The organism is Vibrio profundum, from assembly GCF_050337555.1.
Classification (GTDB): domain Bacteria; phylum Pseudomonadota; class Gammaproteobacteria; order Enterobacterales; family Vibrionaceae; genus Vibrio; species Vibrio profundum.
In genome coordinates this window covers 1-57,671 of sequence record NZ_JAKJTA010000013.1, presented here as the reverse complement: position 1 = coordinate 57,671, position 57,671 = coordinate 1, and the positions used below count along the sequence as shown (strand labels likewise).

General features: G+C 43.5%; 49 protein-coding genes and 1 tRNA gene (1 of these 50 running past the window's edge). 36 read left to right on the top strand and 14 right to left on the bottom strand.

Features of this window, described 5'->3' with window-relative positions:
- The 3 genes from L4C34_RS13590 to L4C34_RS13580 form a co-directional block, all read right to left on the bottom strand.
- Positions 1-1,204: the 5' portion of an EAL and HDOD domain-containing protein gene (locus L4C34_RS13590; protein WP_428789892.1), read on the bottom strand. The gene continues 17 nt to the left of window position 1, outside the view; the window shows 1,204 of its 1,221 coding nt (coding positions 1-1,204); it begins with the start codon at positions 1,202-1,204; the stop codon falls past the left edge of the window.
- Positions 1,205-1,298: 94 nt separating this feature from the next.
- A complete protein-coding gene (lpxH, locus tag L4C34_RS13585; RefSeq protein ID WP_428789891.1) occupies positions 1,299-2,024 on the bottom strand; it encodes a UDP-2,3-diacylglucosamine diphosphatase in 726 nt (241 codons plus the stop codon).
- Positions 2,025-2,080: 56 nt separating this feature from the next.
- Positions 2,081-2,575: a peptidylprolyl isomerase gene (locus L4C34_RS13580; RefSeq protein WP_428789890.1), complete on the bottom strand. Its 495-nt coding sequence runs from the start codon at positions 2,573-2,575 to the stop codon at positions 2,081-2,083.
- Positions 2,576-2,806: 231 nt separating this feature from the next.
- Here L4C34_RS13580 and cysS point away from each other — a divergent pair, with 231 nt between their 5' ends.
- Both cysS and L4C34_RS13570 read left to right on the top strand, forming a co-directional pair.
- Positions 2,807-4,189 carry a cysteine--tRNA ligase gene (cysS, locus tag L4C34_RS13575; protein WP_428789889.1) on the top strand — a complete coding sequence of 461 codons (1,383 nt, stop codon included), beginning with the start codon at positions 2,807-2,809 and terminating at the stop codon, positions 4,187-4,189.
- Positions 4,190-4,289: 100 nt separating this feature from the next.
- Positions 4,290-4,868 carry a thymidine kinase gene (locus tag L4C34_RS13570; protein WP_428789888.1) on the top strand — a complete coding sequence of 193 codons (579 nt, stop codon included), beginning with the start codon at positions 4,290-4,292 and terminating at the stop codon, positions 4,866-4,868.
- Positions 4,869-4,967: 99 nt separating this feature from the next.
- Here L4C34_RS13570 and infA read toward each other — a convergent pair whose 3' ends face one another.
- The 3 genes from infA to aat form a co-directional block, all read right to left on the bottom strand.
- Complete coding sequence (gene infA / locus L4C34_RS13565) at positions 4,968-5,186, bottom strand: translation initiation factor IF-1 (RefSeq protein WP_001040192.1); 219 nt, start codon at positions 5,184-5,186, stop codon at positions 4,968-4,970.
- Positions 5,187-5,268: 82 nt separating this feature from the next.
- Positions 5,269-5,967 (bottom strand): arginyltransferase, encoded by a 699-nt coding sequence (locus L4C34_RS13560; protein WP_428789887.1) that lies wholly within the window; start codon positions 5,965-5,967, stop codon positions 5,269-5,271.
- Positions 5,967-6,695 carry a leucyl/phenylalanyl-tRNA--protein transferase gene (aat, locus tag L4C34_RS13555; protein WP_428789886.1) on the bottom strand — a complete coding sequence of 243 codons (729 nt, stop codon included), beginning with the start codon at positions 6,693-6,695 and terminating at the stop codon, positions 5,967-5,969. Before aat ends, L4C34_RS13560 begins: the two co-directional genes overlap by 1 nt.
- 30 nt (positions 6,696-6,725) lie before the next feature.
- On the opposite strand from aat, the gene L4C34_RS13550 reads away from it, so the two are divergent.
- From L4C34_RS13550 to L4C34_RS13540, 3 genes are all read left to right on the top strand, one after another.
- Entirely contained in the window at positions 6,726-7,181 is a 456-nt protein-coding gene (locus L4C34_RS13550; RefSeq protein WP_428789885.1) for an outer membrane lipoprotein, read from the top strand.
- Positions 7,182-7,314: 133 nt separating this feature from the next.
- Positions 7,315-8,595, top strand: coding sequence for a 3-phosphoshikimate 1-carboxyvinyltransferase (gene aroA, locus L4C34_RS13545; protein ID WP_428789884.1), 1,281 nt, complete (start codon positions 7,315-7,317; stop codon positions 8,593-8,595).
- Between the two features lie 229 nt (positions 8,596-8,824).
- Positions 8,825-9,025: a DUF2986 domain-containing protein gene (locus L4C34_RS13540; protein ID WP_428789883.1), complete on the top strand. Its 201-nt coding sequence runs from the start codon at positions 8,825-8,827 to the stop codon at positions 9,023-9,025.
- A 27-nt stretch (positions 9,026-9,052) separates the two neighbouring features.
- Here L4C34_RS13540 and L4C34_RS13535 read toward each other — a convergent pair whose 3' ends face one another.
- A complete protein-coding gene (locus L4C34_RS13535) occupies positions 9,053-9,652 on the bottom strand; it encodes a class I SAM-dependent DNA methyltransferase (protein ID WP_428789882.1) in 600 nt (199 codons plus the stop codon).
- A 212-nt stretch (positions 9,653-9,864) separates the two neighbouring features.
- Between L4C34_RS13535 and ruvA the strand changes: the two genes are divergently transcribed.
- From ruvA to L4C34_RS13460, 15 genes are all read left to right on the top strand, one after another.
- Complete coding sequence (gene ruvA, locus L4C34_RS13530) at positions 9,865-10,482, top strand: Holliday junction branch migration protein RuvA (protein ID WP_428789881.1); 618 nt, start codon at positions 9,865-9,867, stop codon at positions 10,480-10,482.
- A 59-nt stretch (positions 10,483-10,541) separates the two neighbouring features.
- Positions 10,542-11,546: a Holliday junction branch migration DNA helicase RuvB gene (ruvB, locus tag L4C34_RS13525; RefSeq protein WP_428789880.1), complete on the top strand. Its 1,005-nt coding sequence runs from the start codon at positions 10,542-10,544 to the stop codon at positions 11,544-11,546.
- Positions 11,547-11,985: 439 nt separating this feature from the next.
- On the top strand, positions 11,986-13,575 hold the full coding sequence (locus L4C34_RS13520) for a cytochrome ubiquinol oxidase subunit I (RefSeq protein ID WP_428789879.1): 1,590 nt from the start codon (positions 11,986-11,988) through the stop codon (positions 13,573-13,575).
- A 16-nt stretch (positions 13,576-13,591) separates the two neighbouring features.
- Complete coding sequence (gene cydB / locus L4C34_RS13515; protein WP_428789878.1) at positions 13,592-14,728, top strand: cytochrome d ubiquinol oxidase subunit II; 1,137 nt, start codon at positions 13,592-13,594, stop codon at positions 14,726-14,728.
- Positions 14,729-14,740: 12 nt separating this feature from the next.
- On the top strand, positions 14,741-14,848 hold the full coding sequence (gene cydX / locus L4C34_RS13510; RefSeq protein ID WP_000270285.1) for a cytochrome bd-I oxidase subunit CydX: 108 nt from the start codon (positions 14,741-14,743) through the stop codon (positions 14,846-14,848).
- Positions 14,841-15,143, top strand: coding sequence for a cyd operon protein YbgE (gene ybgE / locus L4C34_RS13505; RefSeq protein ID WP_428789877.1), 303 nt, complete (start codon positions 14,841-14,843; stop codon positions 15,141-15,143). The genes cydX and ybgE overlap by 8 nt, the downstream gene beginning before the upstream one ends.
- Before the next feature lie 211 nt (positions 15,144-15,354).
- Positions 15,355-15,774: a tol-pal system-associated acyl-CoA thioesterase gene (gene ybgC / locus L4C34_RS13500; RefSeq protein ID WP_428789876.1), complete on the top strand. Its 420-nt coding sequence runs from the start codon at positions 15,355-15,357 to the stop codon at positions 15,772-15,774.
- Complete coding sequence (tolQ, locus tag L4C34_RS13495) at positions 15,764-16,447, top strand: protein TolQ (RefSeq protein WP_428789875.1); 684 nt, start codon at positions 15,764-15,766, stop codon at positions 16,445-16,447. The genes ybgC and tolQ overlap by 11 nt, the downstream gene beginning before the upstream one ends.
- A 3-nt stretch (positions 16,448-16,450) precedes the next feature.
- Entirely contained in the window at positions 16,451-16,900 is a 450-nt protein-coding gene (gene tolR, locus L4C34_RS13490) for a protein TolR (protein ID WP_428789874.1), read from the top strand.
- 21 nt (positions 16,901-16,921) lie between these two features.
- Positions 16,922-17,974 carry a cell envelope integrity protein TolA gene (gene tolA / locus L4C34_RS13485; RefSeq protein WP_428789873.1) on the top strand — a complete coding sequence of 351 codons (1,053 nt, stop codon included), beginning with the start codon at positions 16,922-16,924 and terminating at the stop codon, positions 17,972-17,974.
- A 12-nt stretch (positions 17,975-17,986) separates the two neighbouring features.
- Positions 17,987-19,336, top strand: a complete 1,350-nt coding sequence (tolB, locus tag L4C34_RS13480) for a Tol-Pal system beta propeller repeat protein TolB (RefSeq protein ID WP_428789872.1) — start codon at positions 17,987-17,989, stop codon at positions 19,334-19,336.
- A gap of 26 nt (positions 19,337-19,362) precedes the next feature.
- A complete protein-coding gene (pal, locus tag L4C34_RS13475; RefSeq protein ID WP_428789871.1) occupies positions 19,363-19,926 on the top strand; it encodes a peptidoglycan-associated lipoprotein Pal in 564 nt (187 codons plus the stop codon).
- A 15-nt stretch (positions 19,927-19,941) separates the two neighbouring features.
- Positions 19,942-20,727: a tol-pal system protein YbgF gene (gene ybgF, locus L4C34_RS13470; protein ID WP_428789870.1), complete on the top strand. Its 786-nt coding sequence runs from the start codon at positions 19,942-19,944 to the stop codon at positions 20,725-20,727.
- A gap of 160 nt (positions 20,728-20,887) precedes the next feature.
- The gene (gene nadA, locus L4C34_RS13465; protein ID WP_428789869.1) at positions 20,888-21,931 is read left to right on the top strand and encodes a quinolinate synthase NadA; all 1,044 of its coding nucleotides are present in this window, start codon (positions 20,888-20,890) and stop codon (positions 21,929-21,931) included.
- A gap of 97 nt (positions 21,932-22,028) precedes the next feature.
- Entirely contained in the window at positions 22,029-23,060 is a 1,032-nt protein-coding gene (locus L4C34_RS13460; protein WP_428789868.1) for a potassium channel family protein, read from the top strand.
- 197 nt (positions 23,061-23,257) lie between these two features.
- Here the strand turns inward: L4C34_RS13460 and L4C34_RS13455 are convergent, their stop codons facing one another.
- The gene (locus L4C34_RS13455) at positions 23,258-23,827 is read right to left on the bottom strand and encodes a UPF0149 family protein (protein WP_428789867.1); all 570 of its coding nucleotides are present in this window, start codon (positions 23,825-23,827) and stop codon (positions 23,258-23,260) included.
- 127 nt (positions 23,828-23,954) lie between these two features.
- Between L4C34_RS13455 and L4C34_RS13450 the strand changes: the two genes are divergently transcribed.
- The 10 genes from L4C34_RS13450 to L4C34_RS13405 all read left to right on the top strand — a co-directional run bounded on the left by L4C34_RS13450 (position 23,955) and on the right by L4C34_RS13405 (position 42,713).
- Complete coding sequence (locus L4C34_RS13450) at positions 23,955-26,378, top strand: ATP-binding protein (protein WP_428789866.1); 2,424 nt, start codon at positions 23,955-23,957, stop codon at positions 26,376-26,378.
- A 156-nt stretch (positions 26,379-26,534) separates the two neighbouring features.
- Positions 26,535-26,622: transfer RNA gene (locus L4C34_RS13445), tRNA-Ser, on the top strand.
- 551 nt (positions 26,623-27,173) lie between these two features.
- Positions 27,174-28,769: a DNA phosphorothioation-dependent restriction protein DptF gene (gene dptF, locus L4C34_RS13440; RefSeq protein ID WP_428789865.1), complete on the top strand. Its 1,596-nt coding sequence runs from the start codon at positions 27,174-27,176 to the stop codon at positions 28,767-28,769.
- Between the two features lies 1 nt (position 28,770).
- Positions 28,771-30,111, top strand: coding sequence for a DNA phosphorothioation-dependent restriction protein DptG (dptG, locus tag L4C34_RS13435; protein WP_428789864.1), 1,341 nt, complete (start codon positions 28,771-28,773; stop codon positions 30,109-30,111).
- Positions 30,092-35,212 (top strand): DNA phosphorothioation-dependent restriction protein DptH, encoded by a 5,121-nt coding sequence (dptH, locus tag L4C34_RS13430; protein ID WP_428789863.1) that lies wholly within the window; start codon positions 30,092-30,094, stop codon positions 35,210-35,212. Before dptG ends, dptH begins: the two co-directional genes overlap by 20 nt.
- A 22-nt stretch (positions 35,213-35,234) precedes the next feature.
- On the top strand, positions 35,235-37,355 hold the full coding sequence (locus L4C34_RS13425; protein WP_428789862.1) for a DEAD/DEAH box helicase family protein: 2,121 nt from the start codon (positions 35,235-35,237) through the stop codon (positions 37,353-37,355).
- Positions 37,342-37,545, top strand: a complete 204-nt coding sequence (locus L4C34_RS13420; RefSeq protein WP_428789861.1) for a DNA modification system-associated small protein — start codon at positions 37,342-37,344, stop codon at positions 37,543-37,545. Before L4C34_RS13425 ends, L4C34_RS13420 begins: the two co-directional genes overlap by 14 nt.
- Positions 37,542-39,533 carry a hypothetical protein gene (locus L4C34_RS13415; protein ID WP_428789860.1) on the top strand — a complete coding sequence of 664 codons (1,992 nt, stop codon included), beginning with the start codon at positions 37,542-37,544 and terminating at the stop codon, positions 39,531-39,533. The genes L4C34_RS13420 and L4C34_RS13415 overlap by 4 nt, the downstream gene beginning before the upstream one ends.
- Entirely contained in the window at positions 39,526-39,906 is a 381-nt protein-coding gene (locus tag L4C34_RS13410; RefSeq protein WP_428789859.1) for a hypothetical protein, read from the top strand. Before L4C34_RS13415 ends, L4C34_RS13410 begins: the two co-directional genes overlap by 8 nt.
- Positions 39,907-39,914: 8 nt before the next feature.
- Entirely contained in the window at positions 39,915-42,713 is a 2,799-nt protein-coding gene (locus L4C34_RS13405; RefSeq protein WP_428789858.1) for a sigma factor-like helix-turn-helix DNA-binding protein, read from the top strand.
- Between the two features lie 77 nt (positions 42,714-42,790).
- Here the strand turns inward: L4C34_RS13405 and dndE are convergent, their stop codons facing one another.
- From dndE to dndB, 4 genes are read right to left on the bottom strand one after another with little or no spacing between them, the layout of a single operon-like run.
- Positions 42,791-43,159 (bottom strand): DNA sulfur modification protein DndE, encoded by a 369-nt coding sequence (dndE, locus tag L4C34_RS13400; protein WP_428789857.1) that lies wholly within the window; start codon positions 43,157-43,159, stop codon positions 42,791-42,793.
- Entirely contained in the window at positions 43,156-45,126 is a 1,971-nt protein-coding gene (gene dndD, locus L4C34_RS13395; RefSeq protein WP_428789856.1) for a DNA sulfur modification protein DndD, read from the bottom strand. Before dndD ends, dndE begins: the two co-directional genes overlap by 4 nt.
- Positions 45,116-47,086: a DNA phosphorothioation system sulfurtransferase DndC gene (gene dndC / locus L4C34_RS13390; protein WP_428789855.1), complete on the bottom strand. Its 1,971-nt coding sequence runs from the start codon at positions 47,084-47,086 to the stop codon at positions 45,116-45,118. The genes dndD and dndC overlap by 11 nt, the downstream gene beginning before the upstream one ends.
- 20 nt (positions 47,087-47,106) lie before the next feature.
- Positions 47,107-48,201 (bottom strand): DNA sulfur modification protein DndB, encoded by a 1,095-nt coding sequence (dndB, locus tag L4C34_RS13385; RefSeq protein WP_428789854.1) that lies wholly within the window; start codon positions 48,199-48,201, stop codon positions 47,107-47,109.
- A gap of 113 nt (positions 48,202-48,314) precedes the next feature.
- On the opposite strand from dndB, the gene dndA reads away from it, so the two are divergent.
- The gene (gene dndA, locus L4C34_RS13380; protein WP_428789853.1) at positions 48,315-49,439 is read left to right on the top strand and encodes a cysteine desulfurase DndA; all 1,125 of its coding nucleotides are present in this window, start codon (positions 48,315-48,317) and stop codon (positions 49,437-49,439) included.
- Between the two features lie 5 nt (positions 49,440-49,444).
- Positions 49,445-50,248: a restriction endonuclease gene (locus L4C34_RS13375; RefSeq protein WP_428789852.1), complete on the top strand. Its 804-nt coding sequence runs from the start codon at positions 49,445-49,447 to the stop codon at positions 50,246-50,248.
- Here the strand turns inward: L4C34_RS13375 and L4C34_RS13370 are convergent.
- Positions 50,239-52,278 carry a DNA phosphorothioation-associated putative methyltransferase gene (locus L4C34_RS13370; RefSeq protein ID WP_428789851.1) on the bottom strand — a complete coding sequence of 680 codons (2,040 nt, stop codon included), beginning with the start codon at positions 52,276-52,278 and terminating at the stop codon, positions 50,239-50,241. The two genes, L4C34_RS13375 and L4C34_RS13370, sit on opposite strands and share 10 nt — an antisense overlap.
- Positions 52,279-52,306: 28 nt before the next feature.
- Positions 52,307-52,834, bottom strand: coding sequence for a hypothetical protein (locus tag L4C34_RS13365; protein WP_428789850.1), 528 nt, complete (start codon positions 52,832-52,834; stop codon positions 52,307-52,309).
- 613 nt (positions 52,835-53,447) lie between these two features.
- Here L4C34_RS13365 and L4C34_RS13360 point away from each other — a divergent pair.
- The 4 genes from L4C34_RS13360 to L4C34_RS13345 all read left to right on the top strand — a co-directional run.
- Entirely contained in the window at positions 53,448-53,660 is a 213-nt protein-coding gene (locus tag L4C34_RS13360; RefSeq protein ID WP_428789849.1) for a hypothetical protein, read from the top strand.
- Entirely contained in the window at positions 53,630-55,594 is a 1,965-nt protein-coding gene (locus L4C34_RS13355; protein WP_428789848.1) for a hypothetical protein, read from the top strand. Before L4C34_RS13360 ends, L4C34_RS13355 begins: the two co-directional genes overlap by 31 nt.
- A 70-nt stretch (positions 55,595-55,664) precedes the next feature.
- On the top strand, positions 55,665-57,128 hold the full coding sequence (locus L4C34_RS13350) for a hypothetical protein (protein WP_428789847.1): 1,464 nt from the start codon (positions 55,665-55,667) through the stop codon (positions 57,126-57,128).
- Between the two features lie 231 nt (positions 57,129-57,359).
- Positions 57,360-57,671, top strand: a 312-nt coding sequence (locus L4C34_RS13345; RefSeq protein ID WP_428789846.1) for a helix-turn-helix domain-containing protein, incomplete at its 3' end; no start/stop codon positions are given.

Genomic DNA, 57,671 nt, shown 5'->3' with positions numbered 1-57,671 from the left:
GCAGTTCGTTTGTCCAGACTAGTGCTTCTTGGTAGCTGTCTTTAATCTGTTCCTCGTTTAAGTGTAAATCTCGAGAAAGTTGTGCGACTCGGTCCCAGTCGGCTTTGTCGTAAGCGATGCTTAGAGCGAGAACGCTACCAAGCAAGCCGTCACCAGATACCAGTGCTTGTTTTACTGTTTCGTCGATCGGCATCTCTTCAACTAGGGTTTCAAGTGGCTGGTCAAGCAAACTATCCAGTAAGGAGAACATACCCGTCAGGAAAGCTGAGCCTTCTTCGATTTGACTGCAGAGTTTACATTTTTCGGCGATCAACTCACAATGTCGTGCTCTTTGGATGGACAAACTATACAGATAGTCAGGTTTGTTATTTTCAGTTGAGGCAATGGCAACTAAGGAAACAAATTGGCGTAGCCTCTTTTCCCCTAAATACACTAACGCCTGCTTAAATGATTGGATTTTAGCTCTGACGTATACCGATGAGTTCACGTAGGTGAGTAGTTTATAGGAGAGAGAAACATCTTTAGCGAAGATCCTTTCAAGGGTAGTAAAGTTAATATTATTTTTCGACACTTCCTTACAGAGGTTCACGACAGTTAAAAAAGAAGGCTCTAATGATTTTTTTTGTAGCATTTCAGGTCGGCTGAAAAAGTAGCCTTGGAAATAGTCAAATCCCGCCCGTTTAGCTTCATTAAATTCCTCATAAGTCTCGACTTTTTCAGCTAGATATTTCATGTCGAGTGCGTGAGATTTGTCCATAAATTCTTTTGCTTGCTGAATAGAGGTAATCTTGATATCAAACTTGATGATCGACACGTAGGGGTAAAATCGATCCCATTCAGGAGTCGGAACGAAGTCATCAAGGGCAATGGTGTAGCCAAGACCAGACATTTCTTTGATCGCTTCAAGCAGCTCGTCTGTCGGTTCGCAATCTTCCAGCACTTCGACAACCAAGCTTTCAGAAGGGAAAAGTGTAGGGATGCGATTCATTAAGCTTTGATAGGGAAAATTAACAAAACCTAAGTGGCTGCCTAGTGTTTTGTAGTGGGTTGATAAAAAGTGATCCGATAGTAAACGGCTGGTCGCACGTTCGGGATCGATTTCGGGAAACGTGTTGTTTGGTCCATCGCGAAACAACACTTCGTATCCAATTGTCTTTTTTTTCCCATCTAAGATGGGCTGCCTAGCTATATATGAATATTTCAAGTGACGTTCTTTTTAGTTGTTTATAAGATTGCCGTCATCTACGTGCCGGCATAAATCTGGTTACGACTAAAATTATCGAGTAACTCGCTGTATTCTAATTAAAAGGACGAGCTTGAAGTTCGTATCCATTTTCATCATAGACTAATACCGAACCCTGCGTATACCAATCGCCTAATACCACACGAGTTTTTTTATCTTTTGTGTTATCGAGAGTATGGATATTTGGGCGGTGAGTATGACCGTGGATCATGAGGTCTACGTGGTGTTTTTCCAGTACAGAATCCACCTCGCTGGGAGTGACATCCATGATGTCTAGGGACTTGGTTTGTTTATCGACACGAATATTACTTTGTACTTTAGCGATGATTTTCTTTTTCACCCAAAGTGGTATGCGATTAAACAGCCATTGCAGCCATGGTTGATGGACTTTTTTGCGAAATTTGAGGTAATTCACATCTTGAGTGCACAAGGTGTCACCATGCAAAATTACGGCTTTTGTTCCGTAGAGATCAATGAGGGATTCTTGTTCGAGCAGGGTTATTCCTGTTTGTTTTGCAAAACGTCGTCCGATGAGAAAATCACGATTTCCTCGAACAAAGTAGCAAGGAATGCCGGATTGAGTTAACGTTTTGATCTCTAATCGAATTTGGTTTGCAAAATCAGAGTTATCATCGTCACCAATCCAAAATTCGAACAGATCCCCCAAGACATACAAGGCATCGGCATGAATTGCTTCTTCACGCATAAAGGTGAGAAAGCATCGCGTAATATCAGGTTCAGACGGGCTGAGGTGTAGATCGGCAATAAATAATGTGGTCATAGGGATAATGAGGAGAGCGCTAGGCTGATAAGCTCAGGCTCTCCTAACCATTCGAATTATGCTTCGATAGTGGTGCTAGTAATGAACACTTCTTCTAGAGGAACATCTTGGTGCATACCCATAGTGCCAGTGCTTACTGTTTTAATCTTGTTCACAATGTCCATGCCTTCAACAACTTCGCCGAATACACAGTAACCCCAGCCATCAGGCGTTTCCGCGCGGAAATCTAGGAAAGTGTTGTCGTTTACGTTGATGAAGAACTGTGAGCTAGCTGAATGCGGTTCCATAGTACGTGCCATTGCTAGCGTGCCAACTTTGTTGCTTAGGCCGTTGTTTGCTTCGTTTTTAATTGGCGCACGAGAAGCTTTCTCGCGTAGGCCAGATTCCATACCGCCACCTTGAACCATGAAGCCGTCAATCACGCGGTGGAAAAGCGTGTTGTCGTAGAAACCGTCGCGGCAGTACTCTAGGAAGTTAGCGCTGGTTTCTGGAGCTTTTTCTTCATTCAGTTGAATTTTGACGTCACCAAAATTAGTGTGAAGGGTGATCATGGCAAATACCTTTTGTGTGTTTGTTTATTTAAGAAGGCGATTCTAGCTGATCGTAGACCTAGTTTAAAATACTTACCTAGTGTATTTGCACATTTAATATGCGGGTGAGAGCAAATCTCGTTGATCCATCGCGTAAGCAGCCAGTTTTACTCGGCTTGGGATTACCTAATTAGGTAACTCTTGATATACTGCACCGCTACATTTTATGGCAGATGATATTGGATAAAGATCATGTTAAAGATATACAACACACTCACAAGACAGAAAGAGGAATTTAAACCCATTAGTGCTGGCAAAGTCGGCATGTATGTCTGTGGAGTAACTATCTATGATCTTTGTCATATTGGCCATGGTCGTACTTTTGTGTCTTTTGACGTGGTCGCACGCTACCTACGTTTCTCGGGCTACGACTTAACTTTCGTTCGTAACATCACTGATATCGACGATAAAATTATCAAGCGCGCGGCAGAAAATGGTGAATCATGTGATTCACTGACCGAGCGCCTAATTGGTGAAATGCACACAGATTTCGATGCTTTGAACATGAAGCGTCCAGATGTCGAGCCACGTGCCACCGACTACATCAAAGAAATTATCGAAGTGGTTGAGAAGCTGATTTTAAAAGGTTTTGCCTATGTTGCCGACAACGGTGATGTGATGTTTGAAGTCAGCAAGTATGACGCATATGGCAAGCTTTCTAAGCAAGATCTTGATCAGCTACAGGCAGGAGCGCGCGTTGGTATAGACGTGAACAAACGTAGTCCACTCGATTTTGTTGTGTGGAAAATGTCTAAACCGGGAGAGCCGACATGGGAATCTCCATGGGGAGCAGGTCGTCCGGGCTGGCATATTGAATGTTCAGCAATGAACTCGTCTATTCTTGGCGATCACTTTGATATTCATGGCGGCGGCTCAGATTTACAATTCCCGCACCATGAAAATGAAATTGCTCAGTCTGTCTGTGCGCATGATACTGATTATGTAAACACGTGGATGCACAGCGGCATGGTGATGGTCGACAGAGAAAAGATGTCGAAATCTCTAGGTAACTTCTTCACTATTCGTGATGTGCTTGGTCATTATGATGCTGAAACGGTACGTTACTTCTTAATGTCTGGCCATTATCGTAGCCAGCTTAACTACAGTGAAGAGAACCTGAAACAATCTCGTTCGGCACTTGAGCGCTTATACACAGCGTTGCGTGGTTTAGATACGGATGCAGAAGCAAAAGGTGGTGAAAGCTACCAAGCTCGTTTTTCAGCGGCAATGGACGATGACTTCAATACACCAGAAGCCTACTCTGTGCTGTTCGATGTAGCGCGTGAAATTAACCGCATCAAGGGCTCAGATTTATCAGCGGCGAGTGAACTTGGGGCGGTATTGCGTCAGATGGCTGATGTGATTGGTATTTTGCACCAAGACCCAGAAGCTTTCTTGCAAGGCGAAGCTGGCGGTGACGATGAAGTGGCTGAAATTGAAGCGTTGATCAAACTGCGTAATGATTCTCGTACGTCAAAAGATTGGGCTAACGCCGACCTTGCACGAGATAAGCTCGCGGCAATGAACATAGTGTTAGAAGATGGTCCAAGTGGCACCACATGGCGTAAGAAATAACCTTACGACCCACATAACCTAGCAAAAAAAGGGGCGTTTTCGCCCCTTTTTAATCAATTTTCTCCGTTAGTCCCTATCGATTTCATAAAGGTGATGCCCTGTGGCACAAATGTATTTTTATTATTCGGCGATGAATGCTGGTAAATCCACCACGCTTTTGCAATCTTCTTTTAACTACCAAGAGCGCGGTATGAATCCGGTGATCTTTACCGCTGCACTAGATGATAGATACGGTGTCGGAATCGTGAGTTCTCGAATTGGCCTGCAGTCAGAGGCTCACCTTTTTCAATCTGATACTGATTTATTTTCAGCGGTGCAAGAGCTACACCAAGAGGAACCGAAGCATTGTGTTTTGGTTGATGAATGCCAGTTCCTATCAAAGGAGCAGGTTTATCAGCTTACCGAAGTGGTCGATAAACTGAACATCCCAGTGTTATGTTATGGCTTACGAACAGATTTCTTAGGTGAACTCTTTGAAGGCAGCCAACACTTACTGGCATGGGCAGATAAGCTGATTGAACTCAAAACAGTGTGCCATTGCGGCCGAAAAGCCAATATGGTGATCCGCACCGATGAAGCGGGCAACGCGATTGCTAGTGGCGATCAAGTGGCCATCGGTGGCAATGATAAATATGTGTCGGTTTGTCGCCAGCATTATAAAGCGGCGTTGGGACGTTGATGAAGGCTTAGTGGTGGAAGTAGGAAAAGTGATCACTATCGCCTAGAAACGCAAAACGGAGCCAATAGGCTCCGTTTTTTCGTAAACGCTAATTAAATATTAACGAGCACGGAAGACGATGCGACCTTTAGATAGGTCGTATGGAGTCATCTCAACAGTGACTTTGTCACCAGTTAGAATACGGATGTAGTTTTTGCGCATTTTGCCTGAGATGTGAGCTGTTACAACATGGCCGTTCTCAAGCTCAACACGAAACATAGTGTTTGGTAGAGTATCAAGAACAGTGCCTTGCATTTCAATTACGTCTTCTTTAGCCATTTAATCCTCTTTAGATACTGGGCAATATTCAACGGGCTACATTCTGCCGCTGAAAGATAAATATGTAAAGTTGGGGCGTATTCTACCCTTGCCAACTCTGATTTACTAGCTTTTGATTAGGTTGGAAACGGGTTTTGTAGTTCATCGCCGGACATTCATTGATTTGATAGCCTAGGTACAACCAGCGCTTGCCCTGCTGCCGGCAATATTTAAGCTGTAACAACACGCCCATAGTACCAAGTGATAAAGAGCTGTCTGGGTCGAAAAATGTATAAAAGGCGCTAGCGCTATTGCTTAAAATGTCGGTGACGGCGATGGCGATAAGCCTGCCATCGTCATAGACGTGAAGAAATTGGGTATTCAACCAAGAGCACTGAGCAAACTGGCTAAAATCCTTTTCTTTCGGCGGGTACATGGTGCCTTGGTAGTGGCGATTATTGATGTAATCTGAATAGAGCTCAAACCAATTGTCATCAAGGTCTTCTTTCAGTGCCCAAGTCAATTTTTCCGCTTTATTGAGTAACCTCTTTTGGCTACGAGTCGGCACGAAATCGTGTACCGAGACGCGGATGGGCACACAGGCTTGGCACATATCACAATGTGGTTTGTATATCGTGTCGCCGCTGCGACGAAACCCATTGGCGAGCAGCACCTCATAACTGGATACGGAGTGCATTTGAGAGTCAAGGGCGACAGCGACCCTTTCTTGTTTGTTCACTAAATAACTGCAAGCGTGACTGTCGGTCAATCCAATACGAATTTCTTGCAAATCAGAGCTCATTATTTACCCCTCTGCCCAAGAATGTCTGATGTTAGCCACTGAGTATGGAAGCACTTTGAATCAATTGGCTCATCTCTAAATGATAGCAAGTATTGGATAAACTGATCACGTTCAAGCTCTAAGGCACCGAGTGAGCTTAGGTGGTCATTCATGACTTGGCAATCAATAAGCATCCCCCCACATGACGCAAAATGATCGCAAAAGGCCCACAGTGCAACTTTAGAAGCGTTGGCTTCCAAGCTGAACATGGATTCACCACAAAATATTTTCCCGAGGGAAAGGCCATATAATCCGCCAATGAGCCGACCTTCTTGCCATACTTCAACTGAGTGACAACGGCCTTGTTTGGCGAGCGCTGAGTATGCCTCGATCATTTCATCGTGGATCCAAGTTTCATCTGCAGATCTGACACTCGCGCAGTGCTTGATAACCTCGGTTGTCGCTTGATTGATGCTCACTTGATATTGATGTTTGCGGTGAAACTTTTTCAGGCTCCGAGACGGAGTAAAGCGAACGGGGTCAAAAACGGCGCGTGGCGAGGGGCTCCACCAGAGGATGGGCTCACCCGGCCCATACCATGGGAAAATGCCTTGCTGATATGCGCTCAGTACCCGCTTAGGGGAAAGATCGCCACCAAAGGCTAATAGGCCGTTTGGCTCTTCCATAGCATTATAAGGTGAGGGGAAATTATAGTTAGTCTTATCCAGTTCAGTCAGGTAAATTGCCATAGTGACGGTATTAGTTTTAAGGAGCGAAAAATGAGAAAGTGGTTATGGATAGTATTGATTTTTCCACTCGTTGCCAATGCTGCTTATCAGAGAAATGAAGCGAGGCCAGTGAATAAGGTGGTCTTTGGCCAAGTTGATTCAGTGCGTTACATCAGCCAACAGGAAGTCAAACATGCCACAGGTAATGGTTGGAAAACCTTATTGGGTGCAGTGGTGGGTGGCGTAGTCGGTCATCAATTTGGTGGTGGAACGGGCCGAGAAGTAGCAACAGCCGTTGGCGCGATAGCGGGCGCAGGTATTGTGCATAGTCAGCAGCAAACAGAATACAAAGTCGAATATAAATTGGTGGAGTTACTGATTAAAACCGACAAAGGCAAGCTGATCGATGTGATACAAGATGTCGACCCAAGTATGCTATTCCATAAAGGCGATAGTGTCCGAATTCTCTACTTTGACAATGGTGTACGTGTGGATACGACCTACTAGAAATAACTAGTGTGATTTTCAGCGATTTTTGTGCTGGAGTTCACATCTAATATTGGGTAGGCTGAAAGCACGAAGAATTTAGTCGTCTCTAATTTATGCGAATCCGCAAGACGATGCAGGAACATACCCTTTAATGGAAAGCCTAACGTTAAACCCAATTAATCTAGTTGATGGTGAAGTCAATTTACCTGGCTCAAAGAGCGTCTCCAACCGCGCTCTTTTGCTTGCAGCCCTCGCGAAGGGGACTACTCGCCTGACAAACCTTCTTGATAGTGATGATATTCGTCATATGCTCACAGCGCTTACCCAATTAGGGGTGCGCTATCAACTTTCGCAAGATAAAACTGTCTGCGAAATTGAAGGGTTAGGCAAAGCGTTTGATGTAGAAACCTTGCAAGAGCTGTTTTTAGGCAACGCGGGCACTGCAATGAGGCCACTGGCTGCTGCGTTGTGCCTTGGCGGTGGTGACTATGTGCTCACTGGTGAACCGCGCATGAAAGAGCGTCCAATTGGCCATCTTGTTGATGCATTACGTCAAGCGGGTGCTGAGATAAAGTATCTTGAAAACGAAAACTATCCGCCTCTGAAAATCCAAGGTACTGGGTTGAAAGGTGGTACGGTGAGTATCGATGGCTCGATCTCTAGTCAGTTTTTGACCGCATTCTTGATGTCAGCGCCATTAGCAAAAGACGATGTGACGATCGAGATCATCGGTGATTTGGTTTCCAAGCCGTATATTGATATTACTCTGCACATCATGCAGCAGTTTGGCGTTAAGGTTATCAACAATGATTATCAGCAGTTTGTTATCCCAGCAGGGCAGCAATATGTCTCACCGGGTGATTTTTTAGTCGAAGGTGACGCGTCTTCCGCTTCTTATTTTTTAGCGGCTGCGGCAATCAAAGGCGGTGAAATTAAAGTAACGGGTATTGGCAAACGCAGTATCCAAGGCGACGTTAAATTCGCTGAAGCGCTAGAAAAAATGGGCGCTGAGATTGAATGGGGCGATGATTTTGTGATTGCGCGCCGCGGTGAATTACACGCGATTGATATGGATTTCAACCATATTCCAGATGCTGCGATGACGATTGCTACCGCCGCTTTATTTGCCAAAGGCACGACGAAAATTCGTAACGTGTACAACTGGCGAGTAAAAGAAACCGATCGCTTGTCGGCGATGGCGACAGAACTTCGTAAAGTGGGCGCTGAAGTAGAAGAAGGGGAAGATTACATTACGATCACCCCAACTCAACACCTCAAGCATGCAGCGATTGATACTTACGATGATCACCGCATGGCGATGTGCTTCTCTTTGGTTGCGCTAAGCGACACGCCAGTCACTATCAATGATCCGGGTTGCACATCAAAAACCTTCCCAGATTATTTCGATAAGTTGTCGGCACTCAGCCAATAAATGAAGCGATATCGATAGTATGAATTGAAATGCCAGTCTTATGACTGGCATTTTTTATAGCAGGCTTGGCAAGTGATAAGAAAAGGAGCGCTAGTTCTAAGGTTTATCTAGTTCAGGTTTTATCTAGCTCAAGTTTTTCTCTAGCACTAAAATCGGCACTAGACTTAAAATTTGCTGTTGGGCAGTAAAACCGATATCCTGCGCGGCTACAGCCAGTGAGAGTCGTTATATGAACCGCAAGAAAAAGATCAATCAAATTCTAAAAAAGAGACAGAAGCAGTCAAACTCTAAGATACATAATAGCAATAAGCCTCGCTATGTCTCTAAAGCTGATCGCGCAAAATTAGAACTTGAGCAAGCTGAGTCGTCTCACGAAAACACAGAGCAAGTAGCCCAGCCAGCAGATACCACTTTAGACTCGGCTGAGTAAACGCACGCGAATTCACCCCTAGCTTTGCTAAGCTTTTTCTACAATGGCGTAGGTATGAAGCTCGGGGTATTGATCGAACTCGACATGCCGGATAACACAGCCAAGTTTTATCAATAGTGATACAATCCCATTAGTTCCCAATGACGAATAATGGACTTCGGGCCCCATAAAATCATCGTTGTGCTGGCCTTGCTCTTCTGTTCCACCAAAAGAGAAGATGAAAATTCCGCTACGATTGAGTGAGCTAATAATCTTTGTTAGCACCTTCTCTTGCTGAACTAATGGGATATGCCAAATACTATCCCAAGCGGTAATGAAATCGTATTTTTTGGGCAGCGCCCATTCGCAGATGTCCTGATGATAGAAAGTCAGATCAGGATGTTTTTGTCTGATGATTTTTATCATTTCAGATGAAATATCCACGCCTTCAACCTTAAATCCTTCTTCTATTAACAGATCTTCAAATCGGCCTGTACAGCCACACCCTATATCAAGTGCGTTGCCCCGATTTCGAGAAAATTGTAGAGCGATTTGATGTGGTACGATGCCATTACTGAGATCAAAATCATTGTCTTCCCACAAATGGGTGATTTGATCGTAGGCTAATCCAATATCTTTAGGTTTCATTGGTTTAGTCTCCATATTCTTATCTTTCACTTGTTTAGTACCACTTTGTCAGGCTTTACAGAATAATCAAAGATAAAGGCGGTGGGTAATGTGAGCAAGGACGTGAGTCGAAGTATGGAAATCTCGGTATAGTACAGCTCGACTTTATACTGGCTATCCATCCAGTTCTTGATTATTATTCTGCTATCTTATTTTGTTATTAGGTAATCGTTGTGATCGGTCGTCTACGTGGAACTCTTGTCGAAAAACTCCCTCCAGAATTATTAATTGAAGTTAACGGTGTTGGCTATGAAGTCCAGATGCCAATGAGCTGCTTTTATGAGCTGCCTAACGTCGGCGAAGAAGCCATCATATATACTCATTTTGTAGTTCGCGAAGATGCGCAGCTCTTGTATGGCTTTAATACGGTTAAAGAGCGTGCTTTATTTCGCGAAGTCATCAAGGCGAACGGGGTCGGTCCTAAGTTGGGGCTTGGTATTTTATCCGGCATGACGGCAATGCAATTTGTCTCCTGTGTCGAGCGCGAAGACATCACTACTTTAGTGAAGCTGCCAGGTGTAGGTAAAAAAACGGCCGAGCGTTTGGTTGTAGAAATGAAAGACCGCCTGAAAGGGTGGGGCGCTGGTGACTTATTCACCCCAGCCGATGAGGTTGAATCGATGGGCGGGAGTGGACAAGCTGGCTCAGGAAATGTGGAAGAAGAAGCGATCAGTGCATTGCTTGTGTTGGGTTACAAGCCAACTCAGGCATCGAAAGTGGTCTCCCAAGTCTCTAAGCCAGATATGACTTGCGAGTCCGTAATTCGCGAAGCCTTAAAATCAATGGCTTGATTTTAAACAAATTGAACATCATAAATTAATGTACGCTACAGAACCTAGGAACCCTAGTCATGATTGAAGCCGATCGCTTGATTGCTCCCGATAGCCCAGTATACAAAGAGGAAGAGGCGATTGATCGTGCTATTCGTCCAAAGAAGCTGGAAGACTACCGTGGCCAAGACCATGTTCGCGGACAAATGGAAATTTTTATTAAAGCCGCGCAATTGCGAAATGAAGCACTCGATCATTTATTGATCTTTGGTCCTCCAGGTTTGGGTAAAACGACGTTAGCAAACATTGTTGCCAACGAAATGGACGTAAGTATTCGGACGACGTCTGGCCCTGTGTTGGAAAAAGCCGGCGACTTGGCGGCACTTCTGACCAACCTAGAAGAAAACGACGTGTTGTTTATTGATGAGATACACCGTTTAAGCCCGATGGTTGAAGAGGTGTTATATCCGGCAATGGAAGATTACCAGTTGGATATCATGATAGGCGAAGGCCCTGCGGCGCGATCGATCAAAATTGATTTACCGCCGTTTACTTTGATTGGCGCCACGACTCGCGCTGGCTCATTAACATCGCCGCTACGAGATCGCTTTGGTATTACCCAGCGCTTGGAGTATTACCAAGTCGCCGATTTGCAATACATAGTGCAGCGCAGCGCATCGTGTTTAGGGCTCTCTATGGAAGCCGAAGGCGCGTTAGAAATCGCAAGGCGCGCACGTGGTACGCCACGTATTGCTAACCGTTTGTTACGCCGTGTTAGAGATTTTGCTGAGGTGAAAGCTGATGGCCATATTTGCGCCGAGGTAGCCGACCAAGCGTTGAACATGCTTGATGTTGATGCAAGAGGCTTTGACTACATGGATCGCAAGCTACTGTTGGCAATTATTGAAAAATTTGGTGGTGGGCCAGTTGGCCTCGATAATATGGCGGCCGCGATAGGCGAGGAAAAAGATACGATAGAAGATGTGTTAGAGCCTTACCTCATTCAGCAAGGTTATTTACAGCGTACGCCTAGAGGAAGAATCGCCACCGATCGTGCTTATTTGCATTTTGGAGTTGAGAAGTAAGTTTTCATTTTAATTGCTATCTCTATTTAAAATATCGTGATATGTGAAAAAGTGACCAGATATTGCATATATTTCGTTCAGGTAACATCAGCGCCTAAATTGTTAACAGTTTGTGAGTGGGGTGGGGGTAAAGCGGGGTGCTTGTTAAGCTGCTCTAACATCCTGTTTTTTATAAATTGATCTATATCAAATTCTGTGAAATCTCCGTTAAAGGCGAAGGAAGGCCTTAACGTGAACTACCTCGTCAGCCTCCAATTATTTTTTTGAAACCACTTGTGATTGTCAGTAGTATGACTGTCGGCTAACTTAGCTAACGCCCTTACTTTTACCTAACCACTTTAGTGCATGTTGCACTGTTTTCGCGACTTTTCGGCGATTTTAGGCCGCGAATACATTGCAGAATGTAGAAAGTGTCAACTGCTGGCACACAGGAGCTCTCATGATAGACATAGTTGATCTGTCGCGATTCCAATTCGCGATGACAGCAATGTATCACTTCTTATTCGTACCTCTCACCATTGGCATGACGTTTATGCTTGCTATCATGGAGTCGTTGTATGTAATGACCAACAAGCAAGTCTATAAAGACATGACCAAATTTTGGGGTAAGCTTTTTGGTATTAACTTTGCGCTTGGTGTAGCAACCGGCCTAACCATGGAATTCCAGTTTGGTACAAACTGGGCTTACTACTCTCACTATGTCGGCGATATTTTCGGTGCGCCATTGGCAATTGAAGGGTTAGTGGCGTTCTTTTTGGAATCCACCTTTGTTGGTCTTTTCTTCTTTGGTTGGGATCGCTTAAGCAAACGTCAGCATTTAGGTGTGACTTGGCTAGTGGCCATTGGTTCCAACTTCTCTGCTTTATGGATTTTGATTGCAAACGCTTGGATGCAGCACCCTGTCGGCGCGCATTTCAACTACGAAACCATGCGTATGGAGATGGTGAATTTCTCTGACATCATTTTCAACCCAGTGGCTCAAGTTAAGTTCGTGCATACGGTTGCCGCTGGCTACACCACAGGTGCGATGTTTGTTCTAGCGATAAGCTCGTTCTACATTCTTAAAGGCCGCGATCTTCCATTTGCTCGTCGTTCTTTTGCTATTGCCTCTTCATTTGGTATGGCCGCTATCCTATCGGTTATCGTATTGGGTGACTCATCTGGCTATGAAGTCGGTGAAGTGCAGAAAGTAAAAATGTCTGCTATTGAAGCGATGTGGGAAACAGAGCCGGCGCCAGCACCATTTACTCTCTTTGGCTTCCCTAGCCAAAAAACACATACGACCGAATATGCTATCAAGATCCCGTACGTAATGGGTATCATTGGTACACACTCGCTAGATAAACAAATTCCAGGGCTAAACGAATTACGAGAGCAAAACTTAGGCAAAATTCGCAACGGTATGGTTGCGTATGGTTTGTTGAAGAAACTCCGTGATGGTGACAAGTCTGAAGCTGTTGTGAAGCAGTTCGACAAAGTGAAAGGCGATTTAGGATACGGTCTATTACTTAAGCGTTACACCCCTGAAGTGACAAACGCGACAGAAGCACAAATCCAAAAAGCAGCGAATGATACTATCCCTGAAGTGTGGCCAATCTTCTGGTCTTTCCGCATCATGGTGGCTTGTGGCTTTACGATGTTGGCTGTATTTGGTATTGCTTTCTATCAATCGTGCCGTCAGCGAATTGGTCAAAATAAGTGGGTTCACCGCATTGCGCTATACAGCTTGCCACTTCCGTGGATTGCCGTTGAAACAGGCTGGTATGTGGCTGAGGGTGGTCGTCAACCGTGGGCGGTGGGCGGTATATTGCCAACGCACGTTGCGGCTTCCCCTTTGTCTGCTACTGACATTTGGACATCTCTTGCTGCCATCGTTGTATTCTACTCGGCGTTGCTTGTTGCTGAAGTCTATTTGATGCTCAAGTTTGCTCGTATCGGGCCAAGTAGCTTGAAAACTGGCCGCTATCATCATGAAAACAATGATGACAACACGATCGAAGACAAAGTAAACCGTCAAGTCGAAGCTTAATCAGGAGTAGAACAATATGTTTGATTACGAAACCCTACGATTTATCTGGTGGGTATTGATTGGAGTGCTACTCGTGGGCTTTGCGGTCACAGATGGCTTCGATCTCGGTGTTGGTGCATTGGTGCCAATACTCGGTAAAACCGATACAGAGCGTCGTGTGATGATCAACACGATAGCTCCTCACTGGGACGGAAACCAAGTATGGCTAGTGACGGCTGGGGGCGGGCTATTTGCTGCGTGGCCTCTAGTGTACGCTACGTCATTCTCTGGCTTTTACTTGGCTATGATGGTTGCGCTAGTCACGCTATGGCTACGTCCAGTCGGCTTAGATTACCGTTCAAAAATTGAAGACAAAAAATGGCGTACAAACTGGGATAGATGTATTTCTATCAGTGGCTTTGTTCCCCCAATCATCTTCGGTGTTGCGTTCGGTAACTTGCTGCAAGGCGTACCATTTAACTTAGATGAGTTTTTGATTCCGAAGTACTATGGCTCGTTCTTTGGTCTGTTGAATCCGTTTGCACTACTATGTGGCGTGATCAGTTTGTTGATGTTTTTGTTGCAGGGCACCACTTGGCTACAAATGAAAACCACTGACAATCTACGCGCTAAATCACGCAGATTATCTCAGGTGTTAGGTTTGGTCTTAACGGTTGCGTTTGTTGGCGCAGGGTTCTGGATTCAGCATATCGACGGTTATGTCATCACAAGTGTGATGAATCACAGTGCGGACTCTGATCCGTTAGGTAAAACGGTGATTCGTGAAGCGGGTGCGTGGATGACGAACTTCCATACTTATCCAAAACTATGGGCAGCACCGCTATTGGGTGTGTTCATGCCTTTGCTTTCGGTTCTGGCTTCTCGTTTCAATAAAAGTGGTTGGGCATTTTTGGCATCAAGTCTTGCGAACGCAGGTGTTATCGCGACAGCGGGCATCGCCATGTTCCCATTCCTTATGCCTTCTAGTTTAGACCCTAGCCACAGCTTAACCATGTGGGATGCGACGTCTAGTAAACTAACGATGCAAATCATCACCGTGGTTGCGTTTGTTATGGTTCCGGTTATTTTGATTTACACATCATGGACTTACTACAAAATGTTTGGCCGTGTTGACGAAAAGTATATCGAACAAAACAAAACTTCAGCGTATTAAGGAGGTTGTACAATGTGGTATTTCGCATGGATTCTTGGTGTTTTACTCGCGTGTGCATTTGGCATCATCAATGCGCTTTGGTTAGAGCATACTGAAATGATGGATAAAGACAGTGAGTAAGCTTGCTGCGCAAGTGACTAAACTGCACCAACCCATGGATAAAGCACTCATCCGAGTCCTATCCATTGCGTTGGGGGCCTTCCATATTGTGATGTTGATGTGGGACCCAAAACAATACGCCGCGATGATTGGTGGGTTTAATGAAGTGATTAGCCCGCTGCTGATTTGGGCAGTATGCTCCAGCATGATTTATGGTATCGGTTTTAAGCCGAAAAGCTGGTTTTGGCAGTTGTTATTTAGTCCTTACATCTGTTTGCCAATCTTGCTTTACCTGACGGTCATGCACATCGTTTGATAATACAGACTGTTTAATAATGCAGGTTATTTAATGATACAGACTGTTTAACAATGCAAGTTGATTAGCATTTCAGCAAAATGGCACGACTTTTTAAGTCGTGCCATTTTTTTTAACAATATTCTGTGCAAATCCTTGTTTGACGCTTGCCAAATAGGTGCTGAGTTGCGATATAGTAGTCAGGTAATTGTCTATAAGAACTGGATTTATTTTGCAAGAGTCAGAATCGTTGTTTAATTGGCCTATCACCGTTTATTACGAAGATACCGATGCTAGTGGTCTAGTCTTTCATTCGAACTATATAAACTTTATAGAGCGTGCTCGCACCGAGTTATTAAGAGCTCGAGGCCATTCACAACAGACTTTACTGGAGCAAAATATTGCTTTCACGGTGAGGCATATTGATATTGATTATCTCAAGCCAGCCCACTTGGATGACCAATTAGTCGTTCGAACTAATATTGCACAATTAAAGAAAGCATCGCTTACTTTCTGTCAGGAGATCGTCAATCCTGAAAACATCACGTTGTGTAAGGCCATGGTTAAGGTAGCATGTATCAGCACTGAAACAATGAAACCCCTTGCTATACCCCATCAAATCGTTCAGGAGATTGCTAACCGTGCCGTCTGATATTTCTATTCTTGACCTGTTTTTGCAGGCAAGTTTTCTCGTTAAAATTGTAATGCTTATCCTACTCGGCATGTCGGTCGCTTCTTGGGCGATGATTTTTAAGCGCAGTCAGGTTCTGACGCAAGCGGTGAAAGACGCCAATTCTTTTGAAGACAAATTTTGGTCTGGAACCGACTTATCTCACCTCTATCAGGATGTGAAAAAGCGTAAAGAATCCTTAGCAGGCACGGAAGAGATCTTCTACGCCGGCTTTACCGAGTTTGCACGTTTGAGAAAATCGAACGCAGCATCACCTGATTTTATTATGGAAGGAACCGGCCGTGCTATGCGTGTATCGGTTGCTCGTGAAGTGGATGGGCTGGAAACCAACCTGCCATTTCTTGCGACAGTCGGGTCAATCAGTCCATACATCGGCTTGTTCGGTACGGTATGGGGTATCATGCACGCCTTCATCGCGCTGGGCCAAGTGAAGCAGGCCACGCTGGCCATGGTTGCCCCCGGGATCGCGGAAGCCTTGATTGCGACGGCAATGGGCCTGTTTGCGGCGATTCCTGCCGTGATGGCGTTCAACCGCTTAAGCACCAAAGTTGGTAAGTTAGAGCATACCTACGCTACTTTTTCTGAAGAGTTTCACAGTATTTTGCACCGCCAAGCGATGGCGGGTAAGGCATAACTGATGGCGGGTTATCAACCTAAAAAGCGTAAGCTTACGGCAGAAATTAACGTTGTGCCTTATATTGACGTTATGTTGGTGCTATTGATTATATTTATGGTTACCTCACCGTTTGTCACCCAAGGTGTCGATGTCAACTTGCCAAAAACCTCAACGGCTAAGCCAGCTACGGACTTAGCGGGAGATAGCGATAGCGACTTTATTATTGTTCAAATAGATAAACATGGTCAGCTAGGTTTGAGTATCAATAACGATCCAGTGGAAACAGGACTATCGTTACAGGGTCTACTCGTGCGAGTGAAAGCGGAGTTGTCGCTCAAACCAAACTCGCCAGTTGCCGTCGGCGGAGATGCAGCCACTCCTTATGCGAACGTCGTGTCAGTGCTTGATGAGTTACGTCAAGCGGGGATCCCCAAAGTGGGGTTGCTGACCGATATAAAGGACATTAAATAAACGCCACCTCATTGATGAAAAATGACTACTACAAATAATAAAAGTTATCTCAAACCCACCGTTGTTTCGGTGGTTTTGCATTTGCTCCTCATTGTCACTTTGTTGTGGGGAACAGATTTTCATATGACGGAACCCAAGCCAGCTGGCCAAATGGTTCAGGCTGTGGTGATTGATCCTGCGTTGGTGCAAAAACAAGCCCAACAGATCAAGCGTCAGCGTGAAGCTGCGGCTAAAAAAGAGCAAGATCGTCTTGATAAGCTGCGCCGAGAAAGCGAACGTTTGGAGAAAAACCGCAAAGCGGAAGAAGACCGTATACGCCAACTTAAGCTGCAACAAGCGAAGGACGCTCAAGCCGCTCGCGAAGCTGAAAAGGATCGCGTGACACAAGAGAAAAAGCGTGCCGAAGAGGTGAAGCAAGCCAAGCTAGAAAAGAAACGCTTGGCAAAACTTGAAACTCAACGTAAAGCGGCAGCAGCAAAAGCCAGACGCGCCAAAATAGCGAGGGAAAAGGCTGCCAAAGAAAAAGCGGTAGCAGAGAAAGCACGTCAGAAAAAAATCGCCGCTGAAAAGGCTAGAAAAACCAAACTAGCGAAAGAAAAAGCCGCGAAAACAGCCGCTGACAAGGCGCGTAAACAAAAAGAGTTACAAGCTAAATTGGCCGCTGAGAAGAGAGCAAAGGCTAAGCTAGCAGCAGAGAAGAAAGAGAAAGAAGCGGCGCTGAATAAGATATTTGATGGTTTAGAAAGCGAATCAGCGCAAAGTAACTCTGCGCGAGCCAAGTATCTGGCCAGCGAAGTAGAGCGATACAGCAGTTTGTATAAAAGTTTAATTGAACAAAATCTATATGTGGATGATAGCTTGAAGGGCAACGTCTGCCGTGTTGCATTAAAGCTCGTCCCTGCAGGTAGCACATCAGCTTTGGTCTCAGAAATTAAGGTTCTTGGTGGCGATAGCAATGTGTGTTCTGCCGCTCGGCGAGCAATAGCACAAGTACCTAGTTTTCCACTGCCGAAAAACGAACCTAAAGTCGTTGCGCAGCTACGCAATATTAATTTGACGGTCCAACCTGAATAAAAGGAAGTGATAGTGTTAAAACGATTGTTTTTAGGATGTCTTGTTGTGGCATTCGGTATTCAAAGTGCGAGTGCTGCCTTAGATCTGGTGATCACAGGCGGAGTTAATTCGGCCAGACCGATCGCAATTATCCCATTTCAATATGAAGGGAAAGGTAAGTTACCTCAGGATGTTTCTGCTGTGGTGGCTTCGGATTTGCAGCGCAGTGGTAAGTTCAACCCAATCGCGGTGACGAAAATGCCGCAGACACCGCATTCTGTGTCTGATATTGATTATAAGGCGTGGAGCCAGCTCGGCGTTGAAGCCTTGCTTACCGGTAAAATAAGTAAAAGCGCCGATGGCAAGTATGTGATCAACTATCAGTTGGTTGATATTGCGCACGGCCATTTGGCTAAGGGCAATAACCTTGAACTGAGTAAAAACGGTGAGCTGATTTCTAGTCAAGACCACGTGCTGTTTAACAAACAAGCTAAAGTTCAGCCTAGTCGATTACGCGAATACGCGCACCGCATTTCCGATCTTGTGTATCAGCAGCTGACAGGTGAGCGCGGCGCGTTCTTGACTCGCATCGCTTACGTGGTGATTAACCCTAGAGATGCTTACCCATACCAGTTAAGAGTGGCTGACTATGATGGTTACAACGAGCGTTTAGTACTGCGTTCTAAACAGCCGATCATGTCACCAGATTGGTCTCCTGATGGTAAGGAACTCGCGTACGTTAGTTTCCAAAATGGTCATGGTGAAATTTATATCATGAACATTTACACCGGTAAGACGAAGTTAGTCTCTTCGTACCCACGCCACAATGGCGCTCCGTCTTTCTCTCCAGATGGCACTAAATTAGCGATGGCCTTGTCAAAATCAGGCAGTTTGCAAATTTATGTGTTGGATTTGAAAACGAATAAGGTGACTCAGTTAACACGTGGTAGCTCGAATAACACTGAACCTTTCTGGTATCCAGATGGTAAATCACTTATTTTCACCTCAGATAGAGGGGGTTTACCGCAGATTTATAAAGTAAATTTAGCCACCGACGCTATTAGTCGTTTAACATGGCAGGGGCGTCAGAACCAAGGCGGAGAAATTACCCCAGATGGTCGCTATTTGGTGATGGTTAACCGCAGTAACAGTGGTTTCCACGTCGCTAAGCAAGACTTAGAAACGGGCACCCTGCAAGTGTTGACCAAGACATTCTTAGATGAATCACCGAGTGTCGCACCGAATGGCAGTATGATCATTTACAGCTCCATCTATAACAACACCAATGTTCTCAACTTGGTTTCTACAGATGGACGGTTTCATGCTAGGTTACCGGCCACAAATGGGCGAGTTAAATCGCCTGCTTGGTCGCCGTTTTTATAGCAAACTCTCTATAATAAGGAAAAAAAATGCAACTTAATAAAGTTCTAAAAGGGTTGATGATCGCGTTACCCGTTATAGCAATGTCAGCATGTAGCTCTACCGATAACGCGACTAACGCGTCAGGTTCAGAAAGCAACAATGCTGCGAGCACTTCTGCAAGCGCTGCGGGTCAAAGCGGCACTAACGCAGATGGTACGGTTGCGACTCCAATTGCTGGTCAAGATTCTCAATTGTCAGAGCAAGAGCTGAAAGAGCAATCTTTGCGTGAAAAGAAAACTGTTTTCTTCGCATTTGATAACTCAGTTGTTTCAACTGACTACCAGAATATGTTAGAAGCGCACGCAGCTTACCTAGTTTCTCACCCAGATGTGAAAGTGACCATTGAAGGTAATACTGATGATCGCGGTACGCCAGAATACAATATTGCTCTAGGCGAGCGCCGTGCAGAGGCTGTGTCTAAGTACCTACAAGCGCTAGGTGTACACAAAGACCAGATTTCTATTGTAAGCTATGGTGAAGAGAAGCCTTTATCTCTAGGCCAAACTGCATCGGCATGGGCGAAGAACCGCCGTGCGGTAATCGCATATTAATTTGAGGCAACCCTCATGTTCAGTAACTTCCAGCGCACTTTGCTGATTACGTTACTGGCAAGTGCAGCGGGCAATGTGTTCGCTGCACCAGCTCCAGTATCTAGTTTAAATTTAGGCGCTTCGACGGATTCTTCCGTGCAAGCTTCAGGATCGTCTCCTCAAAGTGAAATACAGCGGCTACAACGCTTGATTGAAAGTCGTAATTCATTCCAGTTGCAGCTTCAGCAACAAGTTGCCTCGATGTCGCAAGAAATTAATCAACTACGTGGCCAACTTGAAGTGAACAGCCACGACATGAAACAAATGCTTGATAGGCAGCGGCAACTCTTTATCGAAGTCGATAAGCTGCGCAGTCAAGTGAATGCGCCTAAGCAAGATGCAGCAACTGCTACGGCCGTTGATGGCGCCGACGACGCAGGGACATACAGCAGCAACGCCAGTGAGCAATCCGAATATCAAAAAGCGATCGATCTTATCTTGAATAAGCGAGATTATACGGGCGCGATTACGGCACTGCACAAGTTCCAAAAAGATTACCCTAAATCGACGTTAACGCCGAATGCACTCTATTGGCTTGGCCAATTGTATTTTGCGAATGGCGATTACAAGAAGGCCTCTGATAATTTCTTGTCGGTCTTAGACTACAAAGATTCGCCAAAACGGGCCGATTCTTTGGTCAAGCTTGGTGATATTGCGAAGCAAGAAAAAGATGACAAGAAAGCGAAGCAATACTATCAACAAGTATTAAAGCAGTATCCAAATAGTGCTTCTGCTCAGCTTGCCAAACAGCGGCTAAAGTAAGACTGACACCTTTTAGGTATTGAGAGGCGCGAATGCGCCTCTTTTTTCTTTTTTCGATGAGCATGGCAGGCCCAACAGGGCGTTTGAGAGAATTTTGATTCTGGCCATAAAACGGGTGTACAATGCTCGGATTCATTTCAAGTTGCATAGACCAAACGCTGTGAGCACAATAATAGATAAGATTGATACGGTATACCCATTCCCACCGAAACCAGCGCCACTGACTGAAGACCAACAGCAACAGCACATCGAAAATATTCGTCGATTGCTGAAAGAGCAAGACGCGGTCCTTATCGCACACTACTACACCGACCCTGAAATTCAGGCCCTAGCGGAAGAAACCGGCGGATTCGTTGGCGACTCTTTAGAAATGGCCAAATACGGTAACCGCCACGAAGCAAGTACGTTACTGATTGCTGGCGTTCGCTTTATGGGCGAAACCGCGAAAATTCTGACGCCTGAAAAACGCATTTTAATGGCAACGCTAGACGCTGAGTGTTCTTTAGATCTTGGCTGCCCGATTGAAGATTTCAGCGCGTTTTGCGATCAACACCCTGATCATACTGTCGTGGTCTACGCAAACACGTCTGCCGCGGTAAAAGCGCGCGCTGATTGGGTTGTGACGTCAAGCATCGCTGTGGATATTGTTGAGCACTTGGACTCTCAGGACAAGCCGATTATTTGGGGCCCAGATCGCCATTTAGGCGCTTACATCAATAAGAAAACGGGCGCTGAAATGTTGTTGTGGCACGCTGAGTGTGTCGTGCACGATGAATTTTCTGCGGATGCACTTCGTAAGATGAAAGGTGTTTACTCAGAAGCGGCGGTATTGGTTCATCCAGAATCTCCAGCAAGCGTTGTCGACTTAGCCGATGCCGTTGGCTCAACCAGCCAGCTCATTAAAGCGGCTCGCGAGCTGCCGCACAAACAACTGATTGTGGCGACAGACAAAAGTATCTTCTACAAGATGCAACAATTAGTGCCTGAAAAAGAGCTGATTGAGGCTCCGACGGCAGGTGCGGGCGCGACGTGTCGCAGCTGTGCGCATTGCCCTTGGATGGCAATGAACGGCCTTAAAGCGATTGAACAAGCTTTGACTCACGGCGGTGCAGGGCATGAAGTGTTTGTTGATGACGCCATCCGCACTCAGGCGCTTGTGTCACTTGATCGCATGTTAGAATTTGCTGAGCAGCTTAATCCGTAAGACTAACTTGCGATCTGCTTCACATTATAGAAACCAGCCCCTTTAGGCTGGTTTTTTTGTTTTAGAATAAATGAAAATTTCTCTTGTAAGGTAGTGTATGGGGATTTTCCTGCTATTTAGAAAGTGGCTACGTACATGGCTGATCGACGTGAGTAATCGGAACCTTTCTTTGTTGTTCTTAGCGTACGTGGCACTCACTTGGTTGCTATTGAGAATTGCAGGGGAGCACGAACTCACAGGTAATTTTTCCACGTTCTTCTATTACCTAATTGTGACGGCATCCACTGTGGGTTATGGCGATTTGTCACCACATACGGCACTGGGAAAGTGGGTCGTTGTCATGCTCGTTATTCCGGGGGGGCTAGTCCTCTTCGCGGCAGTGTTAGGAAGGCTGTCAGCTTCAGCAATTGAGTCTTGGCGAGCAGGTATTTTAGGAAAGCGGAGAGTGGAGATGAAAGATCATATATTGATATTGGGGTGGCACGGAGAAAGAACGGTAAACTTGATCAGAATGCTGCAACATGAAGAAGCAGGAAAACGGCCTATCGTACTTTGTGTTCGAGCTGAACTTGAAAACCCTCTTCCCGGAGAAGTGGAATTTGTCCGTGTAAGTAGCTTTACCGATGACATCGAAATGTCCACGGGGAGTTATAGCGAGGCGAGCTGCATTATTATTGATGTAATGGAAGACGACTTGACCTTATCGGCTGCGTTGTTTTGTTCAAACCATAACCCCACGGCCCATATTTTGGCGTATTTTAACGATGAATCTCTTAGCCAGTTGTTAAGGAAGCATTGCTCAAACGTGGAGTGTATTCCATCCATTAGTACAGAGATGTTGGCGAAATCAGCGGTAGATCCGGGGTCGAGCTTATTGCACCAAGAGTTACTGTCTTCCACGAAAGGCATGACTCAGTACTCCGTCACCTACCCAGAAGTGCTGCCCGCGACCTCCGTCGAACCAATCTTTCACTATATGAAGCGTGCGCACCAAGCGACACTAATCGCACTCGATAGCGGAGATGGTATTCTCTTAAACCCAGACTTGGCATGCAGCGTGGCGTCAGGCGCGAAATTATTTTATATAGCCGATGAGCGAATTGAGAAGTTTGACTGGCAAAGCATGTAATTGCGGAAATATGCCGTCATGGTGCTGCACATATCCCACGGCGACTGGCTACAAGTGATTAGCTACAAGTGATTAGTTACACACTACACGCTACAAGCGATTAGTTACAAGCTACAAGTTATTAGGGATTGGCTATGAGTTAACGGCTAATAGTTGAGCCAGATATGTGAATCTTACATCTGGCTCATTTTTTAGACTTATTGCTCGTCTACAAGGGCTGCCGCACGCAGTGATAAACCACATAGCATGGTAGGAATGCCATTGAAGATTTCTTCAAACTGCTCTAGTCCTTCGATGCCTTGATCTTTCAAGGTGACGATTGACGTTTCTGGATCGTAGAGCATGCTCAACGACAGAATAACACCGCCAAGTAAGGCACTGTTTTCGCTATCAGCAGGCATCAGAGTATCCCAATCATCTTGGGTGAGTTGCCAGCCAGTTAAAACGCCTTCGCAGAAATCTCGTGTGGCTTGATTAACAATATCTTCGTCATCTAACTGGCACGTTTCAGGCCAAGTCCATTTGTTTTCGAGCAAAGCAGGGCGATAGTTGTTCCAAATCGCGATCACTTGGTCAATGTAGGCTTCAAGTTGTTCTCCATCGCTAAACGGCGCAGTTTCTGTGCCACCCCATAACATAGGCAACCACTCTTCAGGGGGAAGCACATGTGGCGCCGCGGCGATTGCCGCAACAAAGCCTTGGGTTTTGGCTTCGTTAAGTAATTTGCTTTCTAATTCAGGAGAATTGATGATCTGATGTAATGACAAAATTATGACCAGTTAGCGAATAGATTAATGGAGGCGCTATAGTAGCAGTCATATTCTCGGATAAAAAGACTTGCTAGAACACTATATTCACTATAGTTTTTAACAAAAGGACAGGATTCAACAAGTTATGGATATACGCTCTTCGCTAAAGCGAAAAAGTATTTTGGCGCTTGCCGGATACCTCTGTTTCATTATTATGATTGTCGGCACTGTGAGCTATTGGGTGGTGGAACCGCCTGTTCGAGAACAGCTTGAGCAAAATTTAGACCTCAACGGCAAACTGATTGCCGACCAAATTCAATCGCCCCTCGTCAATTCTCTAGGTATTTTGCACAGCATCGTCAGTATTGGCAGTACCGATCTCCCCCAAGCGGATCAAAAACGTTTACTACATACCCTTTTTTATAACCTCAATACGATCGCAATCAGTGGTGGGCTATGGCCTGAGCCTCATAGCGTTAGCCCTGAAATTGCTTATTCTAGTTTGTTTTATAACCGCGCATCGGACGGCAAAGTTGACCAAATCAGCTCGTGGAATAACCCACAAACGGGCGGCTATAATAAACAAGATTGGTATCTTTCAGCGGCAAATAAGCCGGTAGGCACGGTAACTTGGTCAAGAACCTACATTGATGCTTATACACATGTACAAATGATTACGGCGTCGTCACCGTATTATATTGACGGTAAGTTTGCGGGCGTGGCCACCATCGACTTGTCTTTGCAAGGCTTGGTCGATTTTGTTGCTAAACAGGCTGAAGAATTTGGCCTTGGTGTTGCGGTGAAAGATGGCTACGGCGAAATTATCACCGAGCACAACTTTCGCGTCATGCAGGGTATTTACATCAGCAAGTTGAAGTTTGGTGACTTTGATTGGTCGGTCGATGTGGTTAATGCTCGTCAGCTGATCAGTGAACAGGTGCTGCATATCATTTCCAACATGGAATGGTCGATCATTCCGCTGTTGTTATTGTGCGTGATGTTTGGCTACTTCTTGATCAGTCGATATTTGATTCACCCAATCACCGATATAGCGCAAACCGTAGCCGACTCCAAACAAGGCGGCATTATTGATGTGCCCTATCAAAGCAATGATGAAATCCGACACTTGATTGATGCCTTTAATCAAAAAACAGTTTTTCTTGAAGCGGAAAAGGTGAAAGCGCAGGCCTCCACACAAGCCAAAAGTGCCTTTTTAGCTACGCTCTCCCATGAAATTCGTACGCCAATGAACGGCGTGCTCGGCACGGCGCAAATCTTACTGAAAACCGAACTGACGGATGAGCAAAGTAAGCAGCTAAAAAGCTTATATGATTCCGGCGATCACATGATGACCCTGCTCAACGAGATCTTAGACTTTTCTAAAGTTGAGCAAGGCCACTTGGAGCTCGATAGTTCTCCATTTCCGCTGGGCTCGATTATCGGCAGCATCAATAGTGTGTATTACACGCTGTGCGCGGAAAAAGGGCTTCAGTTTAAAGTGTATTCGGAGATCTCTCCCGAGCGTTGGTACTTCTCCGATAAAGCGCGGTTAAGGCAAGTATTGTTCAACTTGCTGAGCAATGCTGTGAAGTTTACTTCACGCGGCTTTATTGAAGTAACGTTTAAAGAAATTACCGATCAGGGTAAAACCTACCTGAAAATTAGCGTGCGTGACAGCGGGATCGGGATCGCCAAAGAGTCGCAAGATAAAATTTTCCGTCCTTTTGAACAAGCAGAGTCCTCAACGACGCGCCGCTACGGTGGAACGGGCCTTGGGCTCGCCATCGTAAAAAACATCTGCGAGCTTATGGATGGTGATATCTCAATCACCAGTGAATTGAATATAGGTACCAGCTTTCATGTGAGATTGGGGTTAGAAATTTGTGAGCCGGGTGCGGTAGAAATTAAAGTGCACCGCAAAGTGAGCTACCAAGGATTGCATGTTTTGATCGTGGAAGACAATCGAACCAACACCATCATCATCGAAAGCTTTATGAAGGCGAAAGGCTTCACGTGTGACAGCGTAGAGAACGGCGAAGAGGCGCTGCAAGCCATTGCAGACACCCACTACGACTTAGTCTTGATGGACAATCATATGCCAGTGATGGACGGCGTAGAAGCCACTGCAGCCATCCGCCTGTTACCCGGCATCAAACGCCATACTTTGATCTTTGCTTGCACCGCCGATGTGTTTAAAGAAACACGAGAAAGAATGCTTGGCGCAGGAGTCGATTACATCATTGCCAAGCCGATCGACGAGCAAGAGCTTGATGATGCTTTGTATCAATACTCCAACAAACTTTTTCAATTCCACCCGAATCAAAAGGCCAGTCAGGAGCAGATAGACGTGGAAGACACCTTGGTGAATTTGTATGTGTGTTTGGAAAATGAACAAATAGCCCAATCGGTGAGTTTGCTAGAAGGCTTGATAGGGGAGTTTAAGGGCAGTGAATTCCAACAATTATCTGGTGTCTTGCAGCGAACGCTAAGGGCACTGCAAGATGGGCGTCTCCCACCGAAGGAAGACTTGGATCTGATCACCGTCTTAGTTGCGGATAAGTGCACATAGATTTTCAATAATTTGCTGTTAGTTTATACGCTTTAGCTAAAATATCGCCACTTGAATCATGTGGCAGTATTTTTTTTACTTTTTCTCTTGACCAATCCCAACAGAATCATTAAATTAGCGCCCCGTTGAGACGAAAAATGCACTCAACAACAATACGGTGAGTTGTCCGAGTGGCTGAAGGAGCACGCCTGGAAAGCGTGTATACGGCAACGTATCGAGAGTTCGAATCTCTCACTCACCGCCAAATTTAAGAAAAGAGACGTCCTAGGACGTCTCTTTTTGCATTTAAAATTCATACAATCATCAAGTACCGTTCCACCTAACCTCGTGCAAATCAGTAGAAGCGAGCGAGTCAGTCAAGAAATACTATTTTCAGGAACACTACTACTTCCTAAATTGAGTAAAGATAGTGCGTCACTTTGCTTCGCGGAGCTATTTCCTAAATCATCGCTCTGTCGTCCCCATGCATTTTCAGACGAGTTGCATCACAACTATATAGTTCTTCAGACACAGTCTCTTTCAATGGTCGGATGACTAGTCTTAATGCGAAGCTGATCGACTTCTATAACGCTTTCTCTTCATATTCGGTTCCAATATCTGGTCGTTATCATTACAGATTAGATAGTTAACACTGCGCCCGAAAATTGGGACCATTTCAGCTGGAAATATCGTGTTTATTTACTTCTATTTTATAGGATGAACTCTGATTAATTAGCTGCTTCAATTGTAACCGCATGGTAATATTTCCGTCAGATTCTGGTTAGCATCTTCAGCATAAATGAACGAGGTAATAGTTTGAACCTAGCCCAAGCACTCAGCATACTCTCGAAGTCCTCACCCTATGCGGTAAGTACTGAGCGAGGTACCGACAACGATCGGTATAAAGCGTATAAAGATTACATCTACATTGAAACAGAGATAGAGTCAGATTTTAAGAAAGCTTTAACGTCGGCTAGATCTCGCGATATCATTTTTCTATGTGGAAGCAGTGGCGATGGTAAATCTGAGATCCTTACGCGTTACAGCCAGACATATAAATCGACCTGCGACTTTCATTTGGATGCGACGCACAGCTTCAATCCAAGCCAAACCGCTATTCAAGCGTTAGACGAGCGTTTTTCAGATTATAAAGACAGCCAGCGCCCCTTAATCGTAGGTATTAATATTGGGATGCTGGGCAATTATGCAGAAGAGGGTGCTGAGATTCATGATGATGTAAAACGTTCTATTCAGGCGTTTTTGGGTAATCATAGTGAAAATATACCAGTTAATCATAAGTACTTGGATTTTGAGCAATATCCAAAGTTCAAGCTTAGTTCGGACGTGAGCACATCAGATTTTGCCGCTAAGCTTCTTTCTCGTTTGACGGAACAAACATTAGACAATCCTTTCTATGCCCTCTGTGACAATGAAGTGAAGAAATCTGGCCACAGTACGTTGTCAGCAAACTTCACACTTCTTGGATTAGAGTCAGTACAACAAAACATCATTGCACTGCTGTTGAAAGCGCGTTTGATTAAAGATCAATTTTTAACGGCTCGTGCTTTATTGGACTTTGTTTACCAAATCCTTGCGATGGATGGATACCTATTCGATAACTTGTTTTCTGGGGCTGATAACGAGTTGTTGGAACATATCCAAAGTTTCGATCCAAGTAATATACACACTCGTAAAGTCGACGAGTTTGTCCTCCAGTTTGGGCTTGGCATTGAAGATAAAGGATTTACGTCCCTTAGAAATCAAATGAAGCCTCTGGGTATATTCGATGTATCCAGTGCTGCATCTTATCTGCGTATGGTTTACTTGTTGAAAGATGAATCTCAATTTGCCAATGATTACATTGATGAGCTGAAGGCGGACTTTGATAACTCACTGGTGGAACAGTATGCGAAAAACTGGCTTCTCCATCGCGAATTTGATGGCTCTGGTAAGCAAAAGAAGGAGCTGAACAAGTTCTATAAAGATATCTTGATCGCTGCAATTCATCGTTATTGTAACCGTAATGCCCATGCCTTAGATAAAGACCAATTCTTTATCTCTGAATACAACGGTTTTAAAACGGCGGCGGAATTAGAAATTAAACCAGACTTTCACGCTATCAAGACTCAAGGTGTGAGTAAAATAGGCGCTTTCCCTGCGTACCTACAAGTGGATGGTAATGTTTTAGCGCCAATGCCGATCAGCATCAACCTGTTGGATCTCTTGAGTAAAATCAATCAGGGATATCGTCCAAACAAACACGATAAAAATGCAGTCTTGTTGTTAGATGAAGTGATTGAACAAATGATTGCGCTAGCCAATGAGAAAGACACCTTATTTATCTTGAAAAAAGACAAACGCTATAAAGTGATGAATGAAGATGACGAGTATTTCGAAGTGAGTGGTATCTAACATGACAGTGGACAAATATGTTAAGCCGTTTAATCCTAAGCTGCCGCAGACATCCGAAGATGTGCCCAATAAAAATAGCTTAAACAGCTACTTGCCAATTAGAACTAAGGGCAATGAGTTTGATTGGAATGCTGTCATTGGACTGGTTCTTCGAGGGTTGCTCCGTAAGAAGATCGAAAACCTCTCTTACGATGAATTTAGACAAAGCTGCCAAACTGTTTTTGAAGAAAAGCTAGGAGAAGAAGAGTTTTGGGAAGTATTGGAGAAAATGTACTTTGATAACCAAGACATTTTCTCAGTAAGCCCTGAACTTTTGCTTTTCCGCGCTCAAAAAGGTGAATTTTCTTCTGGGGACTCACGTGTCGCTTCCATGTTTACGAACCTATTACAGAACATGCGAGTTGAAGAGTTTGATGCAAAGCTCAATTTTATAGAGCGCGAAATGCTAGCGACATTACGCAGCAAGATGAAAAGCGACTCTATGATGAAAGCGAGCGAAGAGCCTTATTTACCCTATTTGTCCAAGTCATTTCGCAGCGATCTCAAGTTCCTCGTTAGCCGCCCTAAGTACTTTCTCAGTGAAATCGAATCATTTTTATCTCTGTATAGTTTCACCTATACAGCACAACTGAGCTTAGCGCTTACTGATTGGCGTTCTGGGGAAGAGCCAACCGCAAAACCCCTTTATTTCATCATGGATCATGAACGTGCGAGCAATGAGCGCACCCATATCAAAAACCATGGTTACAAGCTATTTAATGAGTCAGCAACCCGCTTGTTTCCAATGCTGACTATGCTTGAGCTTCTTCAGCCCGGATATGGTGAAAAGAATGCGACAAAAGTACCTTTATGGACGATTTCTAAAGGTATCCAAGAATCGAACTTTGAGCATCTGGCTGTGGAGTTAGAAAATTTTGCTAAAGCGTTCAAGTCTCAACGAAACTTAGACACGAATTTGGATGAGTCGGAGTCGGCGATTGATTGGCTTGGCAATGTGATGAAATTGGGCATTGCGCAGTTTAGCTTCGGTGAGCGCTTCAATATTAATAAAAAATACGTGACTGAAGTAGAGAAACATTTAGCCTCTCACTTCATTCAGACTCGCGGGCGTAGCGGACGTGTGCTGGTATTGAACCAAGATTACACCATTTTACTTACTAACCTTGTTATTGGAGAAAGGGACAAACTCCGTTTTCACGAGCTCATTGCGGAATTAAAACTACGCGGCATCTTTGTGGATAAACAAACAGAGCAAGAGCTAATTAAATTCTACGAGCGTATTGGTAATGTCGAGCGCATGAGTGATAGTGGAGATGCAGTATATGTCCGTAAAACAATTTGAGTCCTTTCTTGTCGAACAGTTTCTAGCGAACGCAGAAACTCATATCAAAGCAGGCTTCCGCTATCAGTTCAAATCACCAGATAGTGAAAATAGCCTACGCCTATACCAAGCGATGGTCGCCCATTCTACTCAGTCGATCGACGTTGATAATGGGATTAAATTGCCGTTCATTGAACGCTCTGGATGTAAAATTGTGCCAGTGGTGCACAGTGAAGACCCTGAGGAATATCAGGGTTTTACAGAAAACTATGTATCTTACCTTCGTGATGAGATAGCGAGCCAATCCGGTTTTCTTAAAGGTTGTGCGTTGGTGGTCATCCACAACAGTTTGCTGGATACCCTAATAAACTCTGCGGAAGATCTAGCGCAGGCTGGCCAAATTTGGAGTCCGACTCGAATTAAAGAGGCAATGAAAGGCCTAATTGTTCAGCAAGAAAAAGGACGAGATGTCTCGAGTTGCCTGCTGGATGATCAGTTTGATGCCATCTTAGAAGACGGCGCGACCATGTTTGGCTTCGAATCCTTGTACAAAGCAGTCGAAGATGGTGACCTACGCTTTAATGAGCTTGGCATGTTTGAAGATCCGCTTGTGGCTGAAATGAGCGGTAATCCTAAGCAAATCAAAAGGCGTTTAGAAGAAAATAGAGCACTTTATCAAGAGCTTTCTTTTGAAGCAGAGCATTTTGGTGACCAGCTTCAAGATCGCTTGAAGTACTTCGGCGAAAAATTCATCAATGAGAACTTTTCTGAAACAGGATCGTGGAAGGGCGTTGAATTTGAAGCCTTTTTACAAGAAAAGAAGCGTAACGCTCAACAGCAGCTGGTTTTAGAAGAAGAGCAAGCCTGCGAAGGCATGATTCTCATCGGTCGTAATCGTTCAGAAACCAAAGCAGGATTGCGTGATCGTCATATTATCCTCGAACTTGACGAAGGGTTAGACGAATTTGAGTTAAAGCTGGTGTTCCAAGGTGTGAATAATTTGGAGAAAAGCCAGTTCAAAATTCAACCTGCGAAAGCGCTAAATAAAGAAGAAGTGATTACCACCCGTAATGGCCTAAAAAACGCGACGGCAATCCTGAAAGCCAAGTACCTCCATGAGCCTTTGTTCTTCAATCTTGCCCTTAAGCGTGAAAACAAATCGGAAGTGTATAATTTTCGTTGTTTAGTGGTACGTAAAGGTGAGTTCTACCTTGAACCTTTCAAAAACACCTTCTTGGTTGAACACTCAAAGAAACGTTTAACGCTTAACATGGAAGAAAATAAGCTTCTTATTCGCGCCGAAGAGGGGCCAGTGTGCTCGCTTTCCGATGTAAAACAAGTCGTGGACATTTCAGAATACGCAGCGGTAGATTTTGAATCGTTGGCCAACGAAGCGGATGAAATCGATTTCTCAGTGAAATCTGGTGATAACCAGCTGAAATTCAATGTGGAAGGCGCGGTCGCGACCGATACTCTAAGTTTGCCATTACTGTTGAACCGTGGCCGTTATTACAAGCTGTTCAAAGATGACTATAACGGTGAGCTTTATTCGAAAAAAGGTAAGGTCGGCATTGATAATAGCGAGTTTGTTGTACCAGGGTTGCGCTTAAAGCTTCTTCGCTGGGAAGAAGAGTTCATCAATAGAAAAGTGGTGGCGATTTTTGATGAAGATGCCATAACACTGGATGAACTGCAAACGATCGACAGTTCTATTCATACCGGTTACGAAGAACTATTTGCGTATTTAGAGCAACACAGAAGTACGCCTTCACTTGCCTCTTGGGGAGATGAATTCACTCTTTTGGTCGAAAACCTTGTCGATTCGTATATTAGTTACTTTGCTGCTATTCCTACTGGCAGCATGTTAACCAAAGAACAAAAAACGGTATTGAAGGTAGGGTTGGTACAATCGGAAGATGAAGAGTACTACTCACCATTCCACCCACTGATTTTGGCTTACTACCTGAATCTGAGAAAAGTCATCAGAACCGATGATAGCTTTGCGAGTTTACCGGATGTCACGTTTGAGCGTTTATCTCCTAAAGGATTACTGCCATACGTCTACCATCCAAAACACGGGTTTGCATATAACCAACATGTGAAAGAAAACGCGTTTTGGATTAAGAGTGTGCCGCAAGAGAAAAGCTCACTGTCTTTTGTACGCAAGTTGGTGAAAGAAAAAATAGACGAATTTCAAACCGCTTTTAGCCAACTATTTACGGCTTCAGATAAAAGCATCATTGTGAACGCGGTGAACCAAGACAGTGCTAACGAGCTGTTTATGGGGCTAGTTGACTACATTCGCAATAACCTTGACAGTTCGGCATCGATCCACATCAACTTCTATGATGACGAGCTTACCTCCAACGCATTTGACCGCTTCGCAGAAACGGCAAACTACGATGAGTTGAAAGAATGGTTGGAGCTCAATAAAGGTAAAGTACGTGAAGTTGCCGACACCATCATCGATATTCTACGAACGCGATTAACCTACAGTAAATTCACCAATGAGCAGGCGGAGAAAAACGGTCAGGCGTACGCACACCTGTCTTTTTTCCGCAATAACGACAAAGTGGATTGCTCGGATATCTCGATTGATGACATGGCTTCAGGGATCGCTTGTGATGGTCTGTTGACTGGTGATGCCTCTGAGAGTAAATCCGGCTCTTATTTTACTGGCTTCGGTCTGAAAGGCACCGATTACCAAGATTACCCGCATCTCATGATGGCCAAATATGTCGGCGTTTTGTCCAAACCAGCGCTTAAACCCAATACTCAATATCACGGCGCGAATGCCGTTGCCTTAGCGGTAAGCGAAGACTTCAAAAGTCTTCTCGAGCGTTCTTATGATAGCTCTATCTGGACGACGATTATCGACCCGAAAGTGACACTCGACTTCTTCCAAAGTAATGAAGATGTAGTATTGATTCATTATTCCGATCAATACACTAGCTCATCAAGTTATGACGCAATCACAGTAACTGCGCAGAGAAGTTTGTTTGAAAAAGTGATTGCGCAGGGAGATGGCGGCCAAATTAATGAATTCAACGCCTTTAATGGTGATTGGCTGCTGAAAATGATGACTTGCGACCCAACCATTAATAAAGAGCGTAAAGGCGTGGTGGGTGCGTATAAGTTTGTGACAAGTTTAGTGCACAACTCCGACATCACATGGGTGCCTTTGTCAGTGGCAGAAATGATCCGCGTATCGGGTAACGTTGGTCTTAATATGTCGGATAGTGAATTCTCTCGTAACGTTCAAGGTTATAAGAAAGGCGCGATTTCTGATGACGTTCTGTTAGTTGGGTTTAAAAATCAGCAGATGTATTTGCTTCCGGTTGAAGTGAAGACTGGCTCAACGCCAGACTATAAGAAAGCCGTTAAGCAGTCGAAAGAGTTACTTCGTTATCTCAGTGAAGATCTTCTGGGCAATGACGCTTTAGCCAGCAAGTTATACCGTGGCTTATTTATGCGCCAAGTATTGATGCAAGTGGATAAATATCGCCTGTATAAGGTTTTTGCTGAAGACTACTTCGAGAGTCTATTAGACAACAAAGAAGAATGGCTAAAAGGGGATTATTCTCTTGCGAAAGTAGCAGGTTACCCAGATGGTTTTGTCGTCAGCCATTTAGAAAGCGCGAGTTGTCTAGAGCCTAGTTATCAGATGCTTGATGGCATCTTAAAAGTGGACCTCCCAATGGGACTGTTGCCGGGCTTAGTAGAAACCCCTCTACAACAAGTCTTAAATGAGCTGGACATCGTGAAACTTTGCCATGTGCCAGAGCATTTTGTGCTAGATGGAAGTACTCAATCGGAAGAGATTGATACTGAAGTGTCGCAAGATAACGGCGATACAGAGCCTCGACTTCAGCCACTAGAGCAGGTTAACGATGATACTGAAGTTGCTTTTCCGGAGCCAAAGCCAGAGCCAGACGAAGTGCAGCCCGATGCTCCAACGCCATCGATTCAGCAAACGTCTTCGGGTAGCAACTTAAACGTTCTGTTTGGCCACAATGCGATGACTCAGGCGCCACTTAATTGGGAGCCAACCAATACCGCGAAATTCATGAATACCAATACCGGTATTATTGGCACTATGGGTACAGGTAAGACCCAGTTCACTAAGTCGGTTCTTACTCAGCTCCATCGTAACCGAGCGGATAACGTTGACGGCGCGACTATTGGTATCCTGATATTCGATTACAAGTCCGATTACGTAGACGATAAGTTCCAGCAGGCCACGGCAGGTAAGAAGTTCAACTTGCACAAATTGCCATATAACCCTTTGAGTTTATTCGGCGATACACCAATGTTGCCAGTTCATACCGCACGTGGTTTTTCAGAAACCATGGGTAAAGCTTTCAACCTTGGCCAGAAGCAGCAGCTACGTTTGCGTAAGTTAGTTGGCGAAGCTTATGAGCTGGCTGGGATTCGCAAAGCGGACCCAAGCACGTGGACAAAAGCTGCACCGACAATAGCCGATGTGTGGGCTTTGTTTATGGAAACTGAGCCAGATGAAGATTCATTGTACGCCGCTCTAGAAAGCTTGTATGAGTTAGAGATCTTTGAAGATGATACCAGCAAGTGTATGAGCCTATACGATTTGGTGGATGGCATTACAGTTGTTGAGTTGGCAGGCTACCCATCTGAGATTCAAAGTTTGGTGGTTGCACTAACGCTCGATCTTTTCTACTCGCAAATGCAGAAGAAAGGTAAACCAGAAGTGCAGGGTGACTTCCGCCAAATCACCAAAATGATTTTGGTAGATGAGGCTGATACCTTTATGTCGCAAAACTTCCCAAGCCTGCGCAAGATCTTGAAGGAAGGTCGGGAATACGGAGTGGGTACGGTTTTATCAACGCAAGACATCACTCACTTCCAAACCGGTGAGAACGATTACTCTAGCTATGTACTAACATGGGTTATTCACCGTGTCGCTAAGATCCGCCCACAAGAGCTCAAAGCCATGTTTGGTGTAAACGAAAAAGCCGAACAAGAGAAACTTATGGAAACCATCAATAAGTTGGAGAAGCACTACAGCTTATACATTGATGGAGCTAAGAAGATCGTCAAGATGCGAGATAAAGCGTTTTGGGAGTTAATATCAACAAATGTTGTATAAATTGGCAATAAGGCAGCAATGAGTGTTAAAAGAGTTAAATATAGAAGAAGAGTACTATACAGGTGAAAGTGATCTGGTAGCAGATTTCTATAAGCCGTGTCTAGAGAGGTCAATGTATTATGACAGGTCTGTTGGCTTTTTTAGATCATCTGTTTTTTTGATTATTGGTCCTCAGATTGTTGATTTTGCAAAACGTGGTGGAAAAATTCGTTTAATTTGTTCTCCAAGTATAACTGAATCAGATATCAACGCCATATCCGAAGGATATAAGAGTATAGAAGCCATAAATGACAAACTGCAAAAAGATATAGATGATTTAATTGGTGACGCTTCGGTATATAAGAATGCCGAAGCACTTGCTACGCTGGTCAAATTTGGGGTGTTGGATATTAAAGTGGTTTTTTTACCGGAAGCAAAAGGTGAATACCATGCAAAGTTAGGTCTATTTAAAGATGAGAATGGCGAGGTAGTATCTTTTAAGGGGTCTGTGAACGAATCATGGACAGGGTGGCATGAAAGAGGAAATCATGAAACTCTTGATGTGTACTGTAGTTGGAAACTAGGAAGAGATCAGAGGCAAGTTAAACGAAACACAACCTATTTTGAAAACTTGTGGTTAGGTAATGTTAAAGGTCTTCAAGTAGTTCCTTTCCCAGACTTGAGTAAGAAGAAGCTTGAATCGATAGCGAAAAATACCATTGATGAGATTAATTGTGTGGAGTTAGTCGATTATTTTAGTGTTGGGAAACGTGATCTTGAGAAGAGTCGGCTAAGTTTGCACAAAAAAAGAACACCATTACCTCATCAACTGAACGCTTTGAATGAATGGAAGAAGCGTGGTCATTGTGGAATCCTCGAACATGCAACTGGTAGTGGTAAAACATTTACCGCATTAACTGCCTTAAAAGATCACTTGGGGCAAGATGGAGTTGCTTTGGTTTTAGTACCAGATCGCCTCTTACATAAGCAGTGGGCAGAAGAAATTAAAGAAGAAATTCCAGAAGCAACCATCTTAAAAGCTGGGGATGGATATAACAGTTGGCGTAAAAATAAACGCCTTAAATTCTTTACTCAGCTTGGTGATGGTCTTGGAATACGTATTGTCCTGGCTACGATGTCAACAGCAAGGTTGGACGATTTTCGCAAAGGAATCTGTGGTAGCAAATCTCTTATGGTGGTAGCTGATGAGGTTCACGAGGTTGGTAGTACCGAAAATTCAAGAGTTTTATCGATAGATGCTGGACCGCGTCTAGGATTAAGTGCGACGCCAAAGCGTTACGGCGATCCTGTTGGAACACAGCGCATTTTTGATTTCTTCGGCGAGATTGTTGAACCGCCGTTTACATTGGTTGATGCCATTGAAAGTGGCCGTCTTGTCGAATATGAGTACCACCCAGAACCAATTCACTTATCTATAGAAGAATCTGACGCGTACGAAGAAGCAACTAAAGAGATAAAGAGGGAATTTGGTCGCTCGAAACGCGATGAGCAAGGAAAGCCAGTACCTTCTCCGCGTTTACAGAATATGCTGATTCAGCGCGCGCGTATTGCTAAAAAGGCCTCCGCTAAAGTTCCCTACGCTGTAAGAACTGTACAAGAACATTATACAGAAGGTGAGAGCTGGTTGATTTACTGTGAAGATCAACACCAGTTAGCTGAAGTAATGGAGCAATTAAGGGGTAAAGGATATTCACCGTGTGAGTATCATACCAGTATGAAAGGTGATTCGGATGCTTCGTTAGATTGGTTCAAGCAATTTGGTGGCATTATGGTGTCGATTCGTTGCCTGGATCAAGGGGTTGATATCCCCAAAATATCTCATGCCATTATTCTCGCATCGTCGCAAAACCCGCGCCAGTTTATCCAGCGCCGCGGGCGAGTGTTACGCACCTGCAAGGGAAAATACAGCGCTGTGATATATGATGCGGTTGTGGTGCCTTTGGATTTGGATTTGGAGCCAGGACAACTCTCTTTAATGAAAAGTGAGTTACAACGAAGCATTCAATTTTCTGAGACAGCTATGAATCGCTCTGGTGCAAGTAAACTTGTAAGAATCGCCATTGATTTAGGGATAGACCCTGAGGAAGTTGGCTTAGTTGATACCGATGGTGTCGAAGAAACAGGAGAAGATGATGGAGAATAAAAGTGATCCATTGGCTGTATTATTGTCCATAAAAGATGAACAGGGCTTGGGTGTGGATAAAGAATTGATAGAGCAATGCTATCAATTACAAAGCTCTCACCAATATGACAAAGATCGAGATACTATCAAGAAAATGAAAGCGCTTGTTGAAAAAAAAATCGTGGAACGTGAAAGTGAGCAATTACTATGAAATTAAAAGAACTCACAATAAACAACTTTATGCCTTATAAGGGCGAACAAAAAGTTGTTTTCCCACAACATGAAACACAGAATGTGATGTTGTTATTTGGCGATAACATGCGAGGTAAAACCAGCTTTCTTAACGCGATTCGCTGGGGCTTCTATGGAAATGCAGTAGGGCGTCACCTGAGAGAAATTCCACGAGTGAATTTGGTTAATATGGATGCTGTCGCTATGGGGGATTGGTCATTATCCATTGTGCTAAAGTTTTCACATGAAGAGAACGAATATGAACTTCGTCGTCAAATAAATAGAAAAGCACATGTCTCAACGCCGAAAATTGATGCTGATTTTGAAGAACAAATCGGTTTAAGAATGAATGGCGAAATCTTGCCAGGTGATGTTGTGGTGAACGAAATCAACCAGGTTATCCCAGAAGAGATTTCACGCTTTTTCTTGTTTGATGGTGAACTATTGCAAGAGTACGAAAACTTACTGATAGATGATAGTGAACAAGGCGAGAAAATCAAAGAGCATATTGAGCAGGCTTTAGGAGTCCCCGCATTGGTACACGGCCGTGATGAATTGGCAACTTTATTGAAAGAAGCGCGAAGTATTCAGGCAAAAGATGCTAAGAAAAACAAAGAATTAAGTAGCTATGCAGAACAGCAGCGTCAATTGGACATTAAATTGACGTCGTACGAAAAAGACTTAAAAGATCAAATCACCCAAAAAAATGATGTACAAAACCAAGTCGACATTATTGATGATGAGCTGAAAAATACCGAAGCAGTACAGCGTAAAAAGGTGCAGTTAGAAGGTCTTAAGGGCGAACGTGATGTCACCGAAAAGAACCTTGTTGAACTTGCGGATCAAAAGCGTGAGTTGTTAAAAACAGCGTGGAAAGACGTTCTTCATACCAGTGTTGCGCCTACTCTGAATAAACTGAAGGATGAGCGATCAAACCTTCAACAGGCAATGAAAAACAGTGCTGTGCTAGAAGACAAGATAAAGACTCTTTCCAAAATATTAGATGATCCAACTTGTACGACCTGTCGTCAAAATATTCCTGCAGCGAAGATGGAGCCAATTCGCACAGAGTATGAAACCTGTAAAGCGCAAGCTGAACTTACGGTTGTAAATCTCGATGATTTCACTGAGCTAACCGATAAGATCGATAAGTTAAGCCAAATCCGTTCGGCTGATGAAGGCACTCGCATACACGCTACAATAAAAAAAGAAACGAAGCAGCAAGTGAAGCTCATCCAAATTGAAACAAGGTTGGAAGAACTGGATGAAGAAATTCGTGAATATGATACGGATCACATTATGCGTCAACGCGAAAAAAGAGATCGCCTAACGGGGCACAATTCACGTCTATCTCAAGAAATCGATCAAATTAAACAAAAAATTGAAAAAAACGTGAGTGAACAAGACCATATCGCCACACTTATTTCGAAAAATAAAGGAGCCCAAGGCCAGCAAAGTTCTATAAGGGTTAATCTTTATCAAGAGCTAGAGCAAGTGTTTGCCAAGGGGATCGATCAATTACGAGACTCATTGCGTGATAAAGTACAGCAACATGCATCGAGTGCCTTTGCTGAATTAACGACTGAAAAAACATATTCGGGCTTAGAGATCAATAACAACTACGGTCTATCTATTATTGATCATGAAAACCGTGTGCTGAAAGAGCGTAGTGCGGGTGCAGAACAAGTTGTTGCATTGTCATTGATTGATGGACTCAATCGCACCGCGAGAAAATCAGGCCCCATTGTGATGGATACACCTTTAGGCCGTTTGGATCCCAAGCACCGTAGCAATGTTCTTGGTTACCTTCCGAAAATGGCTGACCAAGTTGTTTTGTTAGTGCATGAAGGTGAGATCAACCAGAAGCAGGATATGTCCAACTTTGCTGATCGCATAGGTGCCCGTTATCAAATCGTTCGTGTTTCTGCGACGGAATCAAGAATTGAGAAGGTGTTATATCATGAATGAACCAGGACGTATTGGATTGACCAATGAGGCGAGCGCTCAGTTGGAAGAACTTCTGGCTGATTTAAATCCAGTAAAAGGTGAAGAAGGCATTGGGTTGATCAAATTTGATCTGTATAGGCTAGCGGTTGCGGTTGGCATAAAAAGAGGCACTAGGCCGCCAGCTTTAGCTGATAAAAGTACCTCTAGTTTTAGGGTCGGAGAACTTGATGAAGGCGGTGTTTTATATACGGCTGTCGAATGTGCCGGACTGGTGGAGCAAGGGGCTGCAGTATACGAGTATATAGAGCGTTTAGCCGAGCAAGGCATTCGAGAGTTTTATGATGCCAATATAAAAACGGGGCAGCTCCCCTTTGATGAAATTTTTACGAACTAAGAATAATTATGTCTGCGGTTAAATTATATTTGTGTACTTTCTATGATGATGATCCTACCCAGGTATCCGTGCATCGTGACCTCAATACACTACTGGATGAATGGGAGCACTGTGACAAAACAACAGCGATTGGCCTTGTGCATGTGGGCTTTGTTCGTCCAAAAGTATTTAAAATTCCTCAAATACTAAAATATAAAGGCCAAGTCTTGTGTACAGGTGCTGCCAAGTGGGCTTTGCCACTGGAGCATGTATGCTCTCACAGTGTGGTATGTGAGCTTGATATCAGTGGCGCTAAAGTCCCTATTCACCTGGTAATGCAAGGTTTTGGCTACAACGCAAAAGAGCCCGGTGGCATGGCAGCTATTTCATCCGATGGACAAGAATCAAACGGCAATGGCTTGACCATCGCCAAAGCGGCATTGAACGTTCTAGAGAATGCCGCTAAGCCGCAAAGTAAAGAAGAGATTTACGCCAATATTGCCGAAGAAGGGCTGTATCAATTTAGTGGCGAAAAACCGGTTAGTGTTTTAGAGGTAGAACTCAATCGGCATTGCCAGGATACGGAATATTGCAATCCAGCATCAGAACCTGTAATTGGTAAAACACCTGATGGAAAATTCTTCTCGTTACAAAACATTGCATACGAACTTGACGATTGGCTAGTGCTTCTAGAGAAAGATGACCCTAGATTACTTGCGTCAATTAACCCCTATGGTATTTACAGTGAACAGAGCTACTTAAAATCGGCTAATGCTCTTCCCCGAGTGACGAGAGATAATTTGGAGACTTATAGATATCACGCACTCAGCTTAAATGGGGATGTGAGTGACCCAGAATATTTAGTTAGAATTCTTCCAGAAAGCTTGCGTCAAGTCGATCTATCGGTGCTGGGTCTGACTGTAAGGCTGATGAATATCTTCAACCTTCAATCAGTACAGTGCTTAGCTGATCTTGATGGAGTGAGTTTATCAACTATGATGAGCTGGCCAAATTTTGGACGAAAGTCAGCTAAAGATTTATGTGAAATAATATCTAGTAACTTCGAAAACCTAATGGAGCGTGTGTCTATTGTTCCGTTAGAGATTACAGAAGCTAAGGAAGTAGATAGCGGTCAATTCCCAGAGCAAGTTGAAAGCGATCGGATTGGGATGATATCTCAGACAACGCTTAAAAATCACTTTGAAAAAGCCCTATCTCAGCTTAAAGACCGTGACAGAGAGGTTATCGAACTCCGAACTGGATATAACGGAAAAGTAATGACTCTGGAAGAAGTTGGAAAACGGCTTAATGTAACTCGAGAGAGAGTTCGTCAACTGCAGAAAAAGTATGTTGCGAAGATCATGGAGCGTGAGTATTGGGATGATTGTATTGCTATTAAAATTGGCCAGTTGCTTATTGACCGTGAAAGGCCCTTATATCTAGAAATGCTAGAGCTAGAAGATAGTTGGTTTTCAGGTTTTATGGGAAATTATGCAAATCTTATAGCAATCATTGATCTTTTCTCAGAATCTGAGATCCGAATAATAAAAGTCAACGGAGCCAATATTGTAACTCGCATAAGGCAAGATGACTGGGATAAGGGGTTATCCCAAATTAGAAAGAGCCTCAAAGACAAGGCAGAAGAGGAGGGGTGGACACGTAGTGACATTAATATGACCTTCAGAGCCTTCCTTGCAGGTACCGGTGCCGAAGAACTGTTAACTCTTTTGTGGGATCAGTTTTCAAATACTTTGCAATTTTCTAGTGAATTAAAAGATGCTAAGTTGATTGGTTTTGGCCGTTCTGCAGAGGCAGCTGTATCTGCAGCTCTTACGAAAGCAGAAAAGCCTTTACACTATTCTGAAATTGCAGAAATGGCTACAGTAATACTTGGGCGACCAGTGAATGAAAGGTTAGCACATAATGCTGTGCAAAGGTTGGGCGGGAAATTGTTTGGGAGAGGGGTATACGGTCTTTCTCACTTCAATCCGATCTCTGAACGTATGTGTAAAAATATTAGACTTGTTGTTTCTAAGATTATTTATGATGGCCCGATAATGAAACAATGGCACTGCGGTGAAATTATTACCCAACTAAAAAATCAATTTCCAGGACTTCCACCTGAGTTGGATCATTACATTCTTAATATGATTCTGGAAGATGAAGACAAGCTCAACTATCTTAACCGAATGGTTTGGGCTAGGTCAGACTCTGGACAATCTAAAGATGACCGAGTAGATATGGCCGATGCGTTTACTAAAATTTTAGAGGACAATGGTGGACCACTTAAAGGAAATGAAATAAAAGTGCGCCTTCAAGAAATCAGAGGCGTAACGGACAATCTACAGATTCAGCCTACTGATAGAATGATTCTAGTAGGACCAGATTACTGGGGGTTAGTCGATCGTGATGTTCCAGGTAGTGCAGAAGAAAATCAGGCTAGACTAGATGCTATATATAATTATCTTCGAGGTTCACAAAAAGGTATTCACTATACAGAAATAGAAGATGTCTTAAAAACAAAAGATATACCAGGTGATGCTCCTCAGCCTTATACGTTGCTAAATTTAGCTCAACGCGATGAACGATTTTACTTAGCAAGAGCGATGTTTCTTGGGTTAGCTGAGTGGGGAGAAGATGTTCGTCGGCTCAATTTCAGCCAGGCAGTGAGGAAAATAGTGCAAGAAATGACTCGACCGATGAGTATCGCAGAGGTTAACGCAAAAGTGGAGTCTTTAACTGGTCTAGAGGTTGATGGCACTGTAACTGGTTTATTACTCAATCAAGGGGGAAAGTATGACCCCTTAATCAAGCTTTGGTGGAAGTAAAATAGGGATGTTTAAGCAATACTGATTTATTGTCTTAAAGAGAAATAAAAATATACAGGTTGGATAGTTAGCTAGCCCTATTGGACCAGCTCTATTAAACTATCAATAGTCTTTGTTTTACTCAGAAGATAGGAAACTCCACGATGAAGGTGAAGTTTAAAGTGATAACTAAGTTCACCTTCGTCGACTCCACCAAAATCTATCTTTGTTCTCTGGCGTAACATCGCCAAATAGATATCTGAAAACTCACCGCCAAACACTTTCCATGTCATTTCAACATTACTGTTAGTTACAATGTCTTCATGTGGAGGGATACTCTCTTCTTTCAATGAAAGCATAAGTGCCCAACGGCAAAGAACATTCCAGTTATCGATTTTCGTGTTTTTCTTTACTGTGATGAGTTGCCCTTTGGCTTTTTCTGATAAGCGAACGGTCTCAATGCTCATGCTGATTCTCCAAAGTAGCCTTCAGTAATGGTCGATGTTTTGGCTGTCTCTTCATAGCTAATATGATATTCCTTAGCCACTGAGCGTTTCAGTTTTTTGTAATATTGCCCAGCAATTTCTTCATCTGTTGATAATAGGATTACTTGCCCTGCGGCCTCTGGGAAATAGTTCTCAACAAGTTTTGTTCTGTGCTTACCATCTAGTCGCCCCATAGGTGTATCAATGATAGTTGGGATTTCTTTTCCTGAAGCTTCCGCTAGTGCCCATAAAATAGCTACGGACAATAATTGTCGCTCGCCAGCAGAAAGGCGCTTAGTGTCCAAAGCTAAACCATCTAACCCTAATAGGGTTAAATTGAATGTTTGAGGGTTAATGTTCACTTTTGCAACCAGCTCAGACTTTCTCTCTAGTGAATCGAACTTACTTTTAATACGCTTTTCTAGCGTTGCAATATTCTCTTTAATAAGTTGTGCTTTGAATTCGTCAACAATATATTTCATTTCAACTAGATGTTCAGCGACTTGTTGATTTCGTTTTCCTTCAAAGTCCTCAGCATTCTGCTGAATCAAAGTTGCATCTAGACGCGCTTCATTCTCATTAATTTGAGTTTTACATTGAGCCATCTCTTCCATTAGGGAGTCTAATGTTGTTTTAGAGTGAGAAATAGAAGCCTCAATTTTGCTTTTGGTTTCAATTTGGTCTTTAACGGAATCAGAATCAGGAACCGCGTCTAGCTTTTTATCTAGCAGAGCTAGTGTTTCTTGTAATTCTCTCTTCTGCTTTAATAGCTCTGTACTTTCGGTTTTATCTGACTCTATTGCATTCTCTGCAAAGTCAAATATTACCGGGTTAACGTCTAGGTACTTTTCTTGGTTTAAGCTTTCTGCAGACTCTTGCCATATTGAACTAAGCAGTTTATTTACTTGTTCAGCCATATCATCAGTTGTCGAAGCTTTTAAACGTTTAATTAGCTCGTCATTATTGGTCTTGATATGCTTCTGTGCATTATCAAAACCAATAACTTCATCTTCTAATAAAGCTTGCTCTTTGGTCTCTTTCAATAAGTTGTGTGCAATAGCCAATGGCATCGCGCCAGCTGCCAGTTTTATAAGGTTGTGATCAATAGCCTCCAATTTGGAAGCTGCCGCCTTTCGGTCGAGCTGAATGTCATTAACATCGTCTAACAAAGTTGCACCCGAGGTCTGCATTTGGACTTCGATGTCTTTTAACTGGTCCGCTAGAGCATTCTCATCATCTAGAACTTTCTGAACACTCTCTTCTATATTTAGAAGGTTGTTATCTAGAAGTTCTTTTCTTTGTTTCAGTTCATCAACTTTTTTAGTCGCAGAGCTATCCAAGTTACGCTCTTGGCGGCGACGCTTTTGACTATTTAGGTCTTTAGATAGTTGAGTGAAGAGCTCTAGCCCAAGCAGTGCTTCAATACCTGTTTTTAACAGTTGTGCAGAGCGAACTGGGTCTGCTAAATCTTCAATTTTCTCGCCATCAAAAAAGAACAGCTCAGACATACTTTGAGGGATAAACTCGGATACAAAGTCGTTCCAATTGTCTGTTAATAGGTTATCAAGCTCCCCATTTACCAGAACTTGAACTTTATCCGTAATGTCTTTGTTTGAGCTACTTTCCCAAGAGCGAATGACTTCATATCGCTTGGTTTGGGTTCTTTGAGTATGACGGAAGGACAGAGCTACAGAGGCAAACTTGTTCTCGCTATACTTATTGATTGCTTGCTTTAAATAATCGCTGTATGACAACTTACCGCGGTTGGAACATTTTGCATTTTTTCCGTATAGAGCAAGCTGGAGAGAGTCTAAAAACGTAGTTTTTCCTCCTCCATTCAGCCCTCCAAATAAGACTACAGGTTTAATGTGGTCCGTTACATCAAGGTCTACGGTGTGTTCCCCTTGATAGATGCCAAAGTTGTGCAGTTTTACTTGTTCAAAAATCACTATTTGTCTCCGTTGCAATCAAGTTGTTGGCAGATAGTAATTTGCTATTGCGATTATTCATTTCTAGGTTTTCTTGAGCTTTGAGATCTAATAGAGCGAAAGACTTATCGATTTGGTGGATGTAGTATTCGTACAGTTTAATCAACCCGTTTACCAATTTAGCTTCGAGTGTATAAGACTCATCAGGTTGATGATTATCTGAAGTAATCTCAGCATAATAAGCTTTGTATTTCTTTACCTTACTTAGTTCTTTCTTCGAATCTAAAATCTGAAGGTTCGATACAATGTTCTTTAAAAACTCGAGTTCACTACCTACACTTTGTAGGCGGTGTAGTTTGACAAGTGCTTCATTTTTCACTTTATCTAAAGCAAAGCGGCGAGCATGGTCGATGCTTTCAAATGCACCTTTATCGATAGCTGATTCTAGGTCGTCAGAAATCTTTGCGCGTCGAAGTTGGTGTTTATATCGATCTTCGATAGAAAGTAGAGTTCTAAGTTGTTGGTATTTAAGCTCATCAGGATCATCATGTTGCGCACAAAATGCCTTTAATTTGCTTAGAATGTTGTGATTAACGACAGGACTGTAAGCTCTAGAAGCTCCCTGATATTTCTCACCAGTGACTTCTTGATAGATTAGAGGAACGCTGTCTTCTGCTTCGTTTTTTTCATCTACCCAAATCCGGCGAATCTCTTCTAAATCATCAAGAGTTAGAAGCTCTAGGTTTTCAACATCCGCAGGCCCGCATTCTCTTACTTCCATCTGAGCTTGTAAAACTTTACGAAGCATTGATTCTCTGAATGCCTGCTTATATGGACCACGAACAATATCAGCGGGTAAATTTTCGTACTTAAAATCGGTGTTATCTTCGTATTGAGCTAATAGTTCAAACATATCTTCACTATCGGCAAGGTCTTTTTGTTCACTGAACTCTTTCATGCTGATATGAACGGTAAGGCTTCCGTTCATTCTTCGGAAGTCTCGATTGTGTTTATCTCTTGCGATTTTGTTTGTTTTAGCATCTTTGTTAGAGTCATTGATGTCGATTTCATTCCGGAGAGCAAGCAATGGTAGCATCCACTCTTTTTCTTCGTCATTAGCAATCATAGCTGCCATAGATTTATCTTCACCCACCATGGTACATACGTAACAACCGAAACGGCTATCACCACAACTTGGAGTTGATTTATCTACGACAAGAGGGCACTCACCACCATCAGTAGCACCCTGATACATACCCAATAAGTCAGAATTTCTGTAACCCCATGGGTTTTTCTGCTGGGTTAGAAAGGACCAGACATCATCATTTGTCCAATCTTCTACAGGCGTATAAACCCATACACGGTCGAGTTGTGTATTTACGTTCAACCCATCTTCTTTACGAGTATTGTCGGAGCGATTTTCAATGTTTGCCATGCTTGCAGAGCGAACGGTACTTTCATGTTTACGAGTACCTAATACTAAGATTGCTTCACCATTCTTTTTAACCACATTTTGGATAAATGTGTTTGAAGGGCTGATCTTAAGTCGGTCTGTGCACCAACGGAATTTGTAGCGTGGTGCAGGGTAGCCTTTTCCGACTAAGTTGACCCAAAATCTATCTTCAGTTTTTGGGGTCAAACGGTGTGGTTGAATAGGTAAGTTCTGCTCATCGACTGCTTTTTGCATTTGTTTGAGTGAGCGGTCGACCCAAAGCGCAACAATTGGGTTCTCAACTAAGGTGTCTGTGCTGATGACATGGACAGGCTTGCTCGCCTTTCCTTCTTCTTTCAGTTCTGCCACAGCATTCCACACGATTTGAAGTATGGCTGTGGAATCTTTACCGCCGCTATAACCTATTACCCAAGGGATGTCATCCTTTTGATATAGCTCTTTTGTTTTAGCAATTAAGCGTTGGATCGTTTCTTTGAACCCAATCTCGTTAAATGCTGAGTAACGTGCTTGTTGAGTATTTACTGTCATAATTTGATTTACCCGGAGGCTTACTTGTTCTGTTTCGCTTGGTTGAATTTGGTTTCTTCAGCTTTTTCTTTCGCACTCAAAGGAATGGAAAGATAGTGCTTAATTCTGTTTGCTGTTAGTTTCATCGCAACTGAAGAGTTACGCATCGCACCGTTCACAACACATCTTCCATCCCAGTCTCGTTTATTGCTTCGAGACCAATCTATATTTTTGAGCGCGAGAGTTGTCTCTTTCCACTTAAGGTCATTATTTAGCAGCCAGTTACCCACTATCCCTAGGGCTTGAAATGTAACTGAGTACGCATGAATAGCTTCTTCACGGACTTCTCCGCCTGAAATTTGCTCTTTACAGACAAGATTCCAGGCAGGTATGACTTTAACTAAGTGCTCCCAATAGTCTTTTGCGATAGGTACTAAATCTTGGTAGTTGTCATTACTAATGCTACTAAAAAGTTCATTCGTTGCCTTATTTAGAGCGCTATGACTTACTAGCTTCTTCGATCTTGGACCTAAATTGCTTTTTTCCATGTGGATGAGCCTCGACAAAATCGGGCTATCGAACACTATTGATTTGGAAAGCATTGAATCTGGTTCGTCGTCGTAGGTGATACTCAGAGAACTGTCGGTTTTTACTGGATAAAGGTTCAAATCTTTGAATATTTTTTGCCTTTCCGGGAGGGACTTTCCTACAAAGAACACGACAGAAATATTCTCGTTACCTAATGAAGGATCTTGCTTGAGCGCCTCAAGGATAGCCGCGTTTCTGTGTTGACCATCGGTAATATAGACTTCTGCGTCGTCATCGATAGTTAGCGTACCGATCTTTTGCTGGTGTTTACCTTGTCCAATAGATGTGAATTCAGTTTCGCCATCAATGCATGCGGTCAAAGCAGAGAACACGTAACTATCTCTATTTGCTAAGATATAATTACTGATCTCTGGTATACGGTCAGGGTTTAGGATTCTCTGAGCTCGCTCATTTACAGGTAATGTTCCTTCGTCAAACGTAAATATCCGTTTTAACCTTTTTAGAGGGCACATCACAGTGTAGAATTCGGTTTCAGCTTGTACGCCTTTGATGGCGGGGAACGATGTCCCGGAAATTACATCAGTCATATCTCTATCTATAATAGGCGTTTTTACGAACAATAGCATTTGTTCGTACGAACAATGGCGTGTACTATACGCTAGTCGCTTATTAATGTCTCCCATTTTGTTAAGGCTTTAGAATGACTACATACTTAGATTGCAATGCAACAACACCTATGGCACCAGAAGTCGCGGAAATTGTTAGTAAATATATGCTTGACGAATATGGGAATGCTGGAAGCAGAACTCATGAATTTGGGGTGAAAGCAAAGCAAGCTACTGAGTTGGCAAGACAGCAAGTTGCTGATGTAATTGGTGCAGATAAGAATGAAATTATCTTCACTAGTGGCGCAACAGAAAGCAATAATATCGCGATTTTAGGTCTCAAATCGTGGGCCAATAGCCAGAACAAGAGACATATTATAACGACTAAGATCGAACATAAAGCGGTGTTGGAGCCTATCGAAATGCTAGAATCAGAAGGCTTTGAAGTTACTTATTTAGACTGTGATGAGTCTGGCTTGATCCCGAAAGAGTCATTAGTAAAAGCGTTGAGAGATGACACTTTTCTAGTAAGCATTATGCACGTTAATAATGAAACAGGTTCAATTCAGGATATAGTGGGTTTTTGCGAAGTTTTAGAAAGGCACGCTGCATATTTCCACGTGGATGCCGCTCAAGGTTTCGGCAAATATAGTGATCCCTTAAAGAATAGTCGTATAGATATGATTAGTATAAGTGGTCACAAGTTGTATGGACCGAAAGGAATCGGAGCTCTTATTGTTAGGCGTAGAGGTTTTAAAAAAGCCCCGCTAAAGCCATTGATGTTTGGTGGTGGTCAAGAGCGTGGTTTAAGACCGGGAACATTACCCGTCGCACTAGTTGCTGGGCTTGGTGAAGCATGTTCATTATCTAATAAGTACTCGGAAGCTTGGTCTAGACATTGCCAAAAATTAAAAGACGAAGCCCTGGGTGGCCTTTCCGAAATTGGGGTCAAGGTTAATGGTGAGAATACTGCACCACATGTGCTTAACTTTTCCATTCCAGAAGTTAACTCTGAAGCTGCTATGGTTGCTTTAAAGGGAATTGCAGCTGTTTCCAACGGTTCTGCTTGTACTTCTTCAAGCTACACACCGAGTCATGTTCTAACTGCTATGGGGCTAGATGAAGATCGCATCGATAGTGCGATTCGTATGTCTTGGTGTTATCAAACCAAAGAGTTACCAATAACGGAAATCATTGAAAAGATTAAACAATACTTATAGTGGATATGAAAATTTATGAAGCTGCTATTGCAGCATTAAACTCTCTCCAAAAGCCTGCCACTGCATCAGAAGTTTACGAAGAAATTGTAGCTAAGCAGCTATATGTTTTTGGAGCTAAGAAGCCAGTTGAAGTTCTTCGAGTGACTATGGATAAGCACACCAAGAACAAAGCGTTTACCAAAATGAATGCTGAAAGGTACTTTTATAAACATACAAATGGAAAGTATGAGCTTCTTGAGCAGTATCGTGCATTTTCAGTTGGTTATGAAATCAAAGAACCTTCTCCTGAAGAAATTCAAAGCGATGATTGCTCTGAGCGAATTTTTGAGTTAGCAGCGCAGCAAAAGGAGAAATGCAAAGCTGAAATTCTTTCCTACTTACGAGCTTTGTCTCCTAGTGAATTTGAAGAGTTTAGTGAGTTATTCTTAAACCGATATGGTTTTAAGAGTATGAACGTTACTCCTGTTGGCCGAGATGGTGGGATAGATGTGAAAGGAGCTTTAAAAATCGGTATTGCAGAGATGAGAGTTGCAGCACAGTGTAAACGATACGCTGAAAACAACAAAGTTGGTCGTCCAGATGTTTCTCAGTTTCGAGGCGATATTACCGGAGAGTACGAGCAAGGTATTTTTATTACTACGAGCAGCTTTACAAGAGAAGCTCAAGAGGTGTCATTCAAGCCAGGCTGCGTTCCTATCGTTCTAATTGATGGTGAACAATTAGCAGAAATAATTATTGAAAAAGGCATAGGGATTCAAAAGCAGCAAGTTGAGATTTATGATTTTGATGCTGACCTTATTTATAGCTGATCGCCTGTGTTAGTAGAGGAACTCAGAGTAAACACTTTGATTTCTTTATTGCATTTATCTAAAAGCACCTCAAATTCCGCTCTAACCATTTGTGTCTCTTCTGTTGAATCATACTTCATGAGCTTCGCTAATCGCTTATCGAAGCTCAGCTGCTTTTTGTAGGCCTCGTGATTTGTTTGAATGTAAAGGTGCTTATTCAGCAGAGGCGGCCTACGCTTTTCATCTACATAATCAAAAAAATCAATATCTTGGTCTGCCATTTTAATTTTTATCCGTTCGACTAAGAAGGGCACAGATTTTTCAAAGTCGTCATAGGCTGTCAGAGTCAGCTTTCCAGATGTGATGTGAATTTTAATCAGGTCGATTTCGTCATCTAATTCACCATACATTTGTAACCCAGCACCCACGTACACGCGCAGTAACAAAGGCAGTTGGTCAATATAATCGCGGTGTAAGATCAGAGAATGTCCGTCGTTCAATAGGCTAGCAGGCAGCTGAGCATAAGCCTTTTCGCATTGCTTATTGATGAGCTCAGTGTCCGCGATGGCAAACAGCAATTCTGCCGCAAGGTTAAGCGCTGCTTTGTAATCGCTAAACAAAGCTTTGATGTCTCTTTTAAGCGATTCCGGCTGTTGGGTGTAGGGTTTTCTTTTCTCGAACAGGCCCATTGAGAAATAGAGAAGCAAATCTTCCTTACGGCCTTTTTCTGCTTGCTCAAACTCCTTGGTGTCAAACATGTCTTGTAGCAAGCCGAAGACTTTTTTGTGCGATCCAATCAGCTCTCGCACTTGTTCAGATTGTTCAAATTCGTCATTGGAGGGAATTCGACCCAATTCCAAACAAACGTTCCAGAACGCGTTAAACAGCTCTAGGTTCTGCGTAATGAGCAGTTTCGCTTTGTCTTTCGCCTCGACAGGCTCTGGCGAGGTGAGTTGCTGCCAGCGATGGTGGCGCTTGTATTTGCTTTGCAGATACTGCTGTTCTTCAAGTTTATCTTTAAAGATATAAAAAATGCCCGGCGCTACGGTAATGGCATCTTCTTGCAGGCTTCGTTCGATATAAGCTTTGATCTCAGATTGCGCATAGTATTTTTGGAACGTATTACGCGACGTAATCACCCCATCTTTGTAGGGCTTGAATTGTGCGATGTAGTTTTCGTTGGCCAGCATGACAGAGACAACCAGAAATTTATCGGCCAGTTCCCATGCACCTAGCAGTGCTTCTAGGCGCTCATCCTGATCTTCAATGACATTCAGTACAAAACCGATGTTAACGATATCAGAGCTCACTTTATCATGATCGGGCTGAAAGTTGGGGTCCCACCCCAAGGCATCAAGGCCGTGGGCTTCGAGTTCTCGCAAGTCATCTCCGCGGCCACAGCCGTAATCAAAAATAGAGCAATGTCCTGCTAGATAGCCATGTTTTGCGAGCGTTTTCATCGGTGCGGAAAGTTCATGGCGAACGATGGCCGTTTTGTGTCTATCGACTCCCGACTCTTCTGGAGTAACGATGGCAGAGCATCGAAACAAACGCCCATCGACTAACTCATAGCCGTGACGAGCAATCAAGTTTCCCCAAGAGCGCTTGAAGCCAATTAGTCTGGTATTTTCATATAGGCCAGCGTTTTCGCCTTCTTCAGTAAGCGATTTAAAGTGCGCGTAGTGCTCGCTATTTGGCAATATCATGGTTTCTTTACGGTGCAGGATCGGCGGGTTGTCCGATTCTGAATAATTCGTCACTTTATGACTGAGCTTCGATAAATCAACGTTTAAGCTTTGTTGCAGCGCCGGATAGGAATCATGATAGAAATCAGGGTAGTGCAGTAAGGATAGTCGGAACTCTTTCTTAAATAATTTAACGAGGTTCCAATGCTCATCATCGAGGCTAACGGCTTTCGCAACAGCAGGAATGAATTGAACGAGTGCGCTCGGCAAGGCTCTCAGTGCGTCTCTATGAATATAAAGTGCATCCGGTAGCTGCTTCCCAACCTCAACTTGTGCGACGAGTTCTGCAAACAGTTCTTCGTTCATTCTTTACCTCGAGTGACTTTTTTCAGGATTATAAATCATCAAACAAGGTTCGTGTGGCGGCGTCTTTCGCACTTTTTTTGTTTACGCGAAGGCCGTCACTGCGAGTTAACCGAATTAATGCGTAACGAGAGTTATCCGGGCCGAAACTGATATGAATTGGTTTGTCTTTTCCGTAGTAATACAAGCGGTCGAAGTTGAGGTGCTGAACGATAAACTTTGCCACTTCGTCCATATTACTTTCGAAGCCCAACACATAGAAGTCACATGATGCCCCATCACGTTTACAGATCCGGTTTCCTTTACTGTTGAGTTCCATTGAAGCGTGCTGATCAATATCCGGAGCAGTCTCGGCAGAACTGTGTGTTTGAATAAAACGCATTAGAGCGTGATCAGTGAACCCATAGGTAATGGAAACCTCTCCAATCTGTTGTTCAATGGGTTGAAGTATGTTTAATGCGAGCCCCTCCAGCTGAGTAATCGAAGCGGAGCAAGGCTGATTCTTTTGACGGTACTGAGGGTGAGCGTCAAGATGCCAGTTGAGCAGTTTATCGAACATAGTGGCGTTGATAAGATCAGGGGTCACTTAACTATAGAAGGTTCAGCTAGTGGAGGGGAAGCATTTTATTATGCGTGAGATTTTGAGTAAGTGTGAAGATCAATCCTACCTAGGATTTTATGCTTTTATGAACCTGATCAAAATGTCTTTAGTCAAAATATTGAAGGCGTCTCTTTATTATCTTTATGCCTGACTTTTCCTCATTTATTTGAGGTGATTTGTGACGCTCCCCTGTTTACTTTCTTGCCTTGGTATGATGATAGATTGGTGTCTATCTGCATGATTAAATTAAAGTTATTTCCATTCCATGCCTGTGGCTATTCTGTGACAGTGTTTCATTAAATGCCCTGAAGGTTCCTATAAAGAATCAACGTTTTTACATTTACTTTTGATGCTGTACATATTTCAAACAAACGAGCTTGAGTAACGAGTGATTATTAGTTGGTTGAGAGTAGAGTGGAGTTCGAAGTATTTATCTGTTCCTGTTTAAATCTTGATAGATAATCCTCATTAATTCTTTGATTAATAAGACTATATGTGTGTGGCCTCTATCGAGGCTGGTTCAGTAAGTACAGCTCATTAAACTTGCAAAAGACACTCAAGGAGATTTCCTATGCCACAAGCAAAGATTAAGACTGAAGGCCGACTTAAAGATGATAAAGGTGAAGAATTGGCTCGTATCGATGAAGGCCTAAGCTGCGCTTACGATGCCGATGCTGAAAAAACCTTTGGTATTAGAACTCACCGCTGGATAACGGTTAACCCTGAGCAATGCCAAGGGGGATCCATGGAAGGATGGTACGCAGAATACAAGTTGGCGTTGTAAATCAGCCAGTCCAAAGCGTGTTGATCCTTTGCCTCTACAAAGTGCGGCACGCTTCATTTTTCCTCAAATACCCCAATCGAGAGAATGTAGAAATGAACGTCGCAGCGAATCCCTCAGAAAAAACCTCCACCACTTATATCAGCATCAATGAGCATGATTATTATCTTGATAAGATCCCTGCTGGGGACTCCCCGTTAGTACAGAAATATCGTTCTTCAGTTCTAAAAGATATGGAGTTAGATACGGTATACAACAATCTCAAACGAACAGCCGATTTAATAAAGCTGGCTTATGTGAGCGTCGCCGGGTATGACCGAGGTAAGTTGCAGGCAAAAATGTCTGGGTTACAAAAAGACATGTTGGATCTGACTAAAGACTGTTCGGTCACTATGGGTAAGTTACAAGCCTCCAGTGAAGAGGTATTGAAAAATATAAGCAGTACCTATAAGTGGCTTCTAAAAGGCAATGAAAAGATGGCATTGAGTCAACTAATGCGCTGCCAAGAACAAGCGAACTCTATGGTCAGTGCGTGCCAAGTTCTGATTGATAGAACCTCTAAGCTGAGTGACCAAGCGGAGAAAATTAAACAAGACGCCATACTCGAACAAGGTTTTCAGAAAGAAAAAAGTGACGAGTTGGAAAAGATAATAGCAGAGGCAGAGTCGCAAAAAAAAGTGGCGCTTGAAGCCCAGCAGCAGTTGATCGAATCCGTTAAAAACATCAATGAACTCTATGGTGATGCTAAAAAACGTGAGGAAAAGGCGTCGGAAAGGGAAATGATTACCAACATTGTTGGTGGTCTCACTCAGGCTATCAGTGCGGGTGTTGGCGCATACAATGGTGGGGCTAGGAACCTTCCTGATAATGAGCAGGACACGAGCAAAGCAGACAAAGAAAAACTTGAATCAAGCAAGAAAGAGGTCGATAAGGTTCAGAAGGAATTAGATAACGTCACGGCAGATATGAAAAAATCTCAGAAGGCATTGGATGAGCTTAATTCTAAACAACCTGATCTCGACAAGAAAAATGAAACCGCAAAAGTAGAGCTGAAGAAGGCTGAAAATGAACTTGCTGAAGTTAAAGAAGCGAAAAGCGAGAGCGCGTCAGCGAAGTTGGAAGCGGCTGAGGCTAAAGTAGAAGAAGCGAAAAAAGGGTTCAATAAAGCTAAGTTGGAGCTTGAAGATCAAAAAACTAAAACTGAGCAAACAAACTCTCGATTAGAAAAAGAGAAGAAAGAGGCTAAGGAAAAAGAAGCGGCTCTAAAAGGGGTGCAAGCCAGTTTGGATTCTTTAACCAAGAGCTTGGAAAAAATGAGTGACCAAGCGCGCTCTGAGCGCCAAAGCATCAGTGAAGAAAAAATGCGCTTGCTTGAAGAGAAATTCAAGCTCGAAGACCAAAAGCGCACCGCGATCACGGATGTGATTAAATACACAGAAAAACTCAAAAATTCACAATTCCAACACAACTATGCTGAAACGGCCGTGTACTCACTGGCTTTGGCTATCAAAGCACTCGCACAAATTGTCACGGCTTTGTCGCAGATGAACCTGTTTTGGAGTTCCATGGGTGAATACTGTCAGCGCTTGTCTAAATCAGAATTCAAAGCCCTAATTGAAGATCTGATGGAGAACATGGATAAAGAAGATCGCATCGAATACTACTCTGATGATGAATTCAAGGAAGTGGGCATCAGTGACATCGCGAAATGGAAAGCGCTCTCTGTTATTTGCGAAGAGTATCAAAAGGCCTCAATGGAGACTTATGGGGTAGTAACTAACAATATCGATGAGGCGCCAAGCATAGAGGAGGCACGCCAACAAGTGACTGCCGTTGCAAACGACGTACTTTCTGAAGCGCAGGTAGATATCGATGCGCAGCAGAAACGTCTTGAGAGTATTCGCCTCCAACAAGAAGAATACCGTAAGGCTAGCTAATCCAGTTGAGGGGTGGCAATCATGCTACCCCACTTAATTGTCTAACATTTAATCCACCTAGGTATCCTTTATGAAAAGTTATAGCCAAATTGCGCACGATGTTCTTGCTGGTATTTCAAGCTCTGTCGACCTGATCAGATCTGACCGACTCAATGATGTCTCTGACAAACTCAAGTCCATATCTAACCCACTCATTTATCTAAAACTAACCGCAAGAAGCTATGTTGATTACGCCCAGAAATGTGGTGATTACAGCCAGTCTCAATTAGAAGAAATTATTCGCGTAGCAGGGGGGAATGATGAGCAGATCAGGAGCCTTGAAACTCAGCTATCAACACTAAACTCCAATATGAAAGAGCTCTCTCGCAAAAAAGAACTGACGGACCAAGATGTAGAGCGTTTACGAAGAGACATTGGCGGCCTTCGTTCAAGCATTCGAAGCAAAGAGAAAGAAGTGAAGGTTTGGACTGGACTGAGCTTTTTGGGTGGGGTAGCAGGCGTTATTATTGTTCAAGAGGCGTTAAAATCTCTAAAAGGTGAACTCAATTCGAAAGTTCGCGAACTCGATCGATTCGAAGAAAAGCTATCAGTGGATAAGAGTAAAATTGGCGAACTGGTAATGGAGCAAAACCAGTCTACTTCGGAGCTTGTTTATATAAAGGCCAGTGTCGACGAACTGAAGAATGTTCAGCTGGCCATAGAAGAAAGACGGAAAGTGTTCAGTCGACAAGTGACGTTTTACAGCTCTATTGATCACTTTTGTAGCGTGGCAAGCGACGCCGTATCCCAAATCCAAACTCGCAACCGAGACAGCTTGAAGGATGTAGCGGAATTAATGGAGTCGTCTATCACGGTCGATATTGAAGAGTATGTCCACGATGAAGTGATGACCCTCAAAGAGGCTATTAAGAAGTTTGCGGATTATTTGGACTCGCAAAGCCAAAGCCACAACCAGAAACTTTTTATAAAACTGCGAGGCGACAATATCGGCTTTTACCCATATGGGTACCAGCTAGCGTCTCAATCTGATATCGAATCGAATTTAGAGGCGGCTCATTCTGTTCTTGATAGATGGGATATAGCTCGTTTGCAAAATGGGTTGGCTCTAATGGGGAGTGGGTATGATTATCGTATTGAAGAATATGGGCCAAAATCCCTTGGACATACGGTGTGTATGTATAGAGAAAATGGGGAAGGGTTAATTACAGGGAGGACGCACTTCACTTTGATGGAAACCAGCACAGTGACAAACTTTGTGGTCAGAAGTAACAAATTGGCCACCGAAGTTTATCGGAAAGCGGATAAAAAAACGTCACCGATTTGGGAACTTGATAAAGCTGAGGTGGGAACACTGTTAAATGATCCTAATGAACAGATCAGGGTTGTCTACTCTAGTAGGTACGAGAACTGTGGCACCATCTATATCGGCGATAAAGCGGGATTACTATTTCTCAAGGGAGAGTATCCAAAGGATCAGGATCTGCGTGAAGAGCTTATAGTGGTACTAATGCAAGCTCAGGCGTACCTCAAATAATGTGAATACCGTACTCAGTGGCTAAGAAAAAGAAGTGATTAATCATAATCACTATGGTGTGTTGACCTTTCAAAGTTAAATATTGCTTGAAGAAAGGCTTGGTCACTCGCTGCCACATTTAAGTTTAAATGTATTAGTTTGAACTAGATCTGACACTTCGATTTGAAAAGAAGAGAGTTACCCACTTTGATTAAGGTGCTGAAACTTAAATCAAAGGAAGAGGTAGCTCTCATGCTTCATACTAGCAATCCAATCATAAAACACAAAGCGGGCCTTCTGAATCTTGCTGAAGAGCTGGGTAATGTATCTAGAGCCTGTAAAGTGATGGGCGTATCAAGAGATACTTTCTATCGTTATCAAGAATTAGTCGAAACGGGCGGCATCGATGCTCTGATTAATCAAAGTCGCCGATCGCCAAACCTGAAGAATCGAGTCGATAGTGACACTGAACAAGCGGCTCTCAAGCATGCCGTTGATTTCCCAGCTCATGGTCAAGTCAGAGCAAGCAATGAGCTGCGTAAACTAGGCGTGTTTGTCTCACCC

Excerpts from the sequence above, each read along its gene's own strand:
- dndE (WP_428789857.1), bottom strand. The coding sequence starts at position 43,159 with ATGAGCATTGAGACCGTTCGCTTATCAGAAAAAGCCAAAGGGCAACTC.
- L4C34_RS13550 (WP_428789885.1), top strand. The coding sequence starts at position 6,726 with ATGAGAAAGTGGTTATGGATAGTATTGATTTTTCCACTCGTTGCCAAT.
- L4C34_RS13560 (WP_428789887.1), bottom strand. The coding sequence starts at position 5,967 with ATGAGCTCTGATTTGCAAGAAATTCGTATTGGATTGACCGACAGTCAC.
- L4C34_RS13540 (WP_428789883.1), top strand. The coding sequence starts at position 8,825 with ATGAACCGCAAGAAAAAGATCAATCAAATTCTAAAAAAGAGACAGAAG.
- L4C34_RS13370 (WP_428789851.1), bottom strand. The coding sequence starts at position 52,278 with ATGAACGAAGAACTGTTTGCAGAACTCGTCGCACAAGTTGAGGTTGGG.
- L4C34_RS13420 (WP_428789861.1), top strand. The coding sequence starts at position 37,342 with ATGATGGAGAATAAAAGTGATCCATTGGCTGTATTATTGTCCATAAAA.
- cydB (WP_428789878.1), top strand. The coding sequence starts at position 13,592 with ATGTTTGATTACGAAACCCTACGATTTATCTGGTGGGTATTGATTGGA.
- L4C34_RS13415 (WP_428789860.1), top strand. The coding sequence starts at position 37,542 with ATGAAATTAAAAGAACTCACAATAAACAACTTTATGCCTTATAAGGGC.
- L4C34_RS13520 (WP_428789879.1), top strand. The coding sequence starts at position 11,986 with ATGATAGACATAGTTGATCTGTCGCGATTCCAATTCGCGATGACAGCA.
- aroA (WP_428789884.1), top strand. The coding sequence starts at position 7,315 with ATGGAAAGCCTAACGTTAAACCCAATTAATCTAGTTGATGGTGAAGTC.
- L4C34_RS13580 (WP_428789890.1), bottom strand. The coding sequence starts at position 2,575 with ATGATCACCCTTCACACTAATTTTGGTGACGTCAAAATTCAACTGAAT.
- L4C34_RS13535 (WP_428789882.1), bottom strand. The coding sequence starts at position 9,652 with ATGAAACCTAAAGATATTGGATTAGCCTACGATCAAATCACCCATTTG.
- ruvB (WP_428789880.1), top strand. The coding sequence starts at position 10,542 with ATGATTGAAGCCGATCGCTTGATTGCTCCCGATAGCCCAGTATACAAA.
- cysS (WP_428789889.1), top strand. The coding sequence starts at position 2,807 with ATGTTAAAGATATACAACACACTCACAAGACAGAAAGAGGAATTTAAA.
- L4C34_RS13350 (WP_428789847.1), top strand. The coding sequence starts at position 55,665 with ATGAAAAGTTATAGCCAAATTGCGCACGATGTTCTTGCTGGTATTTCA.
- lpxH (WP_428789891.1), bottom strand. The coding sequence starts at position 2,024 with ATGACCACATTATTTATTGCCGATCTACACCTCAGCCCGTCTGAACCT.
- tolR (WP_428789874.1), top strand. The coding sequence starts at position 16,451 with ATGGCGGGTTATCAACCTAAAAAGCGTAAGCTTACGGCAGAAATTAAC.
- pal (WP_428789871.1), top strand. The coding sequence starts at position 19,363 with ATGCAACTTAATAAAGTTCTAAAAGGGTTGATGATCGCGTTACCCGTT.
- L4C34_RS13365 (WP_428789850.1), bottom strand. The coding sequence starts at position 52,834 with ATGTTCGATAAACTGCTCAACTGGCATCTTGACGCTCACCCTCAGTAC.
- infA (WP_001040192.1), bottom strand. The coding sequence starts at position 5,186 with ATGGCTAAAGAAGACGTAATTGAAATGCAAGGCACTGTTCTTGATACT.
- dndA (WP_428789853.1), top strand. The coding sequence starts at position 48,315 with ATGACTACATACTTAGATTGCAATGCAACAACACCTATGGCACCAGAA.
- aat (WP_428789886.1), bottom strand. The coding sequence starts at position 6,695 with ATGGCAATTTACCTGACTGAACTGGATAAGACTAACTATAATTTCCCC.
- L4C34_RS13410 (WP_428789859.1), top strand. The coding sequence starts at position 39,526 with ATGAATGAACCAGGACGTATTGGATTGACCAATGAGGCGAGCGCTCAG.
- L4C34_RS13450 (WP_428789866.1), top strand. The coding sequence starts at position 23,955 with ATGGATATACGCTCTTCGCTAAAGCGAAAAAGTATTTTGGCGCTTGCC.
- dndB (WP_428789854.1), bottom strand. The coding sequence starts at position 48,201 with ATGACTGATGTAATTTCCGGGACATCGTTCCCCGCCATCAAAGGCGTA.
- dndC (WP_428789855.1), bottom strand. The coding sequence starts at position 47,086 with ATGACAGTAAATACTCAACAAGCACGTTACTCAGCATTTAACGAGATT.
- dptH (WP_428789863.1), top strand. The coding sequence starts at position 30,092 with ATGTCCGTAAAACAATTTGAGTCCTTTCTTGTCGAACAGTTTCTAGCG.
- ybgF (WP_428789870.1), top strand. The coding sequence starts at position 19,942 with ATGTTCAGTAACTTCCAGCGCACTTTGCTGATTACGTTACTGGCAAGT.
- L4C34_RS13460 (WP_428789868.1), top strand. The coding sequence starts at position 22,029 with ATGGGGATTTTCCTGCTATTTAGAAAGTGGCTACGTACATGGCTGATC.
- L4C34_RS13355 (WP_428789848.1), top strand. The coding sequence starts at position 53,630 with ATGGTACGCAGAATACAAGTTGGCGTTGTAAATCAGCCAGTCCAAAGC.
- tolA (WP_428789873.1), top strand. The coding sequence starts at position 16,922 with ATGACTACTACAAATAATAAAAGTTATCTCAAACCCACCGTTGTTTCG.
- L4C34_RS13405 (WP_428789858.1), top strand. The coding sequence starts at position 39,915 with ATGTCTGCGGTTAAATTATATTTGTGTACTTTCTATGATGATGATCCT.
- L4C34_RS13375 (WP_428789852.1), top strand. The coding sequence starts at position 49,445 with ATGAAAATTTATGAAGCTGCTATTGCAGCATTAAACTCTCTCCAAAAG.
- dptG (WP_428789864.1), top strand. The coding sequence starts at position 28,771 with ATGACAGTGGACAAATATGTTAAGCCGTTTAATCCTAAGCTGCCGCAG.
- L4C34_RS13360 (WP_428789849.1), top strand. The coding sequence starts at position 53,448 with ATGCCACAAGCAAAGATTAAGACTGAAGGCCGACTTAAAGATGATAAA.
- cydX (WP_000270285.1), top strand. The coding sequence starts at position 14,741 with ATGTGGTATTTCGCATGGATTCTTGGTGTTTTACTCGCGTGTGCATTT.